The organism is Streptomyces sp. NPDC043896, assembly GCF_056435605.1.
The window spans coordinates 1-57,671 of the sequence record NZ_JBWKEE010000026.1 but is presented as its reverse complement, the minus strand read 5'-3'; the positions used below and the strand labels follow the sequence as shown (position 1 = coordinate 57,671).

The 57,671-nt window shown below is 73.7% G+C and carries 47 protein-coding genes, 1 rRNA gene and 2 pseudogenes (1 of these 50 running past the window's edge); 13 read left to right on the top strand and 37 right to left on the bottom strand.

Features of this window, described 5'->3' with window-relative positions:
• Positions 1 to 1,250, bottom strand: partial view of a DUF5685 family protein gene (locus AC069X_RS30870; protein ID WP_478733691.1) — the 5' portion only. 103 nt of this gene lie to the left of the window's left edge; the window shows 1,250 of its 1,353 coding nt (coding positions 1-1,250); the start codon lies at positions 1,248 to 1,250; its stop codon lies beyond the left edge, outside the window.
• A gap of 283 nt (positions 1,251 to 1,533) precedes the next feature.
• Here AC069X_RS30870 and AC069X_RS30865 point away from each other — a divergent pair, with 283 nt between their 5' ends.
• Positions 1,534 to 1,992, top strand: coding sequence for a cell division protein SepF (locus AC069X_RS30865; RefSeq protein ID WP_478733689.1), 459 nt, complete (start codon positions 1,534 to 1,536; stop codon positions 1,990 to 1,992).
• Positions 1,993 to 2,009: 17 nt separating this feature from the next.
• Here the strand turns inward: AC069X_RS30865 and AC069X_RS30860 are convergent, their stop codons facing one another.
• Positions 2,010 to 3,194, bottom strand: a complete 1,185-nt coding sequence (locus tag AC069X_RS30860) for an acyl-CoA dehydrogenase family protein (RefSeq protein ID WP_478733687.1) — start codon at positions 3,192 to 3,194, stop codon at positions 2,010 to 2,012.
• 98 nt (positions 3,195 to 3,292) lie between these two features.
• On the bottom strand, positions 3,293 to 5,014 hold the full coding sequence (locus AC069X_RS30855) for an MFS transporter (protein ID WP_478733685.1): 1,722 nt from the start codon (positions 5,012 to 5,014) through the stop codon (positions 3,293 to 3,295).
• 305 nt (positions 5,015 to 5,319) lie between these two features.
• Here AC069X_RS30855 and AC069X_RS30850 point away from each other — a divergent pair, with 305 nt between their 5' ends.
• The gene (locus tag AC069X_RS30850) at positions 5,320 to 6,450 is read left to right on the top strand and encodes a glycosyltransferase family 39 protein (protein WP_478733790.1); all 1,131 of its coding nucleotides are present in this window, start codon (positions 5,320 to 5,322) and stop codon (positions 6,448 to 6,450) included.
• A 318-nt stretch (positions 6,451 to 6,768) separates the two neighbouring features.
• Positions 6,769 to 7,833 carry a phosphatase PAP2 family protein gene (locus AC069X_RS30845; RefSeq protein WP_478733683.1) on the top strand — a complete coding sequence of 355 codons (1,065 nt, stop codon included), beginning with the start codon at positions 6,769 to 6,771 and terminating at the stop codon, positions 7,831 to 7,833.
• Positions 7,834 to 8,087: 254 nt separating this feature from the next.
• Here AC069X_RS30845 and AC069X_RS30840 read toward each other — a convergent pair whose 3' ends face one another.
• Both AC069X_RS30840 and AC069X_RS30835 read right to left on the bottom strand, forming a co-directional pair.
• A complete protein-coding gene (locus AC069X_RS30840) occupies positions 8,088 to 9,059 on the bottom strand; it encodes a helix-turn-helix transcriptional regulator (protein ID WP_478733681.1) in 972 nt (323 codons plus the stop codon).
• A 316-nt stretch (positions 9,060 to 9,375) separates the two neighbouring features.
• Positions 9,376 to 9,972 (bottom strand): annotated as a pseudogene (locus AC069X_RS30835) (transglycosylase family protein); the annotation flags it as partial.
• Between the two features lie 293 nt (positions 9,973 to 10,265).
• Between AC069X_RS30835 and AC069X_RS30830 the strand changes: the two are divergent.
• Both AC069X_RS30830 and AC069X_RS30825 read left to right on the top strand, forming a co-directional pair.
• Positions 10,266 to 11,081: a hypothetical protein gene (locus AC069X_RS30830; RefSeq protein WP_478733679.1), complete on the top strand. Its 816-nt coding sequence runs from the start codon at positions 10,266 to 10,268 to the stop codon at positions 11,079 to 11,081.
• A gap of 161 nt (positions 11,082 to 11,242) precedes the next feature.
• Complete coding sequence (locus AC069X_RS30825; RefSeq protein ID WP_478733678.1) at positions 11,243 to 11,656, top strand: hypothetical protein; 414 nt, start codon at positions 11,243 to 11,245, stop codon at positions 11,654 to 11,656.
• A 27-nt stretch (positions 11,657 to 11,683) separates the two neighbouring features.
• On the opposite strand, the gene der is transcribed toward AC069X_RS30825, so the two are convergent.
• The 5 genes from der to AC069X_RS30800 all read right to left on the bottom strand — a co-directional run bounded on the left by der (position 11,684) and on the right by AC069X_RS30800 (position 16,391).
• Positions 11,684 to 13,147, bottom strand: a complete 1,464-nt coding sequence (der, locus tag AC069X_RS30820) for a ribosome biogenesis GTPase Der (RefSeq protein ID WP_478733676.1) — start codon at positions 13,145 to 13,147, stop codon at positions 11,684 to 11,686.
• Between the two features lie 75 nt (positions 13,148 to 13,222).
• Positions 13,223 to 13,906, bottom strand: coding sequence for a lysophospholipid acyltransferase family protein (locus AC069X_RS30815; RefSeq protein ID WP_478733674.1), 684 nt, complete (start codon positions 13,904 to 13,906; stop codon positions 13,223 to 13,225).
• Positions 13,867 to 14,568 (bottom strand): (d)CMP kinase, encoded by a 702-nt coding sequence (gene cmk, locus AC069X_RS30810; RefSeq protein ID WP_478733672.1) that lies wholly within the window; start codon positions 14,566 to 14,568, stop codon positions 13,867 to 13,869. Before cmk ends, AC069X_RS30815 begins: the two co-directional genes overlap by 40 nt.
• A 147-nt stretch (positions 14,569 to 14,715) precedes the next feature.
• Positions 14,716 to 15,804 (bottom strand): prephenate dehydrogenase, encoded by a 1,089-nt coding sequence (locus AC069X_RS30805; RefSeq protein WP_478733670.1) that lies wholly within the window; start codon positions 15,802 to 15,804, stop codon positions 14,716 to 14,718.
• Between the two features lie 125 nt (positions 15,805 to 15,929).
• Positions 15,930 to 16,391, bottom strand: a complete 462-nt coding sequence (locus AC069X_RS30800) for a YidB family protein (RefSeq protein WP_478733668.1) — start codon at positions 16,389 to 16,391, stop codon at positions 15,930 to 15,932.
• 139 nt (positions 16,392 to 16,530) lie between these two features.
• Here AC069X_RS30800 and AC069X_RS30795 point away from each other — a divergent pair, with 139 nt between their 5' ends.
• The 3 genes from AC069X_RS30795 to AC069X_RS30785 all read left to right on the top strand — a co-directional run bounded on the left by AC069X_RS30795 (position 16,531) and on the right by AC069X_RS30785 (position 18,138).
• Positions 16,531 to 16,866, top strand: coding sequence for a DUF952 domain-containing protein (locus tag AC069X_RS30795; protein ID WP_478733666.1), 336 nt, complete (start codon positions 16,531 to 16,533; stop codon positions 16,864 to 16,866).
• Positions 16,867 to 16,952: 86 nt separating this feature from the next.
• Positions 16,953 to 17,405 carry a Rieske (2Fe-2S) protein gene (locus AC069X_RS30790; RefSeq protein WP_478733664.1) on the top strand — a complete coding sequence of 151 codons (453 nt, stop codon included), beginning with the start codon at positions 16,953 to 16,955 and terminating at the stop codon, positions 17,403 to 17,405.
• Positions 17,406 to 17,433: 28 nt separating this feature from the next.
• Positions 17,434 to 18,138 (top strand): nucleotidyltransferase domain-containing protein, encoded by a 705-nt coding sequence (locus tag AC069X_RS30785; RefSeq protein ID WP_478733662.1) that lies wholly within the window; start codon positions 17,434 to 17,436, stop codon positions 18,136 to 18,138.
• 114 nt (positions 18,139 to 18,252) lie between these two features.
• Here the strand turns inward: AC069X_RS30785 and AC069X_RS30780 are convergent, their stop codons facing one another.
• The 13 genes from AC069X_RS30780 to AC069X_RS30720 form a co-directional block, all read right to left on the bottom strand.
• Positions 18,253 to 19,269 carry an ADP-ribosylglycohydrolase family protein gene (locus AC069X_RS30780; protein ID WP_478733660.1) on the bottom strand — a complete coding sequence of 339 codons (1,017 nt, stop codon included), beginning with the start codon at positions 19,267 to 19,269 and terminating at the stop codon, positions 18,253 to 18,255.
• A complete protein-coding gene (locus tag AC069X_RS30775) occupies positions 19,266 to 20,024 on the bottom strand; it encodes an NUDIX hydrolase (RefSeq protein ID WP_478733788.1) in 759 nt (252 codons plus the stop codon). The genes AC069X_RS30780 and AC069X_RS30775 overlap by 4 nt, the downstream gene beginning before the upstream one ends.
• The gene (locus tag AC069X_RS30770; protein ID WP_478733658.1) at positions 19,988 to 21,076 is read right to left on the bottom strand and encodes an AAA family ATPase; all 1,089 of its coding nucleotides are present in this window, start codon (positions 21,074 to 21,076) and stop codon (positions 19,988 to 19,990) included. Before AC069X_RS30770 ends, AC069X_RS30775 begins: the two co-directional genes overlap by 37 nt.
• On the bottom strand, positions 21,073 to 21,681 hold the full coding sequence (gene pnuC, locus AC069X_RS30765; protein ID WP_478733656.1) for a nicotinamide riboside transporter PnuC: 609 nt from the start codon (positions 21,679 to 21,681) through the stop codon (positions 21,073 to 21,075). Before pnuC ends, AC069X_RS30770 begins: the two co-directional genes overlap by 4 nt.
• A 147-nt stretch (positions 21,682 to 21,828) precedes the next feature.
• On the bottom strand, positions 21,829 to 23,097 hold the full coding sequence (locus AC069X_RS30760) for a pseudouridine synthase (RefSeq protein ID WP_478733654.1): 1,269 nt from the start codon (positions 23,095 to 23,097) through the stop codon (positions 21,829 to 21,831).
• Positions 23,097 to 23,723: an SMC-Scp complex subunit ScpB gene (gene scpB, locus AC069X_RS30755; RefSeq protein WP_478733652.1), complete on the bottom strand. Its 627-nt coding sequence runs from the start codon at positions 23,721 to 23,723 to the stop codon at positions 23,097 to 23,099. The genes AC069X_RS30760 and scpB overlap by 1 nt, the downstream gene beginning before the upstream one ends.
• Entirely contained in the window at positions 23,720 to 25,084 is a 1,365-nt protein-coding gene (locus tag AC069X_RS30750) for a segregation and condensation protein A (protein WP_478733650.1), read from the bottom strand. The genes scpB and AC069X_RS30750 overlap by 4 nt, the downstream gene beginning before the upstream one ends.
• Positions 25,085 to 25,905: 821 nt before the next feature.
• Positions 25,906 to 26,442, bottom strand: coding sequence for a hypothetical protein (locus AC069X_RS30745; protein WP_478733649.1), 537 nt, complete (start codon positions 26,440 to 26,442; stop codon positions 25,906 to 25,908).
• A complete protein-coding gene (locus AC069X_RS30740; protein WP_125604141.1) occupies positions 26,427 to 27,587 on the bottom strand; it encodes a ParA family protein in 1,161 nt (386 codons plus the stop codon). The genes AC069X_RS30745 and AC069X_RS30740 overlap by 16 nt, the downstream gene beginning before the upstream one ends.
• A 326-nt stretch (positions 27,588 to 27,913) precedes the next feature.
• Positions 27,914 to 29,029, bottom strand: coding sequence for an alanine dehydrogenase (ald, locus tag AC069X_RS30735; RefSeq protein ID WP_470846182.1), 1,116 nt, complete (start codon positions 29,027 to 29,029; stop codon positions 27,914 to 27,916).
• A 150-nt stretch (positions 29,030 to 29,179) separates the two neighbouring features.
• Entirely contained in the window at positions 29,180 to 31,198 is a 2,019-nt protein-coding gene (locus AC069X_RS30730) for a tetratricopeptide repeat protein (RefSeq protein WP_478733646.1), read from the bottom strand.
• 519 nt (positions 31,199 to 31,717) lie between these two features.
• Positions 31,718 to 32,350, bottom strand: coding sequence for an NUDIX domain-containing protein (locus AC069X_RS30725; RefSeq protein WP_478733786.1), 633 nt, complete (start codon positions 32,348 to 32,350; stop codon positions 31,718 to 31,720).
• A 92-nt stretch (positions 32,351 to 32,442) separates the two neighbouring features.
• Positions 32,443 to 34,089 (bottom strand): CTP synthase, encoded by a 1,647-nt coding sequence (locus tag AC069X_RS30720; protein ID WP_125818989.1) that lies wholly within the window; start codon positions 34,087 to 34,089, stop codon positions 32,443 to 32,445.
• A 424-nt stretch (positions 34,090 to 34,513) separates the two neighbouring features.
• Between AC069X_RS30720 and AC069X_RS30715 the strand changes: the two genes are divergently transcribed.
• Both AC069X_RS30715 and AC069X_RS30710 read left to right on the top strand, forming a co-directional pair.
• Positions 34,514 to 36,343, top strand: a complete 1,830-nt coding sequence (locus AC069X_RS30715; RefSeq protein WP_478733644.1) for a glycoside hydrolase family 15 protein — start codon at positions 34,514 to 34,516, stop codon at positions 36,341 to 36,343.
• Positions 36,344 to 36,412: 69 nt separating this feature from the next.
• Entirely contained in the window at positions 36,413 to 37,798 is a 1,386-nt protein-coding gene (locus AC069X_RS30710) for an FAD-binding protein (protein WP_478733642.1), read from the top strand.
• Positions 37,799 to 37,804: 6 nt separating this feature from the next.
• Here the strand turns inward: AC069X_RS30710 and AC069X_RS30705 are convergent, their stop codons facing one another.
• Together AC069X_RS30705 and AC069X_RS30700 are read right to left on the bottom strand one after the other, a co-directional pair.
• Positions 37,805 to 39,442 (bottom strand): flavin monoamine oxidase family protein, encoded by a 1,638-nt coding sequence (locus AC069X_RS30705; protein ID WP_478733640.1) that lies wholly within the window; start codon positions 39,440 to 39,442, stop codon positions 37,805 to 37,807.
• Between the two features lie 11 nt (positions 39,443 to 39,453).
• Complete coding sequence (locus AC069X_RS30700) at positions 39,454 to 41,001, bottom strand: APC family permease (RefSeq protein ID WP_478733639.1); 1,548 nt, start codon at positions 40,999 to 41,001, stop codon at positions 39,454 to 39,456.
• A 193-nt stretch (positions 41,002 to 41,194) separates the two neighbouring features.
• Between AC069X_RS30700 and AC069X_RS30695 the strand changes: the two genes are divergently transcribed.
• Entirely contained in the window at positions 41,195 to 42,817 is a 1,623-nt protein-coding gene (locus tag AC069X_RS30695) for a PucR family transcriptional regulator (protein WP_478733637.1), read from the top strand.
• Between the two features lie 1,235 nt (positions 42,818 to 44,052).
• On the opposite strand, the gene AC069X_RS30690 is transcribed toward AC069X_RS30695, so the two are convergent.
• From AC069X_RS30690 to AC069X_RS30670, 5 genes are all read right to left on the bottom strand, one after another.
• A complete protein-coding gene (locus AC069X_RS30690; protein ID WP_478733635.1) occupies positions 44,053 to 45,171 on the bottom strand; it encodes a glycosyltransferase family 4 protein in 1,119 nt (372 codons plus the stop codon).
• A 145-nt stretch (positions 45,172 to 45,316) separates the two neighbouring features.
• Positions 45,317 to 47,035, bottom strand: a complete 1,719-nt coding sequence (gene recN / locus AC069X_RS30685) for a DNA repair protein RecN (protein WP_478733784.1) — start codon at positions 47,033 to 47,035, stop codon at positions 45,317 to 45,319.
• Between the two features lie 93 nt (positions 47,036 to 47,128).
• Complete coding sequence (locus tag AC069X_RS30680) at positions 47,129 to 48,061, bottom strand: NAD kinase (RefSeq protein WP_478733633.1); 933 nt, start codon at positions 48,059 to 48,061, stop codon at positions 47,129 to 47,131.
• 38 nt (positions 48,062 to 48,099) lie between these two features.
• The gene (locus tag AC069X_RS30675) at positions 48,100 to 48,915 is read right to left on the bottom strand and encodes a TlyA family RNA methyltransferase (protein WP_478733631.1); all 816 of its coding nucleotides are present in this window, start codon (positions 48,913 to 48,915) and stop codon (positions 48,100 to 48,102) included.
• 7 nt (positions 48,916 to 48,922) lie between these two features.
• Positions 48,923 to 49,246 (bottom strand): hypothetical protein, encoded by a 324-nt coding sequence (locus AC069X_RS30670; RefSeq protein WP_478733629.1) that lies wholly within the window; start codon positions 49,244 to 49,246, stop codon positions 48,923 to 48,925.
• A 65-nt stretch (positions 49,247 to 49,311) separates the two neighbouring features.
• Here AC069X_RS30670 and AC069X_RS30665 point away from each other — a divergent pair, with 65 nt between their 5' ends.
• Complete coding sequence (locus AC069X_RS30665; protein WP_478733627.1) at positions 49,312 to 49,659, top strand: SCP2 sterol-binding domain-containing protein; 348 nt, start codon at positions 49,312 to 49,314, stop codon at positions 49,657 to 49,659.
• A gap of 120 nt (positions 49,660 to 49,779) precedes the next feature.
• Here AC069X_RS30665 and AC069X_RS30660 read toward each other — a convergent pair whose 3' ends face one another.
• The 4 genes from AC069X_RS30660 to AC069X_RS30645 form a co-directional block, all read right to left on the bottom strand.
• Positions 49,780 to 50,616 (bottom strand): ABC transporter ATP-binding protein, encoded by an 837-nt coding sequence (locus AC069X_RS30660; RefSeq protein WP_478733625.1) that lies wholly within the window; start codon positions 50,614 to 50,616, stop codon positions 49,780 to 49,782.
• Complete coding sequence (locus AC069X_RS30655) at positions 50,613 to 51,689, bottom strand: FecCD family ABC transporter permease (protein WP_478733623.1); 1,077 nt, start codon at positions 51,687 to 51,689, stop codon at positions 50,613 to 50,615. Before AC069X_RS30655 ends, AC069X_RS30660 begins: the two co-directional genes overlap by 4 nt.
• Complete coding sequence (locus tag AC069X_RS30650) at positions 51,686 to 52,735, bottom strand: FecCD family ABC transporter permease (RefSeq protein ID WP_478733621.1); 1,050 nt, start codon at positions 52,733 to 52,735, stop codon at positions 51,686 to 51,688. The genes AC069X_RS30655 and AC069X_RS30650 overlap by 4 nt, the downstream gene beginning before the upstream one ends.
• A gap of 62 nt (positions 52,736 to 52,797) precedes the next feature.
• The gene (locus AC069X_RS30645; protein WP_478733619.1) at positions 52,798 to 53,844 is read right to left on the bottom strand and encodes an HAD hydrolase-like protein; all 1,047 of its coding nucleotides are present in this window, start codon (positions 53,842 to 53,844) and stop codon (positions 52,798 to 52,800) included.
• Between the two features lie 134 nt (positions 53,845 to 53,978).
• Here AC069X_RS30645 and AC069X_RS30640 point away from each other — a divergent pair, with 134 nt between their 5' ends.
• Positions 53,979 to 55,250 (top strand): DUF1015 domain-containing protein, encoded by a 1,272-nt coding sequence (locus tag AC069X_RS30640; protein WP_478733617.1) that lies wholly within the window; start codon positions 53,979 to 53,981, stop codon positions 55,248 to 55,250.
• A gap of 101 nt (positions 55,251 to 55,351) precedes the next feature.
• Here AC069X_RS30640 and AC069X_RS30635 read toward each other — a convergent pair whose 3' ends face one another.
• The 3 genes and pseudogenes from AC069X_RS30635 to rrf form a co-directional block, all read right to left on the bottom strand.
• On the bottom strand, positions 55,352 to 56,188 hold the full coding sequence (locus AC069X_RS30635; RefSeq protein WP_478733782.1) for a tetratricopeptide repeat protein: 837 nt from the start codon (positions 56,186 to 56,188) through the stop codon (positions 55,352 to 55,354).
• A 357-nt stretch (positions 56,189 to 56,545) separates the two neighbouring features.
• Positions 56,546 to 57,442 (bottom strand): annotated as a pseudogene (locus tag AC069X_RS30630) (hypothetical protein); the annotation flags it as partial.
• A gap of 141 nt (positions 57,443 to 57,583) precedes the next feature.
• A 5S ribosomal RNA gene (rrf, locus tag AC069X_RS30625) occupies positions 57,584 to 57,671 on the bottom strand; the annotation flags it as partial.

Here is a 57,671-nt window from a genome sequence, read left to right as displayed (position 1 = left end):
TCGCAGCACTCGCAGGCGTCGCACCACGGGTCGCGCTTCTTGCGGGACCAGGGGCCCTCGTGCTCCGTGCAGCAGAGCTGACAGGTGCAGAACATCCAGGTGGCCATCGCGCAGCCGGCCAGCAGCCCGCGGCGCGGCTTCTGCGGGGGCACCCCGCCGTGACCGCCGCCTCCCGGGCCCCACGGACCTCCGGGACCCATCGGCGGCGGCATCCCCGGCCCGCCCGGGGCGTACGGGCCCTGCTGGTTCCCCTGGTGGTGCCCGCCGTACGGTCCGCCCTGCTGGTTCCCGCCGTACTGACCGCCGTACGGTCCGCCCTGCGGTCCGCCGTACGGTCCGCCCTGTGGGGCCCCGAAGCCCTGCCCGGCGGAGTTCGCGGCGGCGTGCCCGCACGAGGAGGCACCGAACGCCCGGTCCACCGAGGTGCGCAGCTCGTGCACCAGCAGCCGGTGGGCGAGCCCCGCGTCGGCGAACTCCACCTCGCGCAGGGCCAGCCGGATGCCGTGCAGGGCGTCGTCGCACAGCCGGCGCGCCTCCGCGAGCGGGGTGCCGGTGGCCGTGAGCGGGTTCCAGGCGCCGGCCTCGGCGTCCGCGGCCCGGTCCTCGACGGCGTCCAGCAGGTGCGCGAGCCGCCCGAAGTAGCGGCCGGCCTCGGCGAGGGGCGCGGCGTTGCCTGGCCGCCCCGCGAGGACCGCGGTATGAGCGAAGGCGGCCGCGGTGGCGGTCTCCGTCGGCTCGGTGACCACCAGCACCGGCGTGCCGATCCCCGCCAGGGTCTCGATGCCGCCCTGGCGGTCCACGGCGTCCACGAGCACCGCCGTGTCGAAGCCGAGCGAGGCCCCGGTGCGGGCCCCGGCCCGGTCCCAGCCCCGGGCGACCTTGCGCGCGGCGGCGGCGATCGGGGCCCGGGCCAACAGGCCGTCCCGGTCGGCCACGTGGTCCCGCACCTTCGCCGAGGCCAGCACCAGCGAGACGGCCGCCGCGAGCCGGGCGCCCTCACCGTTGGCCACCGGCGCGGTGCGCATGCCGCGCAGCGGGCAGGGCCCGGCGGTGCGCCGGGCGCCGGGGAGCGGACCGGACTGAGCCTCCGTCAGAACGGAGACGAGCAGACCGTCGTAGTTGGTGACGATCCTGGCGAACTGGCCGTGGTCACCGCGAAGTGCCAGGCAGAGACCGCACAGATGGGCCATCCACTCCGCTTTGAAGCGCTCGCCCAGCCGGTGCGCGCAGGGTCTGACTATGCCGAACAACCGCTTCCCCCGTGTGTCATACGCGTGTTTCCGGGGCATCGTATCCAGCCAGGCGGATCACTCGTACGCCCCAGCGCCTCACCCTTCCGGCGGCGGCGGTCGTATTTTCACTCAGTCAGCAGCGGTAGCGACCGGGAAGCTCGACCTTGCAACGGATGTTCTGCACCAGTCCCGTCACGAAACCTCTGCGCGGCGGCTATCCACTTGGCGCGTTGTCAGCATCATGGACGACCATAGGGGCAGCGGAGAAAAGACAGACTGGCCACGGTGAAAGGAGGCGTCCATGGGTTCGGTACGCAAGGCGAGTGCCTGGTTGGGTCTCGTAGAGGACAGCGACGACGAGCGGTACTACGACGACGACTACGCGGAGGCGGTGGAGCGCCAGCAGGGCTCGGTCTCCGGCCCCGGCGACCAGTGGGTCACCGACCCCCGCGTGAAGGTGGCGTCGGACTCCGCGGTCGAGCGCGGCCGGCGCATCGCGACCGTGACCCCGGACGGCTTCCGCGACGCGCGCGGGATCGGCGAGCTGTTCCGCGAGGGCGTGCCGGTCATCGTGAACCTGTCGTCCATGGACCCCACCGACGCCAAGCGCGTCGTCGACTTCGCGGCCGGCCTGACCTTCGGTCTGCGCGGGTCGATCGAGCGGGTGGCGACCAGGGTCTTCCTCCTGACCCCGGCCGACACCCAGATCGTCAGCGGCGAGGCGGGCGGCCGCGCCCGCGACTTCTTCAACCAGAGCTGATCAAGGCACTCACCGGCCTACCGGAAGGCGTCGAGCCCGGTGAGCGCCTTGCCCAGGACCAGCTGGTGCATCTCGACGGTCCCCTCGTAGGTGAGCACCGACTCCAGGTTGGTGGCGTGCCGCATGACGGGGTACTCCAGGGAGATCCCGTTGGCCCCGAGGATGGTCCGCGCGGTGCGGCAGATGTCGATGGCCTCGCGGACGTTGTTGAGCTTGCCGAAGCTGATCTGCTCCGGCCGCAGGGTGCCCGCGTCCATGCGCCGGCCCAGGTGGTGGGCGAGCAGGATGCCCTTGTGCAGTTCCAGGGCCATGTCGGAGAGCTTGGCCTGGGTGAGCTGGAAGCCGCCGATCGGCCGGCCGAACTGCTCCCGCGTCTTCGCGTAGTCGAGCGCCGCTTCGAAGCTGGCGCGCGCCGCGCCCATGGAACCCCAGATGATCCCGTACCGCGCGTGGCTGAGGCAGCCCAGCGGTCCCTTGAGCCCCGTGACACCCGGCAGCACCGCGTCCGCGGGCAGCCGTACGTCGTCCAGCACCAGCTCGCTCGTCACCGACGCGCGCAGCGACCACTTGTGCTTGATCTCCGGCGCGGAGAAGCCGGAGCTGTCGGTGGGGACGGCGAAGCCGCGGATCCCCTCGTCGGTCTGGGCCCAGACGACGGCCACGGCGGCCACCGAGCCGTTGGTGATCCACATCTTGCGGCCGTTCAGCACCCAGTCGGAGCCGTCGCGCTTGGCGTACGTGCGCATCGCGGCCGGGTCGGAGCCGATGTCGGGCTCGGTCAGCGCGAAGCAGCCGATCAGCTCGCCCGCGGCCATGCCGGGCAGCCAGCGCTGCTTCTGCTCCTCGGAGCCGTACTTCCAGATCGCGTACATGGCGAGGGAGCCCTGTACGGAGACCAGCGAGCGGATCCCGGAGTCCGCGGCCTCCAGCTCCAGGCAGGCCAGGCCGTACTGGACGGCGCTCGCGCCGGCGCACCCGTAGCCGGTCAGGGACATGCCGAGGGCGCCGATGGAGCCGAGCTCCCGGGCCAGCTCGCGGATCTGCGGGAGCTCCCCGTCCTCGTACCACTGGGCGATGTGGGGCAGGACCCGGTCGGCGGCCCAGGAGCGGACCGTGTCGCGGACGGCGAGGTCCTCGGGGCCGAGCAGCTCGTCGAGTCCGAGCGGATCGGTGGGGGCGAACGGGGTCTTCGGCGCGGACAAGGGGGCCTCCCGGCGGCCACGTGGGGCGGAACCTAGCGGTGCAAGTTTGTCGCCGGTCCGGCCCCGGGTCCACCCCCGGCTTGCGCCGGAGGCCCCGGTCAGCCCTGGCGGCCGGGCCTGCCGCCGACCGCCGGATCGCGTTCGGGCTGTGCCGGGGCCGGGATCCGCGCCCCGGCGGCCGGCCGGTCCGGTCCCGAGGGCTGCGCGGGCACGCGTACGGGGGTCCCGGCCTCCGCGTCCGCCGCGCCGCATGCGGAGGGCTCGGAGTGGTCCATGGTGCGCGGCAGCCTCAGCGCCATCACGGCGCCCGCGAGCAGCAGGCAGGCACTGACCACGAGGCTGACGTGCAGCCCGTGGACGAAGGAGTTCCGGGCGGCCGCGTAGAGGGACTCCCCCGCCGGACCACCGAGGTGGGCGGCGATCTGGTAGGCCTCGCCGAGGGAGTTCGCGGCGCCCGCCGCGTCCTCGGCGTCGACCCCCGGGACGTCCAGCAGGCCGGGCCGGTAGGCGGCGTTCATCACGCTGCCGAGCAGGGCGATGCCGATGCCCGCACCGAGCTGGTACGAGGTCTCGCCTATGGAGGCGGCGCCGCCGGCGGTGTCCGCCGGCGCCTCGCTCAGCATGGACTCGTACGCGGCGAAGAGGGTGGTCTGGAGCCCGAAGCCGAGCAGGATGAAGCCCACGGTCAGCAGGACGGGCCGGTCGTGCTGGCCCATCAGCGTCAGCAGCAGCACGGCCCCGGCGGTGAGCACGAAACCCAGCGAGACCATGGTGCGCGGGCCGACCCGCTGGAGGGTGTAGGAGCCGGTGGCACCGGCGGCCATGGCGGCGAAGGTGAGCGGCAGCAGCCGCAGGCCGGTCTCCAGCGGGCTGAGCTCCAGCACCAGCTGGAGGTACTGGACGGCGAGCAGCTCCAGGCCGACCAGCGCCAGCATGGCGAGCACGATGCAGCCGACGGAGGTGGAGAAGGCGGCCCGGGCAAACATCCGCATGTCGATCAGCGGGTGCTCGCGCCGCTTCTGCCGGCGTACGAAGAGGACCAGCACCAGCACGCCGAGCGCCAGCGGGACCAGCGCCTCGGGGTCGGTGAGCCGGCGTTCCGCGCCGAGGTGCTTGATGCCGAGCACCGCTCCCAGCACGCCGGCGGCGGCCATCAGAGCGCCGAGCACGTCCCAGGGCCCGTCGGCCGCGCCCCTGGACTCGGGCAGCAGCCAGCGGCCGACCGGGAGGATCAGCGCCATCAGCGGGATGTTGATCAGGAAGACGGAGCCCCACCAGAAGTGCTGGACGAGGAACCCGCCGAGTACGGGGCCGCTGGCGGCGCCGATCGCGGCGACGGCGGTCCAGATGCCGATGGCCAGGGCCCGCTCCCGCCGGTCGGGGAAGACCTGGCGCAGGATCGACAGGGTGGCCGGCATGATCATCGCCCCGCCGATGCCGAGCAGGGCGCGCGCGGCGATCAGGACCTGGGCGTTGTCGGCGAGCGCGGCGATCGCGGAGGCGACGCCGAAGAGGGTGTAGCCGAGGAGCAGGATCCGGCGTCGGCCGACCCGGTCGCCGAGGGTGCCGAAGAGGATCAGGAGCGCGGCGCAGACCAGCGGGTAGGCGTCCACGATCCACAGCAGCTCCTGCGCGCCGGGGCGCAGGTCCTCGGTGACGGAGGGGACGGCCACGTGCAGGATCGTCGCGTCGAGCGCGACGAGCACGAGGCTGACGCACAGGACGGCCAGGACGACCCACCGGTTGGCCCCGCCGGAGGCGGCGGAGAGCCGATGCCAGAGGGAGGGCTTCCTGTCGCCGGCCGTGTTCGTCCCCGACATGCATGTACCTCCCAGGTGGTCCCTCGCACTCGGCGGACAGCGTCGTGGGTCGCCGCGGGTGGTGCGCTGTGCGGCGTCACGGGGTCCGGCATCGACACGCGAGTGAAGGGTCAGCGTACGCGAGTTCGCGTGTCCGACACGTGGTCAAGCTCTCATCCCGGCGGCGACCCCCGTGTGGTGTGCGCCACTCGTCCCGTTCCGCCCTCCCCCCGCGCGCACGCCCGTTCACGCTCCGTGGTGACCATGCCGTTCCGGCCGTTCCGTTTCGGTCTGCCGCGGCGTCGATACTCGTCCCCGTGACAACTGTGCCCGTTGACGACGCTCCCGCGAAGTACCCCGGACCGCGCCGTGCCGCGCCGGCGCTCGCCGCCTTCGCCGCGGTGCGGCTGCTGGTGCTGGCGGTGCTCGCGCTGTGGTGCGCGGCCGCCGGCAGCAGCCCGCACACCCTGCTGTCGGCCCGCTGGGATTCGCTCTGGTACGCGCGGATCGCGGCCGAGGGGTACGGGTACGAGGTGGTCCTGCCGAGCGGGGCCGTCCATTCGAACCTCGCCTTCTTCCCACTGCTGCCGTGGCTGGAGCGGCTGGTGGCGGCGCCCACCGGACTCTCGTACGGCTCGGCGGGGCTCGTGGTCTCCGCGGTGGCGGGGCTCGCCGCCGCGTGGGGGATCTTCGCCGTCGCCGACCGGCTCCACGGGCGGCGCGCCGGGGTGCTCGCGGTGGCGCTGTGGGCGGCGCTCCCGGTGGGGATCGTGCAGTCCATGGCGTACAGCGAGTCCCTGTTCACGGCCCTGGCCGCCTGGGCGCTGTACGCGGTGCTGCGCGGGCGGTGGGTCGTGGCGGGCCTGCTCGCGGCGGGGGCGGGGCTGACCCGGCCGGTCGGGGCGGCGGTGGTCGCGGCGGTGTGGGTGGCGGCCGCCCTGGCCTGGCGGCGCGGGGAGCGGTCGTGGCGGACGGCGCTCGGGGTGCTGCTGGCCCCGCTGGGCGCGGCGGCGTACGCGCTGTGGGTGGGGGCCCGGACGGGCGGGGGGCTGACGGGCTATCTGGCCGTACAGGCGGGGTGGGGCAACGGCTTCGACGGCGGCTGGGCGTTCGCCCGGTTCATCGGGGCCCGGCTGGCCTCGCCCGCCTTCCCCGCCGGCGTGGGACTGATCGCCGGGGTGCTGCTGGTGCTGTGGCTGTACCGGCTGTGCGTGCGCGACCGGCAGCCGGCCGCGCTGCTGGTGTACTGCGGGATCGTGGTGGCGCTGGCGCTGTGCGCCTCCGGCTACTTCGGCTCCAAGCCCCGGCTGCTCCTGCCGGCGTTCCCCCTGGTGCTGCCGGTGGCGGCGGCCCTGGCACGGGGGCGGACCGGGCGGGCGGCGGCCGCGGTGGGCGGCCTGGCGCTGGTGTCGGCGGTGTACGGGGCCTTCTGGCTGAACGGTTCGGGCCCGCCGTAGGCCCCGGACCGTCCGGGGCGGCACCCGGATGGCCGGGTGCCCGGATGCCCGGGCACCCGGCGCCCGCTGCGGCCATGATCACGGAATGAGGCATTCCAATCCATGATTGCGCAAAGGAATTGAGCTGCGGCAATAAATCCCGTGTAAGTATGCCGATAATTGCGGTGGCGGCATCCCCGGAGTTGAATCCGAAAAGTTCCAACAAGTGCCGGAACAGAGGGAATTAAGTACCGCGTGAGACGCACTCCACATCACATGGTCATCACAAAGCGCGCGATTCGCCCGGCCTGCGCTTCGACGCGCGGTAACGTCGATTGAGTGCGTACTGACCAAATGCTTGCCCGTCTGGAGCCGGTGTTCGCCCGGCTCGACCGGGAACCAGAGCGACCGGCTCATCTGCAAACCCCGCAGATGAGCCGGCACCGCATCGTGCTCCTCTCCACGACCCTCGCCTTCTACGCGGTGACCGTCGTGGCCGTGCTGACGACCTCCTGGCTCGTCCGCCTGGACTGGCAGATCATGTTCTTCCGGCCCTACGAGCAGTGGCCGCAGGTACACGCCTTCCTCGACTACCTCGTCGTGCTCGGCCAGCGCGGACCCACCGCGGTGATGGTCGCGGCCTGGCTCGGCTGGCGCTCCTGGCGCCAGCACACCCTGCGCCCGCTGATCGCACTCGGCGTGGCGCTCCTGCTGCTCAACATCACCGTGGGCTCCGTCAAGCTCGGCCTCGGCCGGCTCGGCCCGCACTACGCCACCCAGATCGGCTCCGCCGAACTCTTCGCCGGCGGCGATATATTTCCTTCCGGCCACACCGCCAACGCCGTCGTGACCTGGGGAATCCTCGCCTACCTGGCCTCCACCAGCGTCACCCGCCGCGTGCTGTCCGTGGTCTCGGCGGTCGTCTCGCTGAGCGTCGGCGCCACCACCGTGTACCTCGGCACCCACTGGGTGAGCGACGTGCTCCTCGGCTGGATGGCCGGACTGCTCATCATGCTGGCGCTGCCCTGGTTCGAGCCGCTCATCGGCCGCACCGAGGCCTACGTCTTCGCCCTGCGCGAGCAGTGGCGCCGCCGGCTGGAGGACGGCCGGTTCTCCGAACCGGTCGCCGCCGCCCTCACCCCCCTGCTCTCCGCCGGCGGGAAGTGGCAGCCCGGACGCACCCCCGCCGCCGGCGAGGCCGGGACCCCGGCCTCCGCCGCCACCCAGGCCCCCGCCGGACACTCCCCCGCGCTGCGCCCCGCCGGGCACGCGCACCAGGTCTCCCGGCAGCACGTCATCCGCTCCGAGCGCACCCCGCTCACCCCGGGCGGCAGCCGCCGCCCCGCGCACACCGAGCGGACGGCCCCCCGGGGCGCCTCGGCCCGCCCGGCCACCGGCGGCTGACCCGGCGCGGGGACGGTACGCACAACCCACCCCGCAACACTCGTCCCGCGCGAACGGCGGGCCGGTCCACCCGACCGGCCCGCCGTCGGCGTTCATATGCCCGGACACGTCACCCCGCTGAGCGGATGTTCCTCCGTACCGGGTCACGCTTGTGTCACGGGTTGTCGACGGCCGCCACCGGTATTCCCGCCTTTGCGGAATCGTTTCGAATTCCGCCGGAGCAGGCGGAATCGGAGGGGGCCGACTTACTCCCCTTACTCCCCCGCGGGTTCCACGGCACGGCCCAGCAGATCCCTCAGACCCCGGATCCGGTCCGCCAGCTCGGGCGGCTCGACGACCTCGAACTCACAGCCGAGCATCATGACGTGAATCACCAGGACGTCGAGGCTCACCGCCCCGGTGCGCAGCAGGCAGCTCTCCGCGCCGTCCGGCTCCACCACCCCGTCGGCCGGCCCCACGAACCGCGCCGCCTCCGCGGCCGGGACCCGCAGCCGCACCACCGCCTGCGCCGCGTAGGCGCGCTGCGACACGCCCCGGGAGACGTACGCCGCGAGGTCCTCGGCGGGCGCCGGACGCGGCACGAACCGCGGGCCGTGCGGGGGGCGGGGCTCGATCCGGTCGGCGCGGAAGGTCCGCCAGTCCTCGCGGTCCAGGTCCCAGGCGACGAGGTACCAGCGCCGCTCGGTGCACACGAGCCGGTGCGGCTCGACCACGCGCCGGCTGACGCTCCCGCCGTGGTCCCGGTAGCCGAAGCGGAGCCGCTCGCCGTCCCGGCACACGGCGGCGAGCTCGGTGAGCACGGCGGGATCGACGGTGTCGCGGCCGGGCCCGCGCAGCATGGGCACGGTGAACTCGTTGAGCGCCGACACCCGTCGGCGCAGCCGCGACGGGAGCACCTGCTCCAGCTTGGCGAGCGCCCGTACGGAGGCCTCCCCGATCCCCTCGACGCCGTTGCCGGCGGCCGTGCGCAGCCCGACGGCGACGGCGACGGCCTCGTCGTCGTCCAGCAGCAGCGGCGGCAGCTCGGCCCCGGCCCCCAGCTGGTACCCGCCGCCGGTGCCGGGGCTGGCGTTCACCGGGTACCCGAGCTCGCGCAGCCTCTCGACGTCCCGCCGTACGGTGCGGGGCGTGACCCCGAGCCGGGCGGCGAGGTCGGGCCCGGTCCATTCCCGGTGGGCCTGCAACAGCGAAAGCAGGCGCAGCAGTCGCGCGGAGGTCTGGGGCACGCCCCCAGTGTGCCCGGTGGACGGGAGGCCGCGGTCAGCGAGCCCGGGCCGACGCCGAAGCCGCCGGGGCCGGCGGACGCACGGGGGACGGGCGCACAGGAGCCGGAGCCGGTACGGACGGGCGCACGGGAGCCGACGCCGACGGTGCCGACGCAGCCGGAGCCGGTACGGACGGAGCCGGCGGGGCCGGGGCCGTCGGGCGCACGGGAGCCGGAGCCGACGCAGCCGGAGCCGGTACGGACGGAGCCGCCGGGGCCGGAGCCGCCGGGGCCGCCGGGGCGGGCGGCTTCTGGGGTGCGGGCACCGGGGTGCCCGGGGGGAGGGTGAGGAGGAGCCCCACCTTCAGCCGGGACGGGGTCTCGCCGACGCCCGCGCGGTTCGCCTCGTACAGCGCCCGCCAGCCGCCGGGGACCCGGTACCGGCGGGCGATGCCGTCCAGCGAGTCCCCGGTCCGCACCACGTGCATCCGCCCCGCCAGCCCGTACCGCTTCGCGCACACCGGCCACGCCTCCCACCCCTGCACCGCCAGCAGCTCCTCCGCGACCCGGATCTGCTGCTCCCGGCTCGCCAGGTCCGCCCGCGCCGCGAACGCCAGTCCCCCGTACTCCTCCCACGTCGGCTGCCAGAACTGCAGGCCCCCGTAGAAGCCGTTGCCCGTATTCACCGCCCAGCGCCCGCTGCTCTCGCAGTCCGCGACGCAGTCCCACGGCCACGCACCGCCCGGCCCGCAGTCCCCCGGCCCCGTGCCGATGACGCCAGGCGAGCCCGGGTGGGCGGCCCCCGCCGGACCGGGAGCCGGCGGGGGCGGAGCGGCGGCGGCCGCGCCGGCACCCGACGGGAGAACGAGCACCAGCGCGGCGACCGCCGCGGCCACGACGGTGGCCGCCGCCCGCCGCATACACAGATCGGGCATCGGCTCACGCTACGGAGACCCCGTCCCCGGCCCGCCCCGCCACGCGGCGCGCCCCCGCGCCCCACCCGGACGGGCGACACGGCCCACACCCCCCGGCGTGACAGAAACAGCCGCCAACTGTGCACGAAGGGGCAACAGTTGACAGGAATGCGAAGCCGCGGTCCGACGGTTCACTCCTCCGGGTGGCCGGTTCGATTCCGTTCCCTCAAACGGCGTGACCCCGGCCGACGCTCCGCCGTTGATCCCGGCGAGCCGGGAACCCCCCGGCCTCCGCACGAATGAGGAGCCACCCCGTGCCGCGCATGCTCGACGTCAGTGATGAGGTACGTGCCGAGATCGGTGACGATGAAGCCGACAGGCTGCTCACCGGCGACGGCGCCCCGGGCAGTTACGACTGCACGTCCTGCCGTACCCCGGGCGACGCCGAGACCGACCCCACGAGCACCGTGCTGTTCGTGGGCGAGGAGACGGCCGTCCTCGCCTTCGCACACACCGCCTGCATCCCCTCCCAGGTGGTCGAGGTCCCGGAGGAGCAGCTCCAGGGCGCGGTGCGCACCATCACCGGCGACAGCCCGGCCCCCGTGCAGGAGCAGGCCGCCGGCGACGCCCCGCAGTCCGTTCCCGGCGGACAGGCCGTCCTCGGCATCACCAGCGGCCTGGTCCTGATCGCCGGTGAGCTGCACCCCGCGCTCGTCGTCGAGCCGACCGCGCCGATCGCCCGCCCCGGCACCACCGGCCCCGGCGACGACTTCCTCCCCCTCCTCATCGAGCAGGGCTTCGTCCCGGTCACCGACACCAACGAGGTCCCCTCCGCCCTCACCGGCTGGTCGGTGCTGCTGGCCGGCGGGCAGCTGCACGCCGTGCTCCAGCCCGGCACCGAGGGCGGGCCCCAGGTGGCCTGGTGGCAGGCCCACCAGGCGCTGAGCGTCACCGACGGCTGGCGGGCCGCCGTCAACAAGACCCAGCGCGTGCTCATCTACGCCGCCCCGGTCGGCTCCATCGGCCAGCAGCCGCGCGAGGACCTGCTCCGCGACGCGCTGGACAAGGCCGCGATCAACGGCAAGCTGGTCGCCGCCTCGATGCCGCTGGCGGGTACGCCGGGCGCCTGAGCTCTCCCCCTTCCCCGCCGGAAACGGCCGTCCGCCCCCCGCCGAGGGGGCCGGGCGGCGTGCGCCGGGGGTGCGCGGTCCGTCCCGCGCACCCCCGGCGATCTGCGTTTTTCCGCCCCGTCACCCCGCATCCGCAGGGCGTCGGTTTCGTTGGCTGATACGTGCATTCATACGACCCCTCCCGCGCCCCGTTCCGTGCGAGCAGCGCCTCGCACACCCCGATCTACGACAGCCTGTACTCGGAGTACCTGCGCGCCTTCCGGGCGCTGCCGGGCGACCGTACGGGCGAGGAGGACCTCGGTTTCACCGCGTTCTCGTACGGCAGCGGGTACGCCGGCACCTCGTACGGCGGCGGCACGGGCAGCTCGTACGGCTCCGGCGGCAGCGGCGGGTGGAACGGTTCCTCGTGGCAGCAGAACGACGGCTGGCAGTCCTCGTACGTCCCGCAGCAGGCGGCCCAGCCGGTGTACTCGTACGCGGGCGGCGGCGCCGCATACGGCGGCGGGCGGCAGCACCACACCGGGATGCAGCACATCCCGGCGGCACTGCCGCCCGCTCCGCGCCGGGGCTACTGACCCCGGACCGCCGTCACCGCCCCGCCGCTACTTCTTCTTCTTGTACTGCGCGCCGCGCTTCTCGCGCACGCGCACCGAGATGTGGAGCGGGGTGCCCTCGAAGCCGAACTCCTCGCGCAGGCGGCGCTCGATGAAGCGCCGGTAGCCGTGCTCCAGGAAGCCGGAGGCGAAGAGGACGAACCGCGGCGGCTTGCTGCCCGCCTGGGTGCCGAACAGGATGCGGGGCTGCTTGCCGCCGCGGATCGGGTGCGGGTGGGCCGCGACGATCTCGCCGAGGAAGGCGTTGAGCCGGCCGGTGGGGACGCGCGTCTCCCAGCCCGCGAGGGCGGTCTCGATCGCCGGGACCAGCTTCTCCATGTGGCGGCCGGTCTTCGCCGAGACGTTGACGCGGGGAGCCCACGAGACCTGCTGCATCTCGGTCTCGATCTCGCGCTCGAGGTAGTAGCGGCGCTCCTCGTCCAGCTCGTCCCACTTGTTGTACGCGATCACGATCGCGCGTCCGGCCTCGACGGCCATGGTGATGATGCGCTGGTCCTGGACGCTGATGTTCTCGGTGGTGTCGATCAGGATGACCGCGACCTCCGCCTTCTCCACGGCGGCGGCCGTGCGCAGCGAGGCGTAGTAGTCGGCGCCCTGCTGGAGGTGGACCTTCTTGCGGATGCCCGCGGTGTCCACGAACTTCCAGGTGACACCGCCGAGTTCGATCAGCTCGTCGACCGGGTCGCGGGTGGTGCCGGCCAGTTCGTTGACGACGACCCGGTCCTCGCGCGCGACCTTGTTCAGGAGGGAGGACTTGCCGACGTTCGGACGGCCGATCAGGGCGATGCGGCGGGGCCCGCCGACGGCCGTGCCGCCGAAGGTCTGCGCGGGGGCCTCGGGCAGGACCTCCAGGACGGCGTCGAGCATGTCGCCCGTACCGCGGCCGTGCAGCGAGGAGACCGGGTACGGCTGGCCCAGGCCCAGGGACCACAGGTAGGCCGCGTCGGCCTCGCCGCTCTGGCCGTCGACCTTGTTGGCGCACAGGACGACGGGCTTGCCGGCCCGGCGCAGCAGCTTGACGACGGCCTCGTCGCTGTCGGTGGCGCCGACCTTGGCGTCCACGACGAAGACGACCGCGTCGGCGGTCTCGATGGCGTACTCGGCCTGGGCGGCGACGGAGGCGTCGATGCCGAGGACGTCCTGCTCCCAGCCGCCGGTGTCGACGACCTTGAAGCGGCGGCCGGCCCATTCGGCCTCGTACGTCACGCGGTCGCGGGTGACGCCCGGCTTGTCCTCGACGACGGCCTCGCGGCGGCCGATGATGCGGTTGACCAGGGTCGACTTGCCCACGTTCGGGCGGCCGACGACTGCGAGGACGGGGAGCGGGCCGTGTCCGGCCTCCTCGATCGCGCCTTCGACCTCTTCGAGGTCGAAGCCTTCCTCCGCGGCGAGCTCCATGAACTCCGCGTACTCGGCATCGCCAAGTGCTCCGTGGTCGTACTGGTCGTTCATGAAGTCCGTTCCTCGTCGTTCGTGGTGATCGGTGGCAGCCGCGCAGCGCGGTTCCACTACTGGTTCAAGTCTCGCTCAGCGCCCGGTGAGGCGCTTGGCGTCGGCCAGGTGGGCGGTCAGCCTGCCCTGGATGCGTACGGTGGCCTCGTCGAGCGCGGTGCGCGTACGACGGCCCGTGCCGTCGCCCGCGTCGAAGGCGGAGCCGAAGACCACGTCGACCCGGCTGCGCAGCGGCGGCAGGCCCTTGACGAGCCGGCCCTTGGCCTCGGTGCTGCCGAGGACGGCGACCGGCACGACCGGGGCGCCGCTGCGGACCGCGAAGTACGCGAGGCCCGCGCGCAGGGACGCGAAGTCGCCCTCGCCCCGGGTTCCCTCGGGGAATATCCCCAGGGCGCCGCCGTTCTCCAGGACGCCGAGCGCACGGGTGATCGCGGTCCGGTCGGTGCCGGAGCGGTCCACCTTCACCTGCCCGATGCCCTCCAGGAAGGGGCCGAGCGGGCCGACGTACGCCTCCTTCTTGATCAGGAAGTGCAGCGGCCTCGGCGCGGTGCCCATGACCATGGGCCCGTCGATGTTGTGGGCGTGGTTCACGGCCAGGATGACGGGGCCGGAGGCGGGCACCTTCCAGGCTCCCAGCACGCGGGGCTTCCAGAGCCCGTACATGAGGCCTATGCCGATGCGCCTGCCGACCGCCGCACCCTTGGGGGAGGGCGTACCGCTCACTTGCCCCGCCGCTCTTCCACCAGGGTCACGACGCATTCGATCACCTGGTCGAGGGTGAGGTCGGTGGTGTCGACCTCGACGGCGTCGCCCGCCTTCGCGAGCGGCGAGGTCTTGCGGCCGGAGTCGGCGGCGTCCCGCTTGATCAGGGCTTCCCTGGTCGCCGCGAGGTCCGCGGCCTCCTTGCCGCGCAGCTCGCCGCTGCGGCGGGCGGCACGGGCCTCGGCCGAGGCCGTCAGGAAGATCTTGAGGTCGGCGCCGGGCAGGACGGTGGTGCCGATGTCCCGGCCCTCGACCACGATCCCGGCTGCCTCCGCGGCCGCCTCGGCGGCGATGGAGCGCTGGAGGTCGGTGATCAGGGTGCGCACCTCGGGGACTGCGCTGACGGCGCTGACCTTGGAGGTGACCTCCTGGGTGCGGATCGGGCCGGAGGCGTCCAGGCCGTCCACCGTGATGGTGGGGGCGGCCGGGTCGGTGCCGGAGACGATGGCCGGCTTGCCGGCGGCGAGGGCGATCGCCTGCGGGTCGTCGGTGTCGACGCCGTTGGTGATCATCCACCAGGTGATGGCCCGGTACTGGGCACCGGTGTCCAGGTAGCGCAGCCCGAGCTTGGCGGCCACGGCCTTGGAGGTGCTGGACTTGCCCGTGCCGGAGGGACCGTCGATGGCGACGATCACGGCGGACGGAGCGGCGGATTCCACGGTGCGGGCACCTTCCTGGTTGCGCGTACGTGTGCGGGCGCGCCAAAAGCGCCCCCGCACCAGGTTACCGGCCCCGGGGGCCCGCCGTTCCCGGGCGGGCGGCCACGGGGGCCGGGGCCCCTGCGCGGCCGCCGTCCGGCGGGGCGGCTACTGCTGCCGCAGCGCCCAGCCCCGCTCGCGCAGCTCGGTGGTCAGGGCCGCGACCGCCCGGGGTTCCACCATGAGCTGCACCAGACCGGCCTGCTGGCCCGTGGCGTGCTCGATGCGCACGTCCTCGATGTTGACCCCGGCCCGGCCGGCGTCCGCGAAGATCCGCGCCAGCTCGCCGGGCTTGTCGCTGATGAACACCCCGACCGTCTCGTAGGCCATGGGCGCCGCGCCGTGCTTGCCGGGGACGCGGACCCGGCCCGCGTTGCCGCGCTTGAGGACGTCCTCGATGCCGGCCGCGCCGCCCTTGCGCTCGGCCTCGTCGGCGGACTGGAGCCCGCGCAGGGCCTCCACGGTCTCCGCCAGGTCGGCGGCGATGCCGTCCAGGACGTCGGCCACCGGGCCCGGGTTGGCCGAGAGGATCTCCACCCACATCCGGGGGTCGGAGGCCGCGATCCGGGTCACGTCCCGGATGCCCTGCCCGCACAGCCGGACGGCCGTCTCGTCGGCCTCCTCCAGACGGGCCGCGACCATGCTCGACACCAGCTGCGGGGTGTGGGAGACCAGCGCCACCGCCCGGTCGTGCGCGTCGGCGTCCATCACGACGGGGACGGCCCGGCACAGCGCGACGAGCTCCAGGGCGAGGTTGAGCACCTCGTGGTCGGTGTCCCGGGTCGGGGTCAGCACCCAGGGCCGGCCCTCGAACAGGTCGGCCGTCGCGGCCAGCGGGCCGGAGCGCTCCTTGCCGGCCATGGGGTGGGTGCCGATGTAGGCGGAGGTGTCGGCGCCCAGGGCCGCGAGCTCCCGGCGCGGGCCGCCCTTGACGCTGGCCACGTCCACGTAGGCCCGGGCCAGGCCGCGTCCGATCGCGTCGGCCAGCGCGGCGGCCACGTGGGCGGGGGGTACGGCGACGACCGCGAGGTCGACCTGGCCCTCGGGGGCGTCGTCGGTGCCCGCGCCCAGGGCGGCGGCCGTACGGGCCTGCGCCGGGTCGTGGTCGACGAGGTGGACGCTGATGCCCCGGGCGGTCAGGGCGAGCGCCGCGGAGGTGCCGATCAGTCCGGTTCCGATGACGACGGCGGTTCTCACGGGGCGCTCCAGGGGTGATCACGTAACGGCAGGACCTGACTCAGGGTAGCCAGTCGGTACCGCGAAAGGACCCGGCGGTCCGCCCTGTGGACGGGGCCGGGCCCTCGCGGACGGTCGTGCCGTGGTCAGAGGTTCTGCTTGCGGATGATGTCCTCCAGCGACTCGGTGGGCACCTGGCCGTTCGGGGTCAGCTTGTCCACGGCCTGCGGGAGCGCCTGGGCGAGCTGGTCGGCGGCCTCGTCGGGGCTGACGCCCGCCTGCTGGGCCGCCTGGCGGAGGGTGTCGTCCGGCAGCGCCTCCTTGATCTGGGCGCCGCTGACGGGCTGGTTCTCACCGGTGCCGATCCAGGACTGCGCCTGGTCGGCGATGCCGGACTTGGTCAGCATGTCCAGCAGCCCGCCGAGGGGGTTGTTCGCGCCGCCGGCCGCCTGGGAGCCGCCGGCACCGCCGCCGAGCAGGGCGCCGAGCAGCGAGCCGAGGATGTTTCCGCCTCCGCCAGCCCCTCCGCCGGCGGCCGCGCCGCCGCTGCCGCTCTGTCCGCCGCCGAGGAGTCCGCCGAGGAGGGAGCCGAGGTCATTGCCCGCCATGGTCTGAGCCTTTCGAAGGAGGGCCGGGCACGCGCGTCGACGGCGGCCCGGCTTCGAGACACGGACAATGTCACCCATGTCACCCTTTACCGCCACTCGGCGCACACGCGGTGGTGGGGGGTGCGGTACAACCACCGGCATGATCTTCCACATCGTTCCGCTCGCCGACTGGAGCGCCGCGCCCGACTCCCCGTACGCCCCCGGCTCGCTCGCCGCCGAGGGGTTCACACACTGCTCGGCGGACCGCCCGACCGTGCTCGCCATCGCGGACTCCCGCTACCGGTCGGCGCCCGGCACCCTGCTCGCCGTGGAGCTCGACGAGGACGCCCTGACGGCGGAGGTCCGCCGGACCGGCCCCGGCGACCCGTACCCGCACGTCCACGGGCCGTTGAACCGCGAAGCCGTGCTCCGCGTGTGGGAGGTCGTACGCACCCCCGGCGGTCCGGCGGAACTGGTCCCCTGGCAGCCGGAGTGAGTCGGAAGGTGTGGCGGGCTTCTCCTGGGGCCCGTCGCACGCCAGGATGCACCTCGCGATCCCGGCCACCCAGCAAGGAGCCCCGCATGACCGACACGAACACCGCCCGGCGCACGGTACTGGCGGCCGGAGCCGCCGCTCTGGCGGGCGGCACCCTCGCCGCCTGCGGATCCGGCACGGAGCAGCCCGGCACCGGATCCGGCAACGCCTCCAGCCCGCAGACGGGCTCCGCCGCGCCGGGGACGGCCGCGCAGCCGCTGCTGAAGTCCTCGGAGGTACCGGTCGGCGGCGGCACGGTCCTCAAGGAGCAGAAGGTGGTGGTCACCCAGCCGACGGCCGGCTCCTTCCGCTGCTTCACGGCGGTCTGCCCGCACCAGGGCTGCCTGGTGAACAAGGTGGAGGACGGGACCATCGACTGCCCCTGCCACGGCAGCAAGTTCAAGGTCGCCGACGGGGCAGTGGTCAAGGGCCCGTCGACGAAGCCGCTCGAGGAGAAGAAGATCACCGTGTCCCCGGCGGGGGAAATCTCGCTCGCCTAGCCCGCTCCGCGCCGCCTACCCTCCCGGGATGGACGACCTCACCCTGGTCCGGGACCACACGATCTACGCCTGCGTGATGGGCTCCCGCGCCTTCGGACTGGCCACGGAGACGAGCGACACCGACCGGCGCGGTGTCTTCCTCGCCCCCACGCCGCTCTTCTGGCGGTTCGACAAGCCCCCGACCCATGTCGAGGGGCCCCGGGAGGAGGAGTTCTCCTGGGAGCTGGAGCGCTTCTGCGAGCTGGCCCTGCGCGCCAACCCGAACATCCTGGAGTGCCTGCACTCCCCACTGGTCGAGCGGATCACCCCGGCCGGCGAGGAACTGCTGTCCCTGCGCGGCGCCTTCCTCTCCCGCCGGGCCCACGCCACCTTCAGCCGCTACGCCGTCTCCCAGCACCGCAAGCTCCTCGCCGACGTCCGCCTCCACGGCGCCCCGCGCTGGAAGCACGCCATGCACCTGCTGCGGCTGCTGGTGTCCTGCCGCGACCTGCTGCGCACCGGCCGCCTGACGATCGACGCGGGACCGGAGCGCGAGCGCTTCCTCGCGGTGAAGCGCGGCGAGGTCGGCTGGGACGAGGCCGACGCCTGGATGACCCGTCTCGCCGAGGAGGCCGAGGCGGCCCTCGCCGGCAGCCCGCTGCCCGCCGAGCCGGACCGGGCCCGCGTCGCGGACTTCCTCCACCGCACCCGCCGCGCCTCGGCGGGCCTGCCCGGCCAGGGGGCGTCCGGCTAGGGGGTGTGCGGTGGCGTACGACGACTCGTCGAGCTCCTCGTACGCGCTCACGTACTCCGGCAGCGCGGAACCGGTCTGCGCCTCGAGGTCGACGGCCATGGCGTCCAGCACGGGTCAGGCGTCCCAGAGGGTGCCGAAGGCGAGGAGTTCCTCGCGGTACTCGATGCGGCCCTCCCAGTCGCGGGGCCAGACGTCCGCGCCGAGGTGTGCTCCGGCGAAGGCGCCGGCCAGGCAGGCGATGGAGTCGGAGTCTCCGGCGGTGCAGGCCGCGCGGCGCAGCGCCAGGAGCGGCTCGTCCGGGAAGAGCAGGAAGCACTGGAGGGCGGTGGCCAGGGCCTCCTCGGCGATCCAGCCCTGGCCGGTGGTCAGGCAGGGGTCGGTTTCCGGGGAGGGCTTGCGCAGGGCGTCCGCGAGGCGGTCGAGGACGGCCAGGCACTCGTCCCAGCCCCGGGCGATGAAGGACTCCGGGGAGGCGTCGGAGGCGGTGCGCATCCACAGGTCGCCGAGCCAGCGCTCGTGGTAGCGGGTGCGGTTCTCCAGGGCGTACGAGCGCAGCCGCCCGACCAGCCCCGTCACCTCGGTGCCCTGCGCGAGGAGGTGCACGGCGCGCGCGGTCAGGTCGGAGGCGGCCAGCGCGGTGGGGTGGCCGTGGGTGAGGGCCGACTGGAGCTGGGCGGCGCCCGCCCGCTCCTCGTCCGTCCAGCCGGGGACGAGGCCCACCGGCGCCACGCGCATGTTGGCGCCGCAGCCCTTGGAGCCGGTCTGGCTGGCGTCCCGCCAGTCGCGCTCGGGCCGGACCAGCAGGCCGCAGGCCGTCAGGCAGGTGTTGCCGGGGGCGCGGTTGTTCTCCGGGGAGTGGTACCAGTCGACGAACTCCTCGCGGACCGGCCGGGTCAGCCGCAGCGGGCCGACCGGGCCCCGTTCGGCCGCGGTCCGTATGCCGCGCGCCAGGGCCAGGGTCATCTGGGTGTCGTCGGTGACGATGGCGGGCCGGGGCAGCGGCATCTCGCGCCACGGGCCGGTCTTGGCGAGGATCGACGGGACGTCGCGGAACTCCGTGGGGAAGCCGAGGGCGTCGCCGAGGGCCAGGCCGATGAGGGCGCCCGTCGCGGCACGCTTGGTGGTGGTCACAGGGTGGGTCCTTCCGAGGGGCGGAGCAGGGGCGGGTGGAGGGTGGTCGCCGGGCCGGCCCGGTACAGGGCGGCGGGTTTGCCGCGGCCGCCGGTCAGCCGGGCGGCTCCGGGCACGGCTTCGACGAAGCCGGGGGTGGCGAGGACCTTGCGGCGGAAGTTGGGGCGGTCCAGGGAGGTGCCCCAGACGGTCTCGTAGACGGCCTGGAGCTCCCCGAGGGTGAACTCGGGCGGGCAGAAGGCGCTGGCCAGGCAGGTGTACTCCAGCTTGGAACCCACCCGCTGCCGGGCGTCGGCCAGGATCTGCCCGTGGTCGAAGGCGAGCCCCGAGGCCTCCCCCACCGGCACCCACCGGGCCCGGTCGGCGTCACCGCCGCCCTCCTCCGCCGGTTCCGGCATGTCGGGGACGAGCGCCGTGAACGCCACCGACACCACCCGCATGCGGGGGTCCCGGTCGGGTTCGCTGTAGGTGCGCAGCTGTTCCAGGTGCAGGGCGGTGACCAGTGCGGGCGGCAGGCCGGTCTCCTCGGCGAGCTCGCGGCGGGCCGCCGTCTCGGCGGACTCCCGGGGCAGGACGAAGCCGCCGGGGAGCGCCCAGGCGCCGGCGTACGGTTCCTGGCCGCGCCGGATCAGCAGGACGTGCAGGGCGCCGCCGCGCACGGTGAGGACGGCGAGGTCGACGGTCACCGCGAAGGGCTCGAAGGCGTACGGGTCGTAGGTCACCGGCGCTCCGGGAGGGGTGCCGCGAAGTGCCAGCCCTCGGCCAGCAGGCCGTCGACCGCCGCCACGGCCGCTGCGAGGCGGGTGGGCCGGTCCCCGCTCACGACCAGGAAACGCCTGCCGGTGCGGGCGAGTTCCCGGCGGAAGCGGGCGGTCATCCAGGGTCTGAGCTGCGGCCCGTCGCGCAGCCCGTCGTCTTCGAAGGGCACGCCCTCGTGGTCCGTCAGCAGGTACAGGTCGCGGGGACGGCGTGCGGCGATCCTTTCGACGTCCGCGTTGCGGCCGCCCAGGTAGCGCTCGTGCCAAATGCCGGTGGCGAAGGAGTCGGTGTCGCAGAAGAGCACCGGCGAGCCGAGCCGGGCGGCCCGTTCCTCCGCCTCGTCCTGGCGGCGGGCGATCACCGGGAACTCCCGCGAGGTGAAGGACATGTCCTCCCAGGAGGCCGCCGGGTCGACGGCGCGTGCGGCCGCGAGCTTCTCCTCGCTGTACTCGCGCCCGTACTCGGCGACCCAGCCGGTCTTGGCCCACACGCCGCCGCGCCGCCGGTAGTGCGCGGCCAGCTCCCGCGAGAGGGTGGTGGTCCCGGTGGACTCGGCGCCCAGGACGACGACCCGCCGGGTCAGGGCGGCGCGCACGCCGGGCCCGAGGAACTCCCAGGCGGCGGCCGGGTCCTCCCGTACGGCGGTGCCGGAGACCGGGAACAGGGTGCGCGCCGGGTCCACGCAGACCTCCTCGGCGCCGAAGCGGCGGGCGAGTTCGGTCCCGTACTCCTCGGAGGTGAAGACGGCGTCCACGGGCCGGCCCACGGCGCTGCGGAAGATCGCCATGTGGGCCTCCCAGACGGCGGGGTCGCGCAGGTCGACGGGGACGTCGTCGACCGCGCCGACGACCTCGGCCCCGGGGTGCTCCTCGCGCATCCAGGCCACCCGGTCGGCGAGCGGGACCGACTCGACGGAGGCGGCGCAGACCAGCACGGTCAGCCGCTCGCACTGGTCCTGGGCGGTGCGCACGAGGTGGTGGTGGCCGGCGTGCGGCGGGTAGAACTTGCCCAGCACCAGCCCGTGGCCGTACCGCTTGCCGCCGCTCATGCCGCCGCCACCGGGACCGTACGGGTGCCCCGCGCGGCGAGCGTGCGGCGCCAGCCGGCCAGCCCGGCCACGCACAGGGCGAGGAAGCCCGTGTAGAGGACGGCCGTGAGGTAGAGCCCCTTGTAGGCGTAGAGCGGGACGTAGACGAGGTCGGCCGCGATCCACAGCCACCAGGACTCCAGGAGCTTGCGGCACTGCCCGTAGGTGGCCATGAGGGAGAGGCCGGTGGTGAGGGCGTCCCAGAAGGGGACGGTGGAGTCGCTGACCCGGTCGAGCAGCAGGGTCAGGGCGGCGGTCCCCACCGCCCCCGCCACCAGCAGCCAGGCCCATTCGGCGCGCGTGGTGCGGCGCACCGGCAGGGTCCCGGCGGTTCCCGGTCCACCCCCGTGGGTCCAGGACCACCAGCCGTAGGCGGCGAGGGCGATGAAGACGATCTGGAGTCCGGCGTCGGCGTAGAGGCCCGCCCGGGTGAACAGCACGATGAAGAAGAGGTTGTTGGCGATCCCGACCGGCCAGTTGGCGATGTGCTGCCGGGCCACCAGCCAGACGCACACGGCGCCCGTGGCGAAGCCGAGGATCTCGGTCCAGCTCGTGTTCCAGCCCATGGAGGCCACCCGCTCCCTTTTATAGTCATGATGACTATAAACAGGTGCGGCGACCCCCGGCAAGGACACCGGGCGGCAGTGGCCGCAAACGCGGAAGCCCGCAGTGCCGGGGCACTGCGGGCTTCCGCGGAGAACGTACGGGGAGGGCTACAGGCCGACCTCGCGCATGAGCATGCCGACCTCGGTGTTGGTCAGGCGGCGCAGCCAGCCCGACTTCTGGTCGCCCAGCTCGATCGGGCCGAAGGAGGTCCGCACGAGCTTGTCGACCGGGAAGCCGGCCTCGGACAGCATGCGGCGGACGATGTGCTTGCGGCCCTCGTGGAGGGTCACCTCGACCAGGTAGTTCTTGCCGACCTGGTCGACGACGCGGAAGTTGTCCGCGCGGGCCCAGCCGTCCTCCAGCTCGATGCCGTCCTTGAGCCGCTTGCCGATGTCGCGCGGCAGGGAGCCGGTGATCGCGGCGACGTAGGTCTTCTGCACGCCGTACTTGGGGTGCGTCAGGCGGTGGGCCAGCTCACCGTGGTTGGTGAGGAGGATGATGCCCTCGGTCTCCGTGTCGAGCCGGCCGACGTGGAAGAGACGGGTCTCGCGGTTGGTGACGTAGTCGCCGAGGCACTGGCGGCCGTCCGGGTCCTCCATGGTGGAGACGACGCCGGCCGGCTTGTTCAGCGCGAAGAACAGGAAGGACTGCGTGGCGACCGTCAGGCCGTCCACCTTGATCTCGTCCTTCGGCTGGACGCGCTTGCCCTGCTCGGTGACGATCTCGCCGTTGACCTCGACGCGGGCCTGCTCGATCAGCTCCTCGCACGCGCGGCGCGAGCCCATGCCGGCCCGGGCCAGCACCTTCTGCAGGCGCTCACCCTCCAGCTCGGCGCCCGGGAAGGTCTTCGGGGTCTTGATCACGGGCTTGTCGGCGTACCGGTCGCGCACGCGCTCCTCGATCCGCGCGTCCAGCTCACGGGGGCGGGACTGGCCGCTGCGGCTGCCCGGGCCGCTGCGCGGGCCGCCGGCGCCGCCGATGCCGGGGGTGCGGGAGGGGGTACGGGGACCGCCCTTGGCCCCGCCGCGCGCCGCCGCGCCGCGGGCACCGCCGCCGCCCGGGCGGGCACCGCCGCGGCTGCGCTCGCCCTCGGGGCCCACGTCGTAGCGGCGCTCCTCGGGGCGCGGGTTGCGGGGACGCTGGGGAGCCTGGTCCCGGTCGCGGTCCCGGGAGCCGCCGGAGGAGCCGCCCCGGTAGCCGCCACCGCCGGAGCCGCCGGAGGAACCGCCCCGGTAGCCGCCGCCCGAGCCGCCGCCGGAGCCGCCCCGGTAGCCGCCACCGCCGCCGGAGCCGCCGCCCCGGGCGCCACCGCGCCCGCCGCCGCTGCCGCCGCTGTTCCTGTTGCCGCCACCGTTGCCGTTGCCGCTGCTTCGCATCAAAGTTCCGTCGTCTTGTCGTCGTCTACGTCAGTGTCCGGTGCGTCCGGATCGAACGACGGCACACCTTCTTGCGTCTCGGCTTCGATCGCGTCCGCCTCGGGAAGGAAGGGCGCGAGCTCCGGGAGCTCGTCCAGGCCGCGCAGGCCCATCCGCTCCAGAAAGTAGTTCGTCGTCCTGTACAGGATCGCACCTGTTTCGGGTTCCGTGCCCGCCTCGGCCACCAGACCCCTCTGCAGCAGGGTCCGCATGACCCCGTCGCAGTTGACCCCGCGGACCGCCGAGACCCGCGAACGGCTCACCGGCTGGCGGTACGCGACCACCGCCAGGGTCTCCAGGGCCGCCTGGGTGAGCCGGGCCTGCTGCCCGTCCAGGACGAAGGCCTCCATGGCGGCCGCGTACTCGGGCCGGGTGTAGAACCGCCAGCCCCCGGCGACCAGCCGCAGCTCGAAGCCGCGGCGCTGCGCGGTGTACTCGTCGGCGAGCTCGCCGAGGGCTTCGGAGACCTCGCGCGGGGTGCGCTGGAGCACCTTGGCGAGGTGCCCGGCCGTCGCGGGCTCGTCCACGACCATCAGGACGGCCTCCAGCGCGCCCTTCAGCCCGAGCCGGTCATCGGCCCCTGTCATTCCGCCACCTCCACGACCTGGTCGAACTCGTCCGTCACCTTCGGCATCCCGTCGCCGTCCCCGCCGCACCAGCGCACGGTGAGGGTGAGCAGGGCGTCTTCCTGGTCGAGGGCCACCGCCTTCTCCCGGTACAGCTCCAGCAGCGCAAGGAAGCGGGCGACGACGGTGAGGGTGTCCGGGGCGTCCTCGGTCAGCTCCTGGAAGGTCGCCTCGCCACGCGTCTTGAGCAGCCGTACGACGTGCCCCGCCTGCTCCCGCACACTGACGAGGGGGGCGTGGATGTGGTCCACGTACACCTGCGGCGCGGCCTTGGGCTGCAGGGCCCGCGCGGCGAGGCGGGCGAAGCCCTCCGCGCCGATGCTGATCACCACGTCGGGCAGCAGGTCCGCGTGGTGCGGCTCCAGCCCGACGGTGCGGGGGTGGCGCTTGCCCTCGGCCTCGGCGCGGTCCTGGAAGATCCCGGCGATCTGCTTGTACGCCTTGTACTGGAGCAGCCGGGCGAACAGCAGGTCCCGGGCCTCCAGCAGCGCGAGGTCGGCCTCGTCCTCGACCTCGGCTGCGGGCAGCAGACGGGCGGCCTTGAGGTCGAGCAGGGTGGCGGCGACCACGAGGAACTCGGTGGTCTGATCGAGGTCCCAGTCGGGCCCCATGGCCCGGATGTGCGCCATGAACTCGTCGGTGACCCGGGAGAGGGCGACCTCGGTGACGTCGAGCTTGTGCCGGGAGATCAGCTGGAGCAGGAGGTCGAAGGGCCCCTCGAAGTTGTGGAGCCGCAGCGTGAACCGACCGTCGCCCGCGGCGGCCGGCGGCACGGCATCCGGGGCCGGCCCGGCGCCGGCCTGCGGGGACCCGCCGACGACCAGCCGGCTCCCGTCGGCGCCCCCCACCGGCCCGTCGGCGGTCAGCCCGGGCTCTGCGGCGCCCTCGCCCCCGCCGGTCCCGGCCCCCGAATCCGCCGGCACCGGCCCCGACCCCACAGACGAACCGTCGGCGACCAGCCGGAGCCCGTCGACAGCCCCCACCGGCCCGTCGGCGGTCAGAGCGGGCTCTACGCCGCCCTCGCCCCCGCCGCCCACGGCCTCCGAATCCGCCGGTGCCGACCCTGCACCGCCCCACGGACCGTCGGCGGCCTGCGCGGGGCATGCGGCGCCCGCAGACGGGCCGCCAGGGGCCTGGGGGGCGAGCCGGGCTTGCGGGGCCCCGGTGGGGGCGCCAGGGGCCTCGGGGCTCTCCCCGGCCCCCTGGTCGGCCCCGAGCGGTTCGCGGGCCGCAGCGGGCGGCTCAGGGGCCTCCTGGGCCGCCCCTGGGCCTCGGCCCAGGCTCCGGCGGGCCGGGCGGGGGGCGTCTTCGTTCGGGGGCATCGCGGTCCAGGGTGGTACGGATCTTCGGCCGAGCGGCCATGGGGGCAGCCTAGGCCCTGGCCGGGCGGGTGCGCGTGTGCCGCTGCGCGGGGCCGGGTGCCCTGCCCGCCCTTCCACCGTCCCCCCGGGCTGCGCCCGGACCCTTCCGGGGCCCCGCGGTCGAACGCCGGCCGGGCTGGAACACCTCGGCGTTCGAGGCGCGGGCGCGGCAGCTCCGTGCGGTGATCCGCACCGGCACGCACCGCCGGAGTTCCTCGGGCCGCGCCGGCGGGCACGCAGTGCCGGGGAACTCCAGCCCCGCCGGCGTCTGAGGCGCGGGTCCGGGCAGCACCCGGGGAACGGTGGAAGGGCGGGCAGGGGACACGGCCCCGCGCAGCGGCCCACCACCCCGCACACGCCCACCAGCCCCGGCCATGGGCAGCGGCCCCGCCCCGCGCCGGACGGCCGGAGGCCATCGCGGCATCGCGTGGAAGCGGAAAGGGCCCGGGCCCTTTCGTCGACGTGGCGCCGGCCAGGCCCGCGGCGGCGGGTGCCGTGCGTCGCACGGCGGAGGGGCGCCCCGGTACCGGACGTACTCGGGCGCCCCGGCATCGCGGCGAGGTGCGGCCCGGCCGCTGGAGGCCGGGCGGAACGTCGCCGACAGGCCGTAGGGCCTGTCGTCAAACTGCCGTCGTCGCCCGGAGGGCGGCCCCGCGGCGTCTGGTGCGTGCTCTCGGCGTGCCGGGCGGCAGCCCTCGTACGGGACGTACTCGGGCTTCCGCCCGGTGCGGCGAGAGCGCGTGCCAGGCGTCGCGGGGCAGACGGAAGTTCGACGACAGGCCCTAGCGGCCCCGGAGGCGGCGGACCAGGATGCTCGCGTCGCCGCGCGACTCGAGGTCCGCCAGGACGACCGCGACCGCTTCGCGCACGATGCGGCCCCGGTCGACCGCCAGCCCGTGCTCCCCGCGGAGCACCAGACGGGCGTGCTCCAGGTCCATGAGCTCCTCCGCGGAGACGTAGACCGTGATCTTCTCGTCGTGCCGCTCGCGCCCGCTCGGCCGGCGGTTCGCGCCCCGGCCCTGCCCCTTGCCCTGCCGGGGTCCGGCGCTGGCAGAACCTTCCTGCGGCCTGCGCTGCGCGCCCACCGCCGGTTCCCCGGCCTCCCGGCCGCGGGCGTCACCCGTGGTCCGCGTCGTGCCGTCCGCCGGTGCGGCCGAGTGCTCCGTGCCCGCACCACCGCCCGCGCTCCCGCCCGTACCCGCGCCCCCGCCCGCCGGCGCCTCCTCGGCGCCCCGCCGCGGCGAGGACGACTGGAGGGCCATCCCCCCGGTCGTACGGAACAGTTCGTCGGCTCCGGGCAGACTCACTCGGCGGGACACCGGGCGAGCACCTCCCTGGCCAGCTGGCGGTAGGCGGCGGCGCCGACGGAGTTGGACGCGTACGTGGTGATCGGTTCGCCGGCGACCGTGGTCTCCGGGAAGCGCACCGTCCGGCCGATGACCGTGTGGTAGACGTGGTCGTCGAAGGCCTCGACCACGCGCGCCAGCACCTCACGGCTGTGCACCGTACGGGAGTCGTACATGGTGGCGAGGATGCCGTCGAGCTCCAGCTCCGGGTTGAGCCGCTCCTGGACCTTCTCGATCGTCTCCGTCAGCAGCGCGACACCGCGCAGCGCGAAGAACTCGCATTCCAGCGGCACGATGACCTTGTGAGCCGCCGTCAGGGCGTTGACGGTCAGCAGGCCGAGCGAGGGCTGACAGTCGATCACGATGTAGTCGTAGTCGGCCATCAGGGGCTTCAGCGCCCGCTGGAGGGTCGACTCGCGCGCGACCTCGCTGACCAACTGCACTTCGGCGGCGGACAGGTCGATGTTGCTCGGCAGCAGGTCCATGTTGGGGACCGCGGTCTTGAGCAGCACCTCGTCGGCCGACATGCCCCGCTCCATGAGCAGGTTGTAGACCGTCAGGTCGAGTTCCATCGGGTTCACGCCGAGACCCACGGACAGCGCGCCCTGCGGGTCGAAGTCGACGAGCAGCACGCGGCGCCCGTACTCGGCGAGAGCGGCACCCAGGTTGATGGTCGACGTGGTCTTGCCCACGCCGCCCTTCTGGTTGCACATCGCGATGATCTTCGCCGGACCGTGGTCGGTCAGCGGACCCGGGATGGGGAAGTACGGCAGCGGCCGTCCGGTCGGGCCGATCCGCTCGCGGCGCTGGCGGGCAGCGTCCGGGGCGAGGGTGGCCGCGTACTCGGGGTCGGGCTCGTATTCCGCGTCGGGGTCGTAGAAGTGCCCCTCGGGCACCTGGTCGTAGTCGGCGAAACCAATGGGCGTATCGCCACCGTGGTCGCCGGCCGTGGAGTTCACGTCTAGGCCGTCCATGCTCTTTTGGGGCGTCGTCATGTGCTGGTGGTTTGCGAAGGTGCGGACCGCGACGGAGCCGACGGCTTCCAGCCCGGCAGGACCCTGTCCCCGCTCAGGCGTCCCTGCTCGACCACCTCCAGGAGCAAATGTCGACTCATTCACAAGTCGTCTTACCTCCTCGGACGTGACCAGGACACTTATCGATAGGTCAGCGTTGCACCATGCCGACGGTTGGCGACTCTATGGCGTGTCACCGCCCAGCGGCAACACAATCCGCCGGACCCGGCACGATGTGTCGGCAACCGAACACCACTCTGTCAAGGGCGTGCGCGCTGTCACTGCGAAGTTTCGCGGGTGTGCGAAAGGGTTAAAGGGTTACGTTCGAGGCGAGTTGAGCGGGCTCCGCGGACATGCCGCAAACGCGTCCGGCCGGACCTTGCGGGCAAGGTCCGGCCGGATACGTGAGATTGACGTCAGTCGTTGACGGTTCAGCCGAGCAGCGTGCTGAGCTCGAGGGTCTCCAGGCCGTGGGCCTCGGCGACGGGACCGTAAACGACCTTGCCGTCATGGGTGTTGAGGCCCAGGGCCAGCGCCGGGTCACGGCGCAGCGCCTCGACCCAGCCGAGGTTCGCGAGCTGCACGATGTACGGCAGGGTCGCGTTCGTCAGGGCGTAGGTGGAGGTGTTCGGAACCGCGCCCGGCATGTTGGCGACGCAGTAGAAGACCGAGTTGTGGACCTGGAAGGTCGGCTCGGCGTGCGTGGTCGGACGGGAGTCCTCGAAGCAGCCGCCCTGGTCGATGGCAATGTCGACAAGGACACTTCCGGGCTTCATCTTGGCGACGAGCTCGTTGGTGACCAGCTTCGGGGCCTTCGCACCCGGGATCAGCACGGCGCCGATGACGAGGTCCGCCTCGATGACGGCCTTCTCCAGCTCGTAGGCGTTGGAGACGATCGTCTTGATCTTCGTGCCGAAGATCTTGTCGGCCTCGCGGAGCTTGTTGATGTCGCGGTCGAGCAGGGTCACGTGGAAGCCCATGCCGATGGCGATCTGCGCCGCGTTCCAGCCGGAGACGCCGCCGCCGATGACCACGCACTCGCCGGCGTGGGTGCCGGGGACACCGCCGGGGAGGACGCCGCGGCCGCCGGCCGAGCGCATCAGGTGGTACGCGCCGACCTGCGGGGCCAGGCGGCCCGCGACCTCGGACATCGGGGCGAGCAGCGGCAGCGCGCGGTTGGCGAGCTCGACCGTCTCGTACGCGATGGCGGTGGTGCCGGACTCCAGCAGGGCGTCCGTGCACTCGCGGGAGGCCGCCAGGTGCAGGTAGGTGAAGAGGGTCTGGTCCTTGCGGAGGCGGTGGTACTCCTCCGCGATGGGCTCCTTGACCTTCAGCAGCAGGTCCGCGGTGGCCCAGACCTCGTCGGCGGTGCCGAGGATCTCGGCGCCGGCGGCGACGTACTCGGCGTCCGTGATCGAGGAGCCGACACCGGCGTTCTGCTCGATGAAGACCTGGTGGCCGTTGCGGACCAGCTCATGCACGCCGGCGGGCGTGATGGCGACCCGGAACTCGTTGTTCTTGACCTCGCGGGGGATGCCGACCTTCATCGTCGATCACGGTCCTTGGCTCAGGGGATTTTACGGGCACTTCCATACATACCCGCCCACAAGAACGCGCAACGGGATGCACCACTGATGTCGTGGTGAAGCCAGTCTAATGAAGGATGAGGCGCTGTCTAGCCTTGCAAACCAATAATCTCAGTCGGATGCACTACGGATTTCGCAGGCTGCGGGGTCATCTCCCAGCAATCTGTCGGCAGCCGAACGGTGCAGTCTCGCCGCCGCGGGGTCGCCCAGCCGGTCCAGCGTGTCGGCCAGCCGCACCTGGAGCGCGGCCTGAAGACGCTGGTCCCCGGCCCGGCGCGCCAGCTCGATGGCCTCGCGGCAGGTGTGCAGGGATTCCTCCGGCCGGCCGGCGTACTCCTGGACCCGCGCCATCTCGCTCAACGCCTTTGCCTGGCCCGGGACATCGGCCAGGCGCCGGTAGCCCGCGGCGGCCGCCCGCCAGCTGCGCAGGGCCTCCCCGTAGCGGCCCGCGTAGGTGTGCACGTTGCCCAGCCGGCCGTAGAGCCGGGCCTCGTCCTGCCGCTCACCGCGCGCCAGCGCGTGGGCCAGGGCGCGGCCGAACCAGTCGGAGGCGCGGGGCCAGTCCGCCAGCTCCTGGTACGCGCCGCCTACGGATTCCATCGCGCGGCCCGTCGCGTACGGGTCCTTCGCGGCCTTCCCCGCGCCCAGCGCGGCCCGGTAGCGCTCCAGCGCCTCCTGGGTCCGGCCGGTCTCGGCGTCCAGGTCGGCCAGGTTCAGCAGGGCGGCGGCCCGCTCCCGGTGCAGGCCGCGCCGCTCGGCCACGTCCAGCACGAGGCGGTGCAGGCCGTACAGCTCGGGGGCGGCGGCCTCGGTGCCCCGGTGCCCGGCCAGGGCCCGGACCAGGGCGGAGACCAGCCTGCGGGCCAGGGTGTCGAGGCCGCCGTCGGCCACGGCCAGGTGCGCGGCCGCGGTCAGCGCGGGCAGCCGGGTGTCCAGCCAGGTGGAGGCCGCTCGCCGGTCCGGGAAGCGCAGGGCGCGGGGCGTCCCGTCCAGGTGCTCGCGCAGCAGGCCGTCGTCGTCCTCGTCGGTGTCGGCCATGGCCCGGCACGAGGTCAGCAGCCGTACGGTCCGCTCCAGCATCCGGGCCCGCGCCAGCTGCACCTCGGCGGGCCGCTCCTTGGTCTCCAGCAGGGCCTGGAGGAAGGGGGCGAGGCAGCCGGGGAGCAGGAAGAGGCCGTCCGGGGCGTGCCGTACGAGGCCCAGCGCGGCGAAGTCCTCCAGGGTGGACTGCGCCGCGGCCACCGAGCAGCCGGCCAGGGCCGAGGCGGTGTGCGAGTCGAGGAACCCGGCCGGGGCGAGCGGCAGCAGGTGCAGGGTGCGGCGGGCGGGCTGCGGCAGGGACTCGTAGACGAGGCGGAAGGCGCGGCCCAGCGGGCCGGTGGTGCCCGGGGGCATCTCGTGGAGCTGCTTGGCCAGGTCGGCGACGGCGGCCTTGGGGTGGGCGGCGAGCCAGCCGCCGGCGAGGGCCAGCGCGGCGGGCAGCCCCCCGCACTCCTCGGCGAGGGTCTCGGCGGCACGGGGGTCGACGGTGACGCGGGTGTCGCCGATGATCCGGGTGAGCACGCCGACGGCGGAAGTGGTGTCGAGGCCGCCGAGGGTGCAGGGGCGGACGTCGGGGATCCCGGTGAGCGGGCCCTCGGCCGTGACCACGACCAGGCACTCGGGGGTGTCGGGGAGCAGGGCGTCGACCTGGTGCGGGTCGGCGGCGTCGTCGACGAGCAGGATCGCCCGCCGGTCCTTGAGGGCGTCCCGCAGGGCGGCGCTGAGGTCGTCCTCGCCGGCGCCCGGCGGGGTGCGCTCCCCGAGTCCCTCCAGCAGGGTCCGCACCGCCCGCTCGGTGGCGAGGGGCTCCCCGCCGGGCTGGGTGAGCCGCACCCGGAGCAGGCCGTCGGGGTACTGGGCGGCCACCTCGCGCACGAACGCCTCGGCGAGCGCGGTCCGCCCGGAGCCTGGGCGCCCGGCGATCAGCAGCACCCGCGCGCGGGGTGCCTTCGCCTTGCGGCCCGAGAGGGTGTCGAGCCCGGTCCGCGCGATGTCCTCGCGCAGCTCCTTGAGCTCACGCCGCCGCCCGACGAAATCCGCCACGGATCCGCTCCTCTCCCTGCCTTCGGGTTGCTGAGCGTAGTTCACGCAGAGCGACGGCCTGTGGGGAGCGCGGCCCGTAGATCGCCCGATCGGATCAGCCGATGTACCTATTTACCGAGCCGCCGCCCAGGCCGGGGCCGGGCCGAGGGGGCGGGTGGCCGTGACCGGGGCCGGGCCGGCGGGGCGGGGCGGCCGTGACCGGGGCCGTGAGAGTGGGGCGGGGCGGCCGTGACCGGGGTCGTCGGAGTGGGGTGGGTGGGCTGGGGTGGACGGGTCGTCTGCCGGTGGCTGGCCGCTGCGCGGGGCTGGTCCCCTCCCCGCCCTTCCACCGTTCCCCGGGCTCCGCCCGGACCCGCGCCTCACACGCCGGCGGGGCTGGAAGGGCCCGGGGCCGCGCCCCGGACCCGTTGCGCTCAAACGCCGCGCGACGTTCGAGACGCGGGGGTCTGGGGGCGGAGCCCCCTGGGAACGGGCGAAGGGCGGGTAGGGGGCCTCGCCCCGCGCAGCGGCGACCCCGCCCCGCGACCGGCACCCGGACCCGGCAGCCGTCGCGCCGGGAAGGGGTCAGGCCTCGTACGGCCGGGCCGGCCAAGGGGCGTCGGCGGGGCGGAGAGCCTCGGAACCGCCCTCGGAGGCGAGGGCTGCGGTCAGCGCCAGGACGCCCGTGACCAGCGCCGGGTTGCCCAGCTCGCCGGCCAGGACGCCGCGGACGAGGTCCTCCCGTCCGACCCACTCCACCTGCATGTCGGCCTCCTCCGAGGAGGTCTCCGCGTACCGCTCGCCGTCCGCCTCGGCCACGTCCCGCGCGAGGAAGATCCGGATCGCCTCGTCGGAACCGCCCGGAGAGGCGAAGAAGTCGGCCAGCACCCGCCAGTCCCCCGCCTTGACGTGGGCCTCCTCGTACAGTTCCCGCTGCGCCGCGTGCAGCGGGTTCTCCCCCGGTACGTCGAGCAGCCCGGCCGGCAGCTCCCACAGGCGGTGCCGGACGGGGTGGCGGTACTGCCGGATCACCAGCACCCGGTCCGCCTCGTCCAGGGCCAGCACGCACACCGATCCCGGGTGCACCTGGTAGTCGCGGCGGGCGACCGAGCCGTCGGGCATCCGTACCTCGTCGGAGTCCACCGCCGTCTTGGCGCCCTGGAAGGGGCGACTGGTCGACAGCGTCTCCCAGGTCTCCGACGTGTCCTTGATGGCGATCCCCATGGCCAGTGCCCTCCACAACGTGCGACAGCCGGGTACGGATGATCCGTACCCGGCCGCCTACGTTACCCAGCGTCAGCTATCGCGCGTCAGCCCTGCTGCTGGCGCTCCACCGCGGCCTTGACCAGGCCCGCGAAGAGCGGGTGCGGCCGGGTCGGGCGGGAGCGGAGCTCCGGGTGGGCCTGGGTGGCCACCAGGTAGGGGTGCACCTCGCGCGGGTACTCGACGTACTCGACGAGCTTGTTGTCCGGGGAGGTGCCGGAGAAGACCAGGCCGGCCTTCTTCTCCAGCTCGCCGCGGTAGGCGTTGTTGACCTCGTAGCGGTGGCGGTGGCGCTCGTCGACGTACGCGTCGCCGTAGACCTCGCGCACGATCGAGCCCTCGGCCAGCTTGGCCGTGTACATGCCCAGACGCATGGTGCCGCCCAGGTCGCCCGCGCCCTCGACGAAGGCCAGCTGCTCCTCCATGGTCGAGATGACCGGGTGCGGGGTCGAGGCGTCGAACTCGGTCGAGTTCGCGCCCTCGATGCCCGCCAGGTTGCGCGCGGCCTCGATGACCACGCACTGCAGGCCCAGGCACAGGCCCAGCAGCGGGATCTTGTTCTCGCGGGCGTAGGTGATCGCGCCGACCTTGCCGTTGACACCGCGGTCGCCGAAGCCGCCGGGCACGCAGATCGCGTCCACGTCGCCGAGCTGCGCCGCGGCACCGGCCGGGGTCTTGCAGTCGTCGGAGGTGACCCACTTGATCTGGACGCGGGCCTTGTTGGCGAAACCGCCGGCGCGCAGCGCCTCGGTCACCGACAGGTAGGCGTCGGGCAGGTCGATGTACTTGCCGACGAGCGCGACCTTGACCTCGTGGTCGGGGTTGTGGACGCGGTCCAGCAGGTCCTCCCACACCGTCCAGTCGACGTCGCGGAAGGGCAGGTCGAGCTTGCGGACGACGTACGCGTCCAGGCCCTCGGTGTGCAGCACCTTCGGGATGTCGTAGATCGACTTGGCGTCGATCGCCGCGACCACGGCCGCCTCGTCCACGTCGCACATCAGCGAGATCTTGCGCTTGATGGAGGTGGGGACGTCGCGGTCGGCGCGCAGCACGATGGCGTCGGGCTGGATGCCGATGTTGCGCAGCGCGGCGACGGAGTGCTGGGTGGGCTTGGTCTTCAGCTCGCCGGAGGGGCCGATGTAGGGCAGCAGCGAGATGTGCACGACGAAGACGTTGTCGCGGCCGACCTCGTGGCGGACCTGGCGGACGGTCTCCAGGAACGGCAGCGACTCGATGTCGCCGACCGTGCCGCCGACCTCGGTGATGACGACGTCGACGTCCTCGGTCGCCATGCGGCGGATGCGGTGCTTGATCTCGTTGGTGATGTGCGGGATGACCTGCACGGTGTCACCGAGGTACTCGCCGCGGCGCTCCTTGGCGATGACCGTGTTGTAGACCTGGCCGGTGGTGACGTTGGCCGAGCCGTCGAGGTCGACGTCGAGGAAGCGCTCGTAGTGGCCGATGTCCAGGTCGGTCTCGGCGCCGTCGTTGGTGACGAACACCTCGCCGTGCTGGAAGGGGTTCATCGTGCCGGGGTCGACGTTCAGGTACGGGTCGAGCTTCTGCATCGTGACCCGCAGGCCGCGCGCCTTCAGCAGGGCACCCAGGCTGGAGGCCGTCAGGCCCTTGCCGAGGGACGAAGCGACACCCCCGGTGACGAAGATGTGCTTGGTCGTCATGGATTTGGGCGGCATCGCCAAGAGGGGGCTCCCGTGGTCGCGAGGTGAGGTGCGTCCGGCGACTTCTCCCGTTTCCGGGGGTGCCGAAGCTGCGGTTTCGGGGCCCCTGATTCGCACAGGCAGACCACCGGTCCACGGGGTACCAGCCTATCAGCGCCCGGACCGGTCCGCCTCCGGGCGCGCTGCGCGGCGAACCCCGCGGGTCGCCCCCGGCGGCCGTTCCCGCAGGTCACCCGTTCGGCCGAGTGACATTGTCCCGATACTTAAGGAGATCACTAGGGTGCGCTCATAACTTGCTCGGATACCGCTGCACATCGCCGCCGAGCAGTCCGGCAGACGGCGTAACAACGCCAGTTCCGGCAATCTAGGACTCGACGCGGGGATCCCTGCGCACAGGAGACCGCGCGACAGCGCATTGCAAGCGCCCTACGGGGCGGACGTGGCCGTTCGACTGGAGAGCAACGTGTCCGGGCGCATCGAGGATTACGCACTGATCGGGGACATGCAGACCGCGGCGCTGGTCTGCCGGGACGGCTCGGTGGACTGGTTGTGTCTGCCACGTTTCGACTCCCATGCCGTCTTCGCGAGCCTTCTGGGCACCGAGGATCACGGGTTCTGGCGCATCGGCCCGGCCTTCGCGGCGGGCACGGAGCCGCCGCGGGCCGCGCGCCGGCGCTACCGGGGCGATTCACTGGTGCTGGAGTCGGAGTGGGACACCCCGCGCGGGACCGTCCGCGTGACCGACTTCATGCCGCCGCGCGAGGACCACGCGCCGCAGCTGATCCGCATCGTGGAGGGGGTCAGCGGGCGCGTCCCGATGCGCTCCGCGCTGCGCATGCGCTTCAGCTACGGGCGGGTCGTGCCGTGGGTGCACAAGGTGGACGGGCGCACCGTGGCCGTCGCCGGCCCGGACTCGGTCTGGCTGGACACCGACGCGCAGACCTACGGCAAGGACCTGACCACGTACTCCGACTTCACGGTCGGTCCGGGCGACCGGGTGGCCTTCGCCATCAGCTGGCAGCCCTCCCACAAGGGCGCGCCGGAGACCCCGGACACGGCGGCGGCCCTGGAGGCCACCACCGAGTTCTGGCGCGAGTGGGTGGACCACTGTACGTACCACGGGCCCTACCGCGAGGCCGTGATCCGCTCGCTGATCACCCTCAAGGCGCTGACGTACGCCCCCACGGGCGGGATCGTCGCCGCGCCGACGACCTCCCTCCCGGAGGAGATCGGCGGGAGCCGCAACTGGGACTACCGCTACACCTGGCTGCGCGACGCCGCCATCACCCTGTCCTCGCTGCTGCGCACCGGCTACCGCAGCGAGGCCGCGGCCTGGCGGGACTGGCTGCTGCGCGCGGTGGCCGGCGACCCGGAGAACCTCCAGATCATGTACGGGATCGCCGGCGAGCGCGAGCTCGGCGAAACCGAGCTGGACTGGCTGCCGGGCTACGAGGACTCCGCCCCGGTGCGCGTCGGCAACGGCGCCGCGCACCAGCTCCAGCTCGACGTCTACGGGGAGGTCACGGAGGCCCTGCACCTGGGTCACATGACGGGCCTGGCCCGCAACGACTACGCCTCGGTGCTCCAGCTGAAGCTGATCCGCTACCTGGAGACCCACTGGAACGAGCCGGACGAGGGCATCTGGGAGGTGCGCGGCCCGCGCCGCCACTTCGTGCACTCCAAGGTGATGGCCTGGGTGGCCGTGGACCGCACGATCAAGCTGATCGAGAGCGGGGACGCGGACGGCCCGCTGGAGCGCTGGCGCGAGCTGCGTGACGAGATCCACGCGGACGTGTGCGAGAAGGGCTACGACCCGGAGCGCAACACCTTCACCCAGTCCTACGGCTCGCAGGAGCTGGACGCCTCCCTGCTGCTCATCCCGCAGATGGGCTTCCTGCCGCCGGACGACAAGCGGGTCATCGGCACCATCGAGGCGATCCAGCGCGAACTGTCGACCCCGGACGGCTTCATCCTGCGCTACCCGACGGCCGGCGAGGAGGCCGGGGTGGACGGGCTGGAGGGCGACGAGGGGGCCTTCCTGGCCTGCTCGTTCTGGATGGCCGACGACCTCGCGATGATCGGCCGGGTCGACGAGGCGCGCCGGCTCTTCGAGAAGCTGCTGGCGCTCCGCAACGACCTGGGGCTCCTGGCGGAGGAGTGGGACTCCAAGCGGGAGCGTCAGGTGGGGAACTTCCCGCAGGCGTTCAGTCACGTCCCGCTGATCGACACGGCACTGCGCCTGACGGCGAGCGGCGCCTACGGCGGCTGACGCGCGGGCCCTGCGGGGCCCGCCTACCCTGTAGGGGTCCCATGCCCCTTCCGGGAAGGGGGGGTGGTCATGACGCCCCTCTCGAAGGCGGGCGCGGCCCTCGCCGCGCTCCGCGAGGACCTCTCCGGTGACGTCTTCGCCCCGGGCGATCCCGGCTACGACGAGGCCCGGACCCTGTTCAACGCGATGATCGACCGCCGCCCGGCGGTGATCGCCCAGTGCGAGGGCGCGTCGGACGTGGTGACGGCGGTGCGCTTCGCGCGGGAGCTGGACCTGCCGGTCGCCGTGCGCGGGGGCGGGCACAGCGTCGCGGGGATGTCCCTGAACGACGGGGGCCTGGTCGTCGACCTGCGCCGGATGCACGGGGTGACCGTCCATCCGGCGGCGCACGCGGCACACCTCGGGGGCGGGGCGACGATGAGCCACCTGGACCGGGCCTGCCAGCCGTACGCGCTGGCGACCACCGGAGGCCGGGCCTCGACCACCGGCGTGGGCGGTTTCGTCCTGGGCGGGGGGACCGGCTGGCTGGACCGGACGTTCGGCCTGGCGGTGGACAACCTGCTGGGCGCGGACCTGGTGACCGCCGACGGCGAGCTCCTGCACGTGACGGCGGAGGACCACCCGGACCTGTTCTGGGGACTGCACGGCGGCGGCGGGAACTTCGGGATCGCGACCTCCCTGACCCTGCGCCTGCACGACCTGCCCCACATGTCGATCGCGTTCCTGCTGTACCTGCCCGAGCGCGGGCCGGAGGCGGTGCGCACCTTCCGGGACGTCATCGAGGCGGGCCCGCGCGAGGCGAGCGGCGGTGCCATCTACCTGACGGCCCCGCCCGAGGACTTCGTCCCACCGCACCTGGTGGGGCTGCTCGTGGCGTGCGTGCTGCTGACGTACGCGGGGCCCGAGGACCGGATGCGCGAGCTGGCGGAGCCGCTGCTGGCGATCCCGCACGAGGCGGAGGTCGTCACGGGCATCCCGTACGCGGACCTCCAGTGCATGATCGACGACCCGCCGGGGCTGCGGAACTACTGGTCGGCGGAGTACCTGACCGGGGTCCCGGACGCGTTCGTGGACGTGTTCTGCGCCCGCGCCGACTCGATGCCGGTGCCGACGGGCACCCAGCACGTGGTGTGGCCGCAGGGCGGGGCGATCGCCGAGGCGCCGGGCGACTACCCGGTGCCCTACCGCGACGCCCCGTGGGCGGTGCACCCGTTCGGGATGTGGGAGGACCCGGCCGACGACGACCGGGTCCGGCGGTGGGTCAAGGACGTCCGCGCCGACGTCCGGCCGTGGAGCACCGGCGCGGTGTACCTCAACTTCACCGGCGACGACGAGGGCGCGGACCGGGTCGTGGCGGGCCTCGGCGCCGGGAACATGCGGCGGCTGGGCGAGCTGAAGCGGCGTTACGACCCCGACAACGTGTTCCGCTTCAACCACAACGTCCGGCCCTTGTGAGCGGTGTCAGGTGAGGGCGGCGATCACCTCCCGGGCGGCGCGTTCGCCCTCGGTGGCGCCGCCCTCCATGAAGCCCTGGAAGTCGTAGCTGCAGTGCTCGCCGCCGATGTGGACGTTGCCCTGGGCCGTGCCCTCGTACGTCGCGTACCGGTGCAGGTAGCCGGTGGGCCAGTACGAGTAGGCGCCCAGCGAGTAGGGGTTGCGGTGCCAGGCGGAGAGCTGGGCGCGGCCGGTCCACACCGCCTTGGTGCCGGGGTAGAAGGCGTCGATGCCGGTGAGCATCCGGTCCGCGAGGGCGCGTACGTAGGGGTCGGTCTCGGTGGCGAAGGGGCTGGCGGGGGTGAGGGAGGCGGCGAGGGTGCCGCCGCCGTACTGGAGGAGGATGCCGCCGTTGCCGGGCTGGACCTTGGTGGTGTCCCAGGTCTGCTGGACGTCGGAGTCGGTGAAGCAGTCGCCGGCGGAGACGCCGTGCCAGGGGCCGGTGCCCCGCCAGGGCCGGGCGGTGAACTGCATGTTGAGCTTGGTGCAGTGGCCCATGCGCGCGTCCCTGAGCAGGTTGCGCATGAGGGGGTCGAAGCCCGCCTGTGAGGTGTCGAGGCGCTGGAGGACGGGCAGCGGCAGGCACAGGACGGTGTGGTCGGCGACGGCGGTGCGGGTGGCGCCGGAGTCGTCGAAGGTGAGGGTCTGGGTGCCGTCGGCGTTGGCCCGTACGGCGAGCAGCTCGCGGCCCGTCACGAGGGTGCCGGGGGTCAGGGCGGCGGCGATGGCGTTCGGGAGCAGGTCGTTGCCGCCGGTGATGTGGTAGCGCTCGTTCGAGAGGCCCCAGACGTTGAAGTTGCCGGGGTTGGGCTGGTAGCCCATCAGCAGGACGAGGGCGAGGGCGGACTGGGCGGTGGTGTCGGCGCCGTACTCGACGTTGTAGGCGACGTCGATGAACCGGCCGAGCTGCGAGCCGTGGCCGCCGGGGACCCGGGTCTCGATCCATTCGTACAGCGTCATGTTGTCGAGGGCCGTGCCGGCGGGGGTGGAGCTGTTCCAGGTGACCTCCCCGGCTTCCTGGAGGTCTCGGCGCAGCGCCTGGTAGACGGCCTTGAAGTCCTCGTCGGCCTGGGTGCGGGAGTAGTACGTGCCGTTGAACCAGAGCACTTCCTCGGCACCGTTGGGTCCGCCGCCGAGGAAGTCCTCGGTGGGCAGGCCGAAGCGGCGGCACAGCTCCAGGATCTTCTTGTGGCTGGTGTCGATCAGCTCGCCGCCGATCTCGGAGGTCTGCCCGTACGCCCAGTGGCCCCGCTGGGTCCACATGCGGCCGCCGACGCGGGCCGGGTTCGCCTCGTAGAGGGTGCAGGGGACGCCGGCGTCCTGGAGGGTGAGGGCGGCGGTGAGGCCGGAGATCCCGGCGCCGACGACGGCGACGCGGGCGGGTGCGGCGGGCTTCTTGGCGGGGCCGCTCTCGACGGCGTGCGCGGTGGCGGCCGCCGTCGCGGAGGAGGCGACGGCGGTGCCGAGGCCGATCGCGGCGGCCCGGCCGAGGAGTTCGCGGCGGGTGGAGCCGCGCACTTCGGCGACGGGCAGCCGCAGCCGCCGGGCGGCCGCGTGTTCCGCGGCGAGCTGCCGCAGGGAGTGCATCAGGGGCGTACGGGCCATGACGGGGCTCCTCAGACGGTGGCGGCGGTCGGGCCGGAGGGGGTGGCGGCGGGGTCGTCGGTGCGTTCGGCGGCGTCCTCCAGGACGATCCGGCCGATGACCTCGTAGCGCTCCGGGGCGTTCGCCTTCAGCCAGAGGCCGAGGGCCAGGCCGCCGACGAAGACCACGCCGACGATCCAGGGGATGAGCGTGAAGAACAGCGATCCGGCGGCGGCGCCCGCGGCGGTCTCCATGTTGAGCACCAGCAGGACCACGACCGCGATCATCCCGATCCCGCCGAGCAGGGGCGCGGTGAAGGTCCTGAACCAGTGCCGGTCCTCGGGGTGGTGGGCGCGGAAGTAGCCGATGACGGCGAAGGAGCACAGGGTCTGCACGATCAGGATCGCCATCGTGCCGAGGATCGCGAGCAGCGTGTACAGGTGCAGGTACGGGTCCTGGCCGGTGAGCCAGAAGCCGGCGACCAGGGCGGTGGCGATGGCGGTCTGCGCGACGGAGGCGGTGTACGGGGAGCCGTGCCGGGGGTGGGTGCGGCCGAGCCCGGGGTGGAGGAAGCCCTCGCGGCCGATGGCGTAGAGGTAGCGGGCGGCGCACTGGTGGAAGGCCATGCCGCAGGCGAAGGAGCCGGTGAGCAGCAGCCACTGGAAGGCGTCGACGGCCCAGGCCCCGATGAAGGTCTTGGTGGGGGCGAAGAAGAGGTCGAGGGGGCTCGTGGAGGCGGAAAGGGCGACGGAGTCGGCCAGGCCGTTGCCGGCGATGGTCATCCAGGAGACGTAGATGTAGAAGAGGCCCACTCCGATGACGGAGATGAGGGTGGCCTTGGGGATGACCCGCTTGGGGTCGCGGGACTCCTCCCCGTACATCGCGGTGGACTCGAAGCCGACCCAGGACCAGAAGGCGAAGAAGAGGCCGAGCCCGGCGGAGGTGCCGGTGAAGGCGTTCGTCGGGTTCACCGGCTCCAGCGGGATCCCGTCGGGGCCGCCGCCCGCGATGAGCACGGCGGTGGCGACGGCGAAGAGGACGGCGATCTCGGCGATGAGCATCACGCCGAGGGCCTTGGCGGTGAGGTTGATGTCGAAGTGCGCGAGGACGGCGGTGACGGCGAGCATGCCGGCCGCGTAGAGGATCCAGGGCAGGTCCACGCCGAGCTGGTCGTGGACGGTCGTCTTGGCGAAGTAGGAGAACACTCCGACGATGGAGGCCTCGAAGACGATGTACGCGAGGACGGCGAGCATCCCGGAGGCCATGCCGGCGATCCGGCCGAGGCCGTGCGAGATGTACCCGTAGAAGGCGCCGGCGGCGGTGATCCGCTTGGCCATGGCCACGTAGCCGACCGCGAAGACGGTGAGGACGACGGTCGCGAAGAGGTAACCGGCGGGGGCGCCGGTGCCGTTGCCGAAGCCGACGGCGATGGGGAGGTTGCCGGTCATCGCCGTGATCGGCGCGGCGGTGGCGACCGCCATGAAGACGACGCCGACCAGGCCGACGGAGTTGGCCTTCAGGCGCTGGACCGGGGGCGTGGCCCCGGTGGCGGGCGGAGGCGTGGCGCTGGCTCTGCTCATGGAGTCCTCGTTCCTGCTTCCTGATCTGTCCGAAGGCCGACACTCTCCACCCGAGTGACGCAGACCACAATCGGCACGCGGTCCGATAATCGCCTTGCCGGGGCGACGAGTTGTCGGTCCGGACGGGGGCATAACGGACTCCGTAACGGCCCGGTGATGTTCGCGGAACGGGGCGGCCGGTAGCGTCCGCGATATGGACGACCAGGGCGGAATCACGGTTCAGCGGGCACTTGAGCTGCCGGGGCTGCGCGGCGGGCTCCCGGAGGTGGTCGCCTGCGCCGACCGGCTCGGACGGACCGTCCGCTGGGTGCACGCGGGCGAGGTGCCGAACATCGCCTCGCTGCTCAAGGGCGGCGAGCTGCTGCTGACCACGGGCCTGGGACTCGGCACCCGGCCCGCCGAACAGCGCGCCTTCGTACGCCGCCTCGCGGACCGGGGCATCGCCGCACTGGTCGTGGAACTCGGCCCGCGCTTCACCCGGCTTCCGGCCACGATCGTCGAGACCGCCAAGGCCGCCGGGCTGCCGCTCGTCCAGCTGCACCGCGAAGTGCCCTTCGTGACGGTGACGGAGGAGGTCCACACCGAGATCGTCAACGGCCACTACGCCCTGCTCCAGCGCGCCGAGGAGGTCCACCGGCGCTGCACGGAGGCCCTGTTGGGCGGTGGCGGGATCCCCCAGGTGCTGCGCATCCTGTCCGACTTCACGGGCAACCCGGTGTTCCTGGAGACCCCGGACGGCCAACTGCTGTACGCGGCCGGGCCGGTGGCCGGGGACGCGGCGGCGGACCCGCTCCAGGTGTGGGAGGGGCTGCGGGGGCAGCGCGCCGCCGAGCCGCCCGCGAACGCCGTGGTGGTCGACGTACCGGGCGGCGGCCACGGCACGGGGTCGGTCCGGGCGCGGGTCGTCCTGGTGGGGGTCTCGGCGCCGCTGCTGCCGGTGCACCGGATGGCGGCCGAGCGCACGGCGGGGGTCCTGGCGGTGGTGCTGATGCAGGCGCGCCAGGAGGAGGAACTGGCCGCGCGCGGCCGGGGCGACTTCCTGACGGACCTGGCGGAGGGCCGGATCTCGGCGGAGGACGCCCCCGCGCAGGCCCGGGTCCTGGGCTTCCGGCCGGGGACGGGGCCGCTGCTGCCGATCGTGATGCGGCTGTCCACCGACCTGGGCGCCTCAGGGAACTGGGCGGTGCTGGCCCGGGCGGTGCTGGAGGAACTGTCGTCGGTCGGGGTGCCGGTCCTGCTGGGCGTCCGCCCGGTGGAGGGCCGGGTGCCGCTGCTGGTCTCGCTGCGCACGGAGTCGGAGCGCACGGCCGTCGCCGACCGGGTGGCCGCGGCGCTGCGGGCGGGTGTCGAACGGGCCGGGCTCGACCGGGCCTCCGCGCCGCCGGCCGTGGTCGTGGGCGTCGCGGGCGGCTGGGCGGCCGCCTCCTCGGGCCTGCGGCACGCCGCCGAGACGGCCACGGCCGCCCACGGCCTGCCGGCCCGGCCCTGGTACGACGCGCGGCGGCTGGACATCGACCTGCTGCTGTGGCGGCTGCGCGAGCACCCCGACCTGGCGGCGTTCGTGGACCGCGCGATCGGGGCGCTGCGGGTCCACGACGCGGCGTCCCGCCCGCCGCTCCTCCCGACGCTGGAGACGTACCTGGCCCACGCCGGCCGCAAGGCGGAGACGGCGCGGGAGCTGCACCTGAACCGCCAGACCCTGTACAACCGCCTGGCCCGCATCTCGGAGCTCCTGGGCACGGACCTGGACGACCCCGAATCGGTCCTCTCCCTGAGCCTGGCCCTCCGAGCCCGCCGCCACGCCACCCCTTCCTGAGGCGGGGGTGGGGGTGGGGGGTGGGGGGTGCACGGTGCGGGCCCGCCATCTCCCCCTCGACCCCCCGGGCCCGGCCGGTGGTTGCCCACCCGCCCCCTCGTCTGCGGGCCGGGGGCCGGGGGGCGGTAGCCCCTTCGACCGGGTCGGGGAGGTGCTGGGGGTTTCCCGTCAGTCCCATCGTCGTTCCGTGTCGTGCCGGCCTGTAAAGGGCGCTCACTGCGTTCGCGTCACTTCGTGATCGCCTTCGGCGACCCTTGACAGGCCGTCCCGCCCCGGAAAGCCGAAAGACTGCCGGGAAGCCCCCAGAAGAACGGTCACGGGGCAGAAGAGGGAGGGACGGGTCCCTCAGGATGGGCGAGGGGCCGGGCGCCGGCCCGCCGGGCATCCGGGCCCCCAGAGGCCATGATCCGGAGCCACAGGGGCTCTACCTGCACGGAAGGACGACAGGAGCATCCTGCGGACCACCCAGGCGCAGCAGATCGCTACGCGCTCCTCCCGCCAAGCGTCCACCACCCGCCTGGGGCTGATACCTGCACCAGAGGTTGATCAGAGCAGTCCAGGTTGCAGGTGGGCGCGGCAGATCGCTACGCGCTCCTCTTGTCTCGGCGCCTGGCCGCCGTCCTGGGGCCTGAGAGCCTCCTTGAAGGCCGTGCACCAGCTCCAGACGGCCGCCGGACGCCGAGCAGAGAGGAGCGCGTAGCGATCTGCCGCGTCTGCCGACTCTCCAGGTCGATCTGTTCGTCCTCTACTGCAGGTACCAGCCCAGGACGGCCGCCGGACGCCAAGCCGGGAGAAGCGCGTAGCGATCTCGTGCGCCTGGGTGGTCCGCAGGCTGATCTGGTCGTCCTTCCGTGCAGGTAGCCGCGCCCCTGGTCCTGAACCGGGGATCTGGGGCCCGGATGCCCGGTGGGCCGGCGCCCGGCCGCTCGTCTCGTCCATGACAGGGCCGCTCCTCCCTCTCTTGCCCCGTGACCGTTCTTTTGGGGGTTTCCCGGCAGTCTTTCGGCTTTCCGGGGCGGGACGGCCTGTCAAGGGTCGCCGAAGGCGATCACGAAGTGACGCGACGAAGGAGCGCCCTTGACAGGCCGGCACGACACGGAACGACGATGGGACTGACGGGAAACCCCCAGCACCTCCCTGAGACGGGCCGAGGGGCTACCGCCCCCGCCACCCCCGCCCCGCACCCCCGGCCCGCGCCCGCAGGCGAGGCGGGCAGCCCTGCGTCGAGGAGGGCGTCAAGAAGGGCGGCGGCGTTCCATCAGCTCGTCGTACACCGCGAGGACCTGCGCCACGGTGTCGTCCTCCGACGGCCACGTCGCCGCCTGGGCGCGCCCCGCCACCGCGAGGGCCGCCCGGCGTTCCGGGTCGTCCAGGAGGGCCGCCACCGCCCCCGCCAGCGCGCCCGAGTCCCCGTACGGGACCAGCACCGCCGCGTCGCCGACCAGTTCCGGGACTCCCCCGACCTCGGTGGCCACCAGGGCCACCCCCGCCCGCAGGGCCTCCTGCGCCACCAGGGGCCGGCCCTCCCAGCGGCTCGCCAGCACCGCCACGTCCGCCGCCGCCAGCAGCCGGTCGGCGTCCCGGCGGCGGCCCAGCAGCCGTACCGGGAGGCCCTCCTCCTCGATGCGCCGGGTCAGTTCGGGCCGCAGCGGCCCCTCGCCGGCGATGACCAGGAGCGGCGGCGGCTCCAGCACCCGCCAGGCCCGTGCCGCGTCCAGCAGCACGGAGTACCCGCGCCGCGCCACCAGGCTGCCGACCGCGATGACCAGGGGCCGTTCCACCACGCCCAGTTCCGCCCGGGTCTTGCCCGCGTCGGGCAGCGCCGCCGCGGCCGGTACGGCCACCGCCGCCAGCCGTGCGTCCCGCGCCCCGCGCCGTCGCGCGAGGTCGACCTGGTCGGAGGTGGAGCCCAGCACCACCGCCGCGGCACGGGCCACGTGCCGCTCCAGCAGCCGGCTCAGCCGGCCGAGCGCCCCCGCCGGTTCGGGCGCGCTGCCGTGCCAGGTCACCACCAGCGGCGCCCGCCCGGCCCGGCCCCGCAGGGCCAGCGCGGCCCGCATCCCGGCCCGGATCCCGTGGGCGTGCACCACGTCGGCCCCGGCGCAGGCGGCCCGCAGGGCGCTCCCCGCGTCGGGGGTGAACTCCGCCCCGGCGCCGGTGAAGTCGTACTCCCCCTCCGCCGCGACGGGCCCGCACACGGTGACCCCGACGCCGCGCGCCGCCAGTCCCGTCGCGAGGGACCGCACGTGCGCGCTGCTGCCCGCGCCCGCGCCGCCGAGGACCTGGAGGGTGCGCAGCGGTGGCCGCCCGTACGGCTGTGCGGGGGCGGGGAAGGAGGCCGGGGAGCTGCTCACGGGCCGTAGCTCCAGGGTGAGGGGTCAGAGACGTCGCCCAGGATGCCAGTCCGCACGCGCGTTCCGGGACCATACGGGTGCGGATCCCGTACGAGATACCGCAGTGCGCCCCCCAGCCTCACCCACACGGGCTAATACTCCGTCGTCACGCGTCCGCGCGCGCCGCCTCCAGCAGTTCCTCGGCGTGGGCCCGGGCGGTCTGGGAGTCCTCCTGGCCGGCCAGCATCCGCGACAGCTCGCGGATCCGGTCCTCGCCCTCCAGGACGGTCACGCCGGAGCGGGTCACCGACCCGTCGACGGTCTTCTCCACCAGCAGCTGCCGGTCGGCGAAGGCCGCCACCTGCGGCAGGTGCGTGACCACGACGACCTGCGCCGACTTGGCCAGCTTGGCGAGCCGCCGACCGATCTCGACGGCCGCCTTGCCGCCGACGCCCGCGTCGACCTCGTCGAAGAGGTAGGTCGGCACCGGGGCGGTCCCGGCGAAGACGACCTCGACGGCCAGCATGACCCGCGAGAGCTCACCGCCCGAGGCGCCCTTGGCGATCGGCCGCGGCTGGGCTCCGGGGTGCGGGGCGAGCAGCAGCTCGACCTCGTCCGCGCCCGAGGGCCCGTACGCGACGGCGCGTCCGCCGACCTCGACGCCTTCGGCGTCCTCGGTCTGGCGGATCTCGATGGTCACCCGCGCGTGGGGCATGGCCAGGGAGGCCAGTTCCTCGGTGACGGCGGCGGCGAAGCGTTCGGCGGCCTCCGTCCGGGCGTCGGTCAGCGCCTGCGCGAGCAGGGAGAGTTCCTCGCGCAGCGCGTCCCGCTCGGCGGTCAGCTCGGTGATCCGCTCGTCGTCGCCGTCCAGTTCCAGCAGCCGTGCCGAGCCCTTCTGGGCCCAGTCCAGCACCGCGTCGACGGAGTCCCCGTACTTGCGGGTCAGCTGGGTCAGGGCGGCCCGCCGCTCCTCCACGGCGGCCAGCCGCAGCGGGTCGGCGTCCAGGTCGTCGGCGTACCCGGCGAGTTCCCCGGCGACGTCGCCGAGCAGGATGCCCAGCTCTCCGATCCGGTCGGCGAGCGCGCCGAGCGCCGCGTCGTGGGAGCGTACGGATTCCAGCGCGCGGTGCGCGCCCGCGACGAGGGTGTTGGCGTCGACGCCCTCCGGGTCCTCGACGTCGCCGGCCAGCGCCGCGTGCGCGGCCTGCGCCGCGGAGGCCAGGGACTCGGCGTGTCCGAGCCGTTCGGCCTCGGCCGCGAGCTCGGCGTCCTCGCCGGGCAGCGGTTCCACGGCGGCGATCTCGTCCAGCCCGAAGCGCAGCAGGTCCGCCTCCTGTGCCCGTTCCCGGGCGCGGGTGGTGATGGTGTCCAGCTCGGCGGTGGCGGCCCGGAGCCGGCGGTAGGCGCCGGCGTACTTCTCCAGGGGGACGGCGACGGCGTCGCCGGCGTACCGGTCGAGGGCCTGGCGCTGCCGGGCGGGCCGGAGCAGGCCCTGCTGGTCGGTCTGGCCGTGGACGGCGACGAGGTCGTCGGCGAGTTCGGAGAGCAGGCCGACGGGCACGGAGCGGCCGCCGACGTGGGCGCGCGAGCGCCCCTCGGCGGACACCGTCCGGCTGATCAGCAGGGCGCCCTCGTCGAGCTCGGCCCCGGCCTCCTCGGCGCGTACGGCGGCGGGTGCGTCGGGGCGCATGACGACGCGCCCCTCGACCACCGCGGCCTTGGCGCCGATCCGTACCAGGGCCGGGTCGGCGCGGCCGCCGAGCAGCAGCCCGAGGCTGGTGACGACCATCGTCTTGCCCGCACCGGTCTCGCCGGTCACCGCGGTGAAACCGGGCGACAGCTCGACCACCGCGTCGTCGATGACCCCGAGCGACCGTATCCGCATCTCCTCAAGCACGGGACGACGATACCGAGGTTTCACCGGTGCCATGTGACCTCACCCGCCCGAAGTTTCTCGAACGGATGTGCTATTGGAGCGTCAGTGCGGTGCTCCGCGCCACCCCGAGACCGGCAGCGCGAACTTCGCCACCAGCCGGTCCGTGAACGACGCGTGGTGCAGCCGGGCGAGCCGCACCGGCACCGTCCCCCGCCGGACCTCGACCCGCGCCCCCGCGGGCAGCTCCAGCGTCCTGCGCCCGTCGCACCACAGGGCCCCGTGCGGGGTACCGTTCTGCACCTCCACGGCCAGCACCGACGTCGGGGAGGTCACCAGCGGCTTCGCGAACAGCGCGTGCGCGCTGATCGGCACCATCAGCAGCGCCTCCACCTCCGGCCAGACCACCGGCCCGCCCGCCGAGAAGGCGTACGCCGTGGAGCCCGTCGGAGTGGCGCAGACGATGCCGTCGCAGCCGAAGCCCGTCACCGGGCGCCCGTCGATCTCCAGGACCACCTCCAGCATCCGCTCGGCGGACACCTTCTGGACGGCCGCCTCGTTCAGCGCCCAGTCCCGGTGCACGATGTCGCCGTTGGTCCGTACGAGGACGTCGAGGGTCATCCGCTCCTCGACCTCGTACTCCCGGGTCACCACCCGGTCCACGACCTTGTCCAGGTCGTCACGCTCGGCCTCGGCGAGGAACCCCACCCGGCCCAGGTTGACGCCCAGCATCGGCACTCCCGAGCCGCGCGCGAACTCCGCCCCGCGCAGCAGGGTCCCGTCCCCGCCCAGCACGATCAGCAGCTCGCACCCGTCGAGCACCTTGGGCGTGCACTCGGCGACGAGCTCCACCTCGGGCGGCAGCGGCAGGTCACGCGCCTCGTGCTCCAGGACCCGCACCCCGATCCCCGACTTCAGCAGCCCCTGCACCACCAGTTCGGCGCTGCGGATCGCGGCCGGCCGGCCGGTGTGCGCGACGAGGAACACCCTGCGCGGCTCCGCCGCCCCCGCGGCCCCTCCCGATCCCTCCGATTCCACCCGACGTGCTGAACCTGCTGAACCTGCTGACACCTCTGTCACTGCGGCCCCTCCGCCACTGCACGGTCGACATCCCCCGGGTCGAGTGCCGGTGCCCCCGCCCGAAGCCACAGAAAGTACTCGACGTTCCCCGACGGCCCCGGCAGCGGGCTCGCGGTCACGCCGAGGACGCCCAGGCCCAGCTTCCAGGCCTGCGCCGCGACGTCCTTCACGGCCTCGGCCCGCAGCTCGGCGCTGCGCACCACGCCGCCGCTGCCCAGGCGCTCCTTGCCCACCTCGAACTGCGGCTTCACCATCAGCACCAGGTCGGCGTCCGGCGCCGTGCAGCGCACCAGCGCGGGCAGCACCAGGCCGATGGAGATGAAGGACAGGTCGCCGACGACCAGGTCCACCGGGACCCCGTCGATCAGTTCGAGCGTCAGCTCGCGCACGTTCGTACGGTCCTTGACGGTGACCCGCTCGTCGCTCTGCAGCGACCAGGCGAGCTGCCCGTAGCCGACGTCGACGGCGACGACGTGCGCCACGCCCGCGCGCAGCAGCACGTCCGTGAACCCGCCCGTCGAGGCGCCCGCGTCCAGCGCCCGGCGCCCCTCGACGGCCAGTCCCAGCGGCCGGAAGGCCGCGAGCGCGCCGGCGAGCTTGTGGCCGCCCCGGGAGACGTAGTCGGGGTCGCTGTCGTCCTTGAGGACGACGAGGGCCGCGCTGGTCTCGACCTGGGTGGCCGGTTTGGTGGCGGTGGTACCGCCCACGGTCACCCGGCCCGCGGCGATCAGCTGGGCCGCGTGCTCGCGCGAGCGGGCCATGCTGCGGCGTACCAGTTCGGCGTCCAGGCGGCGGCGTGCCACTCCTGCCACGTTCGGTTCAGCTCCTGTTTTCGTAAGGTCCGGGGACCGGCGGTGCGTCCAGCGCGTCCAGCGCGGCGCGCAGTCCCCTGTGCACATCCTCGTACACCTCGACGTGCCCGTCCGCCGCCAGGTGGTCCGCGTCCGCCAGCCGCTCCAGGTGCGCGTCCACCCTGGCGTGGCCGGTGGGGGTGCGTACGAGTCCCAGCGGCGCGGCCCCGGCGGGCTCGGCCGCCGGCTCCGCCGCGGGCTCGGCCGCCGCGGGCCCGGCGGCCGTCCCGCCGGCGGGAGGCGCGGGCTCCTGCGGGTCGTCCGGAACGCTCCCGGACCGTGCTTCGGTCATGCCCCGACGCTACCCCGAAGCGCGGCCGTCACCACGCGCGGCTCTGCGGTACGGTCGTGATCACCATGGCTACGATCCAGGAGTGCCGCGCGGCACTCGACCGACTCTCCGACAACCTGGCCTCGGCGGACGGCGGCGTACGCGGCGCGGCCGCCCTCGACCGCTCCCTGAGCTGCCACATCACCGACCTCGACGAGACCTTCACCGGCCGCCTCGACGGCGGCCGGATCCGGGTGGAGGCGCTCACCGCCGGCCCGCCCCGGAGCAAGGCGGAGATCCGGCTGGCGATGACCGGCGACGACCTGGTCGCGCTGGTCGCCGGCGAGCTGAAGTTCGCCAAGGCCTGGGCCGCGGGCCGGGTCCGCCTGGAGGCCGGCTTCCGCGACCTGCTGCGCCTCAAGAGCCTGCTCTAGCCCGTGCGGCGCGGCGCCCGGTCCCCGACGCGCCGCCCGCCGGGGGGCGGTGCCCCGGCCCGGGGACACGGCCCGGCCCGGGGACACGGCCCGGCCCGGGGACACGGCCCGGCGCGGGCCTCAGACCGCGGCCTTCGCCCGCGCCTGGCGGGCGGCCGGGACCACCAGCGGGGTTCCGGTCTCCGGGTCGTCGATGACCTGGCAGCGCACCCCGAACACCTCCTCCACCAGCCCCGCCGTGACCACCTCGGCCGGCGGGCCCTCGGCGACGACCACACCGCCGCGCAGGGCGATCAGGTGCGTGGCGTAGCGGGCCGCGTGGTTGAGGTCGTGCAGCACCGCCACCAGCGTCCGGCCCTGCGTCTCGTGGAGCTCCGCGCACAGGTCGAGCACGTCGAGCTGGTGCTGGATGTCCAGGTAGGTGGTCGGCTCGTCCAGCAGCAGCAGCGGGGTCTGCTGGGCCAGCGCCATCGCGATCCACACCCGCTGGCGCTGCCCGCCCGACAGCTCGTCCACGGCCCGGTCGGCGAGCTCGGCGACCCCGGTGGAGGCCATCGACTCCAGCACGATCCGCTCGTCCTCCGCCGACCACTGCCGCAGGAGCCCCTGGTGCGGGTAGCGGCCGCGCGAGACCAGGTCGGCGACCGTGATGCCGTCCGGGGCGATCGAGGACTGCGGGAGCAGGCCCAGCGTCTTCGCCACCTTCTTCGCCGGCAGCGAGGAGATCGCCTGGCCGTCGAGCAGCACCCGCCCCGCCGCCGGCTTCAGCATCCGCGACAGGGCCCGCAGCAGCGTCGACTTGCCGCAGGCGTTCGGGCCCACGATCACCGTGAAGGAGTTGTCGGGGATCTCCACCGACAGGTTCTCCGCGATGACCCGCTGGTCGTAGCCGAGGGTGACGTTCTCCGCGCTCAGCCTCTGCACTTGCCCACTCCTCGTTTCGACCTGCTTGTTCATATACGTCCCGCCTTGCGCTCCATGACGAGCAGCCAGAGCAGGTAGACACCGCCGACCAGGCCCGTGACCACGCCCACCGGCAGCTGGTCCGCGCCGAAGGCCCGCTGCGAGGCCAGGTCCGAGGCCAGCAGCAGGACGGCGCCCATCAGCGCGCCGGTCAGCAGGTTCGACCCGGGCGACCGCGACAGCCGCCGGGCCAGCTGCGGCGCGGCCAGCGCCACGAAGCTGATCGGACCGGCCGCCGCGGCCGCCGCGGTGGTCAGCAGGATCGCCGCCAGCATCAGCAGCAACCGGGTCCGCTCCACCGGCACGCCCAGCGCGTACGCGGCGTCGTCGCCCATCTCGATCATCCGCAGGGCCCGGCTCTGCCCGAGGATCAGCGGGAACAGCACCGCGCACACCGCCAGCAGCGGCCACACCTGCGCCCAGTCCCGCCCGGCCAGCGAACCGGTCAGCCACACCATCGCCCGGGTGGCCTCGACGATCTGCGCCTTGGCGATCAGGTACTGGATCAGCGCCACGAGCACGGCCGAGGCCCCGATGCCGACGAGCACCAGCCGGTAGCCCTGGATCCCCTGCTTGTACGCGAGGAGGTAGACGGCCGCGCCGGCCAGCAGACCGCCGACGACCGCGCCCAGCGCGACCTCGGTGGCGCCGCCCTTGAAGACGATGATGACGACGAGCGCGCCGACGGCCGAGCCGTACCCGAAGCCGAGCAGGTCCGGGGAGCCGAGCGGATTGCGGGAGACGGACTGGAAGACCGCCCCGGACATCCCGAGGGCCGCACCGACCATGACGGCGACCAGGACCCGGGGCAGCCGCAGGTCGTTCACGATGAAGTCGTCGGCGGGCGTCCCGTTGCCCAGCAGGGTCTGTACGACGTCCCAGGGCGCGATCTCGAAGTCGCCGGTGCCGATCAGCACCACGGCCAGCACCAGGGTCACGGCGGCCAGCACCAGCCCGGCCGTCAGCGCGCGCGGTTCGACCCGCAGCGAGGTGCGGCCGGGTCCGCGCAGGGCCCGGAGCCGGGCGGCCCGGGCGGCGGGGGTCGGGGCGGCGGGGGTCGCGGTCACAGCTGGGCCATCCTCTTGCGCCGAACCAGGTAGATGAAGACGGGGCCGCCGATGAGCGCGGTGACGATGCCGACCTGGAGCTCGGAGGGCCGGGTGACGACCCGTCCGATCACATCGGCGCCGAGCAGCAGCACCGGCGACAGCACGGCCGAGTACGCGAGCACCCAGCGCATGTCGGGCCCGGTCACGAGGCGGGCCAGGTGCGGGATCATCAGCCCGATGAAGACGATCGGCCCGCACGCGGCGGTCGCGGCCCCGCACAGCAGGGTGATGGCGGCCATCGACAGGATCCGGGTCCGCGTCAGGTGCGCGCCGAGCGCCCGCGCGGTGTCGTCGCCCATCGCCATCGCGTTGAGCGGCCTGCCCAGCACCAGCGCCAGCACGGCGCCGGCCAGCAGGAACGGCGCCACCTGCCGGACGGTGTCCATGTTGGCCGAGGCCAGCGAGCCCACCGTCCAGAAGCGCAGCTTGTCCAGCGCCTTGGTGTCCATCAGCTGCACGGCGTTGATGTAGCCGACGAGGGCCGCGCTGGCCGCCGTACCGGCGAGCGCGAGGCGCACCGGGGTGGCGCTGCGGCTGCCGCCGAGCACGTAGACCACGACCGAGACGACGGCGGCGCCGAGGAAGGCCCACCAGACGAACTCGGTCAGCGTCGCCGCCCCGAAGAAGCTGATCGCCGAGACGACGGCGGCCGCGGCACCCGCGTTGACCCCGAGGATGCCGGGCTCGGCCAGCGGATTGCGGGTCAGCGCCTGCATCACCGCGCCGGACAGGCCGAGTCCGAGCCCGACCATCACCCCGAGGACGGTGCGCGGGACCCGCAGGTCCCGCACGACCACGTCGTTGGTGGTGCCGGAGTAGTGGAACAGGCCGTGCCAGACGTCGCCGAGCGGCATCGGCTTGGCGCCGACGGCGATGCTCGCCACCGCGACAAGGGCCAGCAGGACGAGGGCGATCAGCAGACCGGCGGCGCGCGCCGCGTGCCGTGGACGGGCCACGGGCGGCGGCGCGCTCTGCTCGGTTTCGGGGGGACTCTCAGCCAACACGAAGGTTAGGTTAGCCTACCCTGCGCCCCTTCTGATCATCCGAACGGCCGACACCGCCCGGCTCAGAACCCCAGCCTCGCCAGGGCCTTCTCCACGTCGTCCGCGTACACCCCGTCCCCGGCCCGCGACCAGGCCGCCGCGCACAGCGCCCGCAGCCCGTCCACCGGATCGCCCGCCCCGGCGTCCCCGGCCGGCTCCACCTCCAGACCGCCGTCCGCGTGCGCCGCGTACCAGCCGCCGCAGCGCCAGCCGCCCTCGTGCTCCACCACCTCCGGCTGCCCCGTCAGCAGCCCGCGCAGGTCACGGTCCACGTACGTCGGCCGGTGCCTCGGCTCGGCCCGCAGCAGCTGCGCCGCGTCCGTCACCCCGGTCAGCACCAGCAGCGAGTCCACGTCCCCGTTGAACGCGCCCTCGATGTCGGTGTCCAGCCGGTCCCCGACCACCAGCGGCCGCTCCGCCCCGGTCCGCAGCACCGTCTCCCGGTGCATGGGCGGCAGCGGCTTCCCCGCCACCTGCGGCTCCGCACCGGTGGCGATCCGTACGACCTCCACGGCCGCCCCGTTGCCGGGCCCGATCCCCCGCGCCCCCGGGATCGTCAGGTCGGTGTTCGACGCGAACCACGGCACCCCGCGGCCGACCGCGTACGCGGCCTCCGCGAACCGCCCCCACGGCAGGTCCGGCCCGCCGTACCCCTGGACGACCGCCGCGAGGCCCTCCTCGTCGGCGGACTCCACCGGCACCAGCCCGCGCTCGCGCAGCGCGACCCGCAGCCCCTCGCCGCCGATCACCAGCACCTTCGAACCCGGCTCCACCTGCTCCGCGATCAGCCGGGCCACCGCCTGCGCCGAGGTGATCACCTCACCGGCCTCGGTGGGGATCCCCAGCTCCGTCAGGTGCTCCGCGACGGCGTCCGGAGTCCGCAGCGCGTTGTTCGTGACGTACGCCAGGTGCATCCCGCCCTCCCGGGCCACCGCGAGGGACTCCACCGCGTGCGCGATGGCGTGCCCGCCCGCGTACACCACCCCGTCCAGGTCCAGCAGGGCGGTGTCGTACGCCTGGTGCAGACTCCGCTCACTGCCCGCGGGTCCGGTCCTGCTCTGCCGGGTCATCTGCCCACTCCTTCTGAACCGTTCCAACAACGCTCGAGACGACGCGATTCTTAAGATCGATCTTGTCCGAGTTTGCGCTGCCCCGTAAGTCCCCCGATCATCCCGCATCCCGAGACGGGTCTTACCATGCACCAATGACCACACCTGGCAACGCGGAGCACGGCCTGCGCCTGATCCCCTTCCACGGCCTGCGCTACGTCCCGGAGCGCGTCGGCAGCCTGGCGGCAGTGACCTCGCCGCCGTACGACGTGGTCGTACGCCCCGACGGAGTCGACTACCTCGAATCCGCCGACCCGCACAACATCGTCCGGCTGATCCTGCCGCAGGCGGAGACCCCGGCCGCGCGCAACGACCAGGCCGCCCGCACCCTGCGCGACTGGCTCGCCGGGGGCGTCCTCAGCGCCGACCCGCAGCCCGCGCTGTACGTGTACGAGCAGCGCAAACCGGGCCTCCTCCAGCGCGGCATCATCGGCGCCCTCGCCCTCTCCCCCGCCGAGGCGGGCGTGGTGCTGCCCCACGAGGACGTCATGCCGGACGTGGTCACCGACCGGGCGGGCCTGATGCGCGCCACCTCCGCCAACCTGGAACCCCTCCTCCTCACCTACCGAGGCGACGGCCCCGGCACCGGGGCGGCCGCGATCGTCGAGGACACCGCCGCGCGCGAGCCGCTGCTGTCCACGGTCACCGAGGACGGCTTCCGCCACAGCCTCTGGGCCATCACGGACCCGGCCGAGCTGGCCGCCGTCACCGCCGACCTCGCCCACCGCCAGGCCCTCATCGCCGATGGCCACCACCGCTGGGCGACGTACCTGCGCCTCCAGGAGGAACACGGCCCCGCCACCCCCTGGGACTTCGGCCTGGTCCTGCTCGTCGACACCGCCCGCTACCCGCTCCAGGTCCGGGCCATCCACCGGATGCTGCGCCGGCTCCCCCTCTCCGAGGCCCTGGCCAAGGTCGAGGGCTCCTTCCGGGTCCGCCCCGTCCAGGGCCCGCTGCCCCTGGCCCTGGAGGCCCTCGCGGACGCCTCGGAACGCGGCAACGCCTTCCTCCTCACCGGCGACGGCACCTTCCACCTGGCCACCGACCCCGACCCGGCCCTCATCGAGCGCACCGTCCGGGAAGACCGCCCCGAGGCCTGGCGCCGGCTCGACGCGACCGTGCTGCACGCCTCCCTGCTCGACGCCCTCTGGCAGATCCCGGACGCCCCCGACCACATCTCGTACATCCACGACGCCGCCGCGACCGTCGCCATGGCCGAACGGCACGGCGGCACGGCCGTCCTGCTGCACCCCGTACGCGAGGAGGTCGTCCGGGACCTGGCCCGCCAGGGCGTCACCATGCCCCGCAAATCCACCTCGTTCGGCCCGAAGCCGGCGACCGGCCTGGTGCTGCGCAGCCTGGACTGACCACGCCAGGCGCCCCGCCGCGCCGCACCGGCCCCGGAAACGCGGAAGGGCGGCACCCCCGAGGGGGTGCCGCCCTTCCGTCGTCCTGCGGAGCGCCGCGGTTACGCCTTGCCGCGCTCGTCGTCCTCCAGGGCCACGATCTCGTCGGTCACGTCGACCTCGGGGTCGGCGACGGGCTCGTACTCGTCGTCGTCCTCGTCGTAGTACTCGGTCTGGTCGGTGGCGCGCTCGGCGGCGGCCACCTCGGCCGGGTCCTGGTCGTCCTCGTCCTCGTCGACGCCCGCGTCCTCGAAGTCTTCGTCGGCCGCGGCGGCGTCCACGAACTCCACGCCGTCGATCTCGGCGAGGCGGTCGGAGGCGTTGGTCGCCCCGTCCTTGTCGGCCTCGAGGGTCTTGGCGAACCACTCGCGGGCCTCGTCCTCACGGCCGGCGGCCAGCAGGGCGTCGGCGTAGGCGTACCGCAGGCGCGCGGTCCACGGCTGCACGGCGCTGGAGGCCAGCTCCGGGCTCTGCAGGGTCACGATGGCGGCGTCGAGCTCGCCCATGTCCCGCCGGGCACCGGCCGCGACCAGACGCATCTCGACCTGGCCGGCCTTGTCCAGCTTCTGCACCTCGGGCTCGCCGGCCATCGCCAGCGCGCGCTCCGGACGGCCGAGGCCGCGCTCGCAGTCGGCCATGACGGGCCACAGCTCGACGGAACCGGTCATCCGCTTGGCGGCGCGGAACTCCGCGAGCGCCTCGCTGTACTTCTGCGTCGCGTACGCGGCGAAGCCGGCGGCCTCGCGCACGGCGGCGACGCGGGAGGCCAGCCGCAGGGCGATGCGGGAGTACGCGTACGCCTGCTCGGGCTCCTCGTCGATCAGCCGGGCGACCATGACGAGGTTGCGCGAGACCTCCTCGGCCAGGCCCTTGGGCAGGCTCAGGAGCTCCTGACGCACGTCGGCGTCGATCTCGTTGCCGGTGACGTCCTCGTCGATGGGGAGCCGCTTGACCGGGTCGCGGTCGGAACGGAAGTCGCGGTCGCCCCGGTCGTCACGACGGAAACCGCCACGGTCGCCACCACGGTCATCGCGGCCACCACGGTACCCACCACGCTCGCCCCGGTCGTCACGGCGGAAACCACCGCGCTCGCCACCCCGGTCGTCACGGCGCGGGTAGGACGGACGGTCGCCACCACGGTCGTCACGACCGCCACGGAACCCACCCCGCTCGTCATCGCGACGCGGGTACGAGGGACGCTCGCCCCGGTCGTCACGACGGAACGACGGACGGTCCCCACCCCGGTCATCACGACGCGGGTAAGACGGACGGTCGCCACCACGGTCGTCACGACCACCGCGGAACCCACCCCGCTCGTCGTCACGACGCGGGTACGAGGGACGCCCACCGCGGTCGTCATCGCGACGCGGGTACGAGGGACGCTCGCCCCGGTCGTCACGACGGAACGACGGACGCTCGCCACCCCGGTCATCACGACGCGGGTAGGAGGGACGGTCACCACCACGGTCATCGCGACCGCCACGGAAGCCACCCCGGTCGTCGTCACGACGCGGGTAGGACGGGCGCCCACCGCGGTCGTCATCGCGACGCGGGTACGAGGGGCGGTCGCCCCGGTCGTCACGACGGAACGACGGACGGTCCCCACCCCGGTCATCACGACGCGGGAAGGAGGGACGGTCACCACCACGGTCGTCACGACCGCCACGGAAGCCACCCCGGTCGTCGTCACGACGCGGGTAGGACGGGCGCCCACCCCGCTCGTCGTCACGACGCGGGTACGAGGGACGCTCACCCCGGTCGTCACGACGGAACGACGGACGGTCCCCACCCCGGTCATCACGACGCGGGAAGGAGGGACGCTCGCCACCACGGTCATCGCGGCGCGGGTAGGAGGGACGGTCGCCGCCACGGTCGTCACGACCGCCACGGAAGCCACCCCGGTCGTCGTCACGACGCGGGTACGACGGACGGTCGCCACCGCGGTCATCGCGGCGGAAACCTCCGCCGGCGGGACGCCCACCGCGGTCGTCGCGACGGAAGCCGCCACCGGCGGGCCGGCCGCCGCGGTCGTCGCGACGGAAGCCGCCGCGGTCGCCGCCACGGTCGTCACGGCCCCCTCGGTAGCCGCCCCTGTCACCGCCGTCGTTGCGCCGAGGCTCGCGCTCCGGACGATCGTCGGAGTAGTTGGACATGGGTGTGACTCCTGTCTTCGGGGTACCGCTAGTCATTCTCGCGCAGCCAGCCCATGGCCGCGCTTCGGCGTAAGGATGGGTAAAACAAAAAGGACCCTTGGTCCAGCGTTGAACGCTGGACCAAGGGTCCTTTGAAAGATTGTTCGGCGGCGTCCTACTCTCCCACAGGGTCCCCCCTGCAGTACCATCGGCGCTGAAAGGCTTAGCTTCCGGGTTCGGAATGTAACCG

Coding starts and splice junctions, on each gene's coding strand:
- AC069X_RS30865 (WP_478733689.1), top strand. CDS start 1,534: ATGGGTTCGGTACGCAAGGCGAGTGCCTGGTTGGGTCTCGTAGAGGAC.
- AC069X_RS30855 (WP_478733685.1), bottom strand. CDS start 5,014: ATGTCGGGGACGAACACGGCCGGCGACAGGAAGCCCTCCCTCTGGCAT.
- der (WP_478733676.1), bottom strand. CDS start 13,147: ATGAACGACCAGTACGACCACGGAGCACTTGGCGATGCCGAGTACGCG.
- AC069X_RS30815 (WP_478733674.1), bottom strand. CDS start 13,906: ATGCGTCGTGACCCTGGTGGAAGAGCGGCGGGGCAAGTGAGCGGTACG.
- AC069X_RS30800 (WP_478733668.1), bottom strand. CDS start 16,391: ATGGCGGGCAATGACCTCGGCTCCCTCCTCGGCGGACTCCTCGGCGGC.
- AC069X_RS30795 (WP_478733666.1), top strand. CDS start 16,531: ATGATCTTCCACATCGTTCCGCTCGCCGACTGGAGCGCCGCGCCCGAC.
- AC069X_RS30790 (WP_478733664.1), top strand. CDS start 16,953: ATGACCGACACGAACACCGCCCGGCGCACGGTACTGGCGGCCGGAGCC.
- AC069X_RS30785 (WP_478733662.1), top strand. CDS start 17,434: ATGGACGACCTCACCCTGGTCCGGGACCACACGATCTACGCCTGCGTG.
- AC069X_RS30770 (WP_478733658.1), bottom strand. CDS start 21,076: ATGAGCGGCGGCAAGCGGTACGGCCACGGGCTGGTGCTGGGCAAGTTC.
- pnuC (WP_478733656.1), bottom strand. CDS start 21,681: ATGGGCTGGAACACGAGCTGGACCGAGATCCTCGGCTTCGCCACGGGC.
- AC069X_RS30760 (WP_478733654.1), bottom strand. CDS start 23,097: ATGCGAAGCAGCGGCAACGGCAACGGTGGCGGCAACAGGAACAGCGGC.
- scpB (WP_478733652.1), bottom strand. CDS start 23,723: ATGACAGGGGCCGATGACCGGCTCGGGCTGAAGGGCGCGCTGGAGGCC.
- AC069X_RS30750 (WP_478733650.1), bottom strand. CDS start 25,084: ATGCCCCCGAACGAAGACGCCCCCCGCCCGGCCCGCCGGAGCCTGGGC.
- ald (WP_470846182.1), bottom strand. CDS start 29,029: ATGAAGGTCGGCATCCCCCGCGAGGTCAAGAACAACGAGTTCCGGGTC.
- AC069X_RS30720 (WP_125818989.1), bottom strand. CDS start 34,089: ATGCCGCCCAAATCCATGACGACCAAGCACATCTTCGTCACCGGGGGT.
- AC069X_RS30710 (WP_478733642.1), top strand. CDS start 36,413: ATGACGCCCCTCTCGAAGGCGGGCGCGGCCCTCGCCGCGCTCCGCGAG.
- AC069X_RS30705 (WP_478733640.1), bottom strand. CDS start 39,442: ATGGCCCGTACGCCCCTGATGCACTCCCTGCGGCAGCTCGCCGCGGAA.
- AC069X_RS30700 (WP_478733639.1), bottom strand. CDS start 41,001: ATGAGCAGAGCCAGCGCCACGCCTCCGCCCGCCACCGGGGCCACGCCC.
- AC069X_RS30695 (WP_478733637.1), top strand. CDS start 41,195: ATGGACGACCAGGGCGGAATCACGGTTCAGCGGGCACTTGAGCTGCCG.
- recN (WP_478733784.1), bottom strand. CDS start 47,035: ATGCGGATACGGTCGCTCGGGGTCATCGACGACGCGGTGGTCGAGCTG.
- AC069X_RS30670 (WP_478733629.1), bottom strand. CDS start 49,246: ATGACCGAAGCACGGTCCGGGAGCGTTCCGGACGACCCGCAGGAGCCC.
- AC069X_RS30665 (WP_478733627.1), top strand. CDS start 49,312: ATGGCTACGATCCAGGAGTGCCGCGCGGCACTCGACCGACTCTCCGAC.
- AC069X_RS30660 (WP_478733625.1), bottom strand. CDS start 50,616: ATGAACAAGCAGGTCGAAACGAGGAGTGGGCAAGTGCAGAGGCTGAGC.
- AC069X_RS30645 (WP_478733619.1), bottom strand. CDS start 53,844: ATGACCCGGCAGAGCAGGACCGGACCCGCGGGCAGTGAGCGGAGTCTG.
- AC069X_RS30640 (WP_478733617.1), top strand. CDS start 53,979: ATGACCACACCTGGCAACGCGGAGCACGGCCTGCGCCTGATCCCCTTC.